The sequence below is a fragment of the Mesorhizobium sp. WSM4807 genome (genome assembly GCF_055811615.1).
The window spans coordinates 1-57,114 of sequence record NZ_JBVVQY010000012.1; the positions used below are offsets into that span (position 1 = coordinate 1).

Here is a 57,114-nt window from a genome sequence, read left to right on the forward strand (position 1 = left end):
GAATCGGTGATCGCAACGTCACCAGCGTGCCATGGCCGCCCCTCGCCTCAGAGTAAGGGCTGTTCTCTCTCCAGAGCTTTTTGCAGAACCTTCAGGACACTATCTTTCCACCTGCGATAGCCCTGCCCTTGTGGGGGAGATGCCAAGTATTGGCAAAGAGGGCAGGACTGAGACGGTTCAAGCGCTGCTGAGCGCCTCGATGCATCTCGCCAGCGCCGCCGGATCGCCGAGGATGCGCAGCGTCTTCAGCCGGGCCGTGCCGCCGGCGGCGACCGAGACGGCCGATCGCGGCACTCCCAGCGCCTTGGCGACCAGCCGTTCGAGCGCTTGATTGGCGGCACCGTTCTCCGGCACGGCGCGGACGCGCGCCTTCAGATGGCTTCGCCCATCTGCCGAGATCTCGATGCCTTCGAAACTGTCCATCGCCGCTTTCGGCGTCAGCCGGATGAACAGGTCGACGCCGTCGTTACGCATGCGAAACGACGCACTCATGAAACGCCGGGTCAGACGACCAGCGGCGCCACCGTGGTGAGCAGGAACTGCCGGAGGAAGAACAGGATCAGAAGCAGGATGATCGGCGAAATGTCGATCCCGCCGAGGTCGGGCAAGAAGCGACGGATAGGCCGCAGCGCCGGCTCGGTCAGCCGGAAGAGCATATTGCTGACGCTATCGACGAACTGGTTGCGCGAGTTGACGACGTTGAAGGCGTAGAGCCATGAGAAAATCGCCGAAGCGATGATGATCCACCAATAAATGTCAAGCGCCAGGACAATGGTCTGAATGAGGGCTATCATGCCGGTCTCCGATTGGTTGCCGACATGTAGCCATTACGGGCGAAAGCGGCAAGAGCTTCCGCGGCCACGCCAGGCCGGTGGGTGGCCGCGCGGCTTTTGGGCAAAACGCAGTCTTGACAGGAAACCGCCGCGCCCGATAAATGCGGCCATCCGCTGGACGGGGCTGTAGCTCAGCTGGGAGAGCGCGTCGTTCGCAATGACGAGGTCAGGAGTTCGATCCTCCTCAGCTCCACCAGCGGAAATTTACCTCCAGTAAAATCAAGAAGCTAGCTGTACCGGCGCACGCCGAACACTCTGGCGGAAGGCCGCTTTGAGCTTGGGGCTTAAACCTGACCATCAAGCCATTCTCGCAGCTCGCGGTCCTCGTGATCTTCAGAGATGGATGGTCTCGTCCTGACGTACCAGATCACGGCAAATCCACCGGCCGCCCACGCGCCAGCAAACACGTCTACGATGATGTCCGTCACTTCAAACCCCTAAGCCCAACCCACATTTAGCTCGACCGAAATCGCTCCACAAGAGCAAAATCAGGTCGTTGCCGGAGTGGGCTGGCGCCCCGCCTGGGAGAATCATGCTGTTGTCAGATGCCCAAATCAGCCGCATCTTTGCAGCGGCCCAACGCCAATCTGCATTTTCTCAATGGCATGGTCGGCGCCTCGCTCGGCCGCATCGACAATGGCCCTCGACATCGCTTCGAGCGCATGGTTGATCTGCTGGCTTCCATATCTGAAAGATGAAGCGTTGTTCCGGGAGGAGGAATGGAACTTCGGCTAGACAACAAGGTGGTGCTGGTCACCGGTGCGACGCAAGGCATTGGCCGGGCGACCGCCGAGGCGCTCGCGCGTTCTGGTGCCGGCGGTCTGCTGGTCACCGGCCGCGAGCCGGCGCGTGGCAACGAAGTGGCGACGTCGCTCTCCCAGGCGGGCACGCCAACCGCGTTCGTCGCCGCCGATCTGGCTGATACCACGGCGCCGGCGTGGCTGGTGGACGAATGCGTCGGCCGCTTCGGCCGTATCGACGCGCTGGTGAACGCCGCCGGCCTGACCAACCGCGCCTCGTTTCTCGATGCCGACCTCGACGACTGGGCGGCGCTGTTCGCCGTCAACGCGCGAGCGCCGTTCTTTCTGATGCAGGCGGCCATCACGCAGATGCGCACGCAAGGGCAAGGCGGCGCCATCGTCAACATCCTTTCGATCAATGCGCATTGCGGCTCGCCGGAACTCGCCGTCTATTCGGCCACCAAGGGCGCACTCGCGACGCTGACCCGCAACGCCGCCAACGCGCACCGTTTCGACCGCATCCGCGTCAACGGCATCAATGTCGGCTGGACCGACACGCCGGCCGAACGCATCATGCAGGCCGAGACGCTGGGGCATGGCCCGGGCTGGATCGACGCCGCCAACGCGTCGCAGCCTTTCGGACGCCTGCTGGCGGCCGACGAGGTGGCCAACCTCGCCGTCTTCCTGCTCTCCGATGCCTCCGGGCCGATGACCGGCGCGCTGATCGACCAGGAGCAATGGGTTGTAGGGGCGAACCGGTGACGCCTGCTTCACTCGAAATGCTCGGCCCGGAACTGCTTAGCCGGCTTCCCCTTCCGTCCAAAAGCCGTCCTACGACCGGACGGCGCTGGCCCCGGGCATCGCTCTTGTCGGCGTCGGCGCTTTCCATCGCTGCTTTGCCGGGTGGCGCGGCCTGGCGGACTGGATCGCCATCAACGACGATTTCCGCACGGCTGTCACGGCCAGTCACGACGGCTTGCTCTGCGACGATCCGATGGCGTTCGTCAGACAGGTTGCGGCCACACGGTTGAAGCGGCCCGCACAATCGGCATAGTAGGTCGCCACGACCACGGGAGGGCAACATGAAGCTCGGACTGCTCACCGCACCGTTTGCCGATACCCCGCTCGGCGAGGTCGCCGACTGGGCAAGTTCTGCCGGCTTCGAGGCGCTGGAGATCGCCTGCTGGCCGAAATCCTCAGGTACTGCCCGGCGCTATGCCGGCACCAGCCATATCGACGCCGCCTCGACCTCGTCCTCGCAGGCGAAGGAAATCACCGCCGCACTGGCGGAAGAGAACCTGTCGATCTCGGGCCTCGGTTTCTATCCCAATCCGCTGCATCCCGATGCCGCCCACCGCAAGACCGTCATCGATCATTTGAAGAAGGTGATCGTGCTGGCAAGCCATATGGGCGTGCCTGTCGTCAACACCTTCTGCGGCGGCGACGCTGCAAAAACCGTCGACGCCAACTGGCAAGAGGCACTCAAGGTCTGGCCTGCTATCATCGCCCATGCACGCGACAACGGCGTCAGGCTGGCGTTTGAGAACTGCCCGATGATCTTCAGCTATGACGAATGGCCGGGCGGCCACAACATCGCCTATTCGCCCCATATCTGGCGCCGCATCCTCGAGGCCTGGGGCGGCGATGTCGGCATGAATTTCGACCCGTCGCATCTGGTCTGGCAGATGATCGACCAGGCCCGCTTCATCAGGGAATTCGGCCCGTACATGCTGCATGTCCATGCCAAGGACCTGATGATCGATCATGATGGACTTTACGAGCGCGGCATCCTCTCGGCCGGCATGGGCTGGCAGGTGCCGCGCATGCCGGGGCTTGGCGATGTCGACTGGAATGTGATCTTCTCCGGCCTCTATCGCGTCGGCTACGACGGACCCATCATCATCGAGCACGAGGACCGGCGCTTTGAGGGGAGCGATGAAAACGTCAAACGGGGATTTCTGCTGGCCCGCGACGTGCTGCGCCCCTTCGTGAAATGACACCCTTTTCGAACTGAACTGAAAACAATGTGGAGGAAGACTGAAATGAAAAAATATCTGGCAATGGTCCCGCTGCTTGCCGGCGCGGCGTTTCTGGCTTCGGTGGGCGTCTCGGCCGCTGAAACCAAATACACGATCGGCGTTTCCAACACAGTGCAGGGCAATGGCTGGCGCGAGGAGATGATCTGCGCCATCAAGGCGCAGGCGCTCGCCTCCGGCGAGGTCACCAAGCTCAACATCGCCCATCGCAACACCGACGCCGCCGGCCAGCTCGAGGACATCCGCAACCTGATCAGCGCCAAGGTCAACGCCATCGTCGTCAACCCGGCCGATCCGGCCGGCATCAAGTCAGCCCTCGAGGAAGCCACCAAGGCCGGCATCGTCGTCGTTGCCGTCGACCAGGCGGTCACCGAGCCCTCGGCCTACATCATCTCCAACAACCAGGAACAGTACGCCTATCTCGGCGCCAAATGGCTGTTCCAGCAGATCGGCGGCAAGGGCGACGTGGTCTATATGCGTGGCGCCGCCGGCGCCTCGGCCGACAGCGACCGCGACAAGGGTTTTAAGAAGGCGCTTGCGGAGTTCCCCGACGTGAAAGTCGTGCACGAGGTCTTCACCGGCTGGCAGCAGGACCAGGGCAAGCAGCAGATCCTCGATTTCATCGCCACCGGATCGCCGTTCAACGGCATCTGGACCTCGGGCATCGACAATGTGATCGTCGATGCGCTGGTCGAGTCGCAGACGCCGCTGGTGCCGGTGGTCGGCGCCGACAATGCCGGCTTCGTCGGCCAGCTGAATTCGGTCGAAGGCCTCGTCGGCGCGGCGGTGACCAATCCCGGTTCGATCGGCGGCGCCGGCGTGACGCTGGCTCTGCAGATCCTGAACGGCAAGAAGCCGGCGGAGCAGACCGTGCTGGTCGAGCCGCAGCTCTGGGAGAACGCCACCGAAGAGGGCAAGGCCAAGCTGAAGGGCGCGGCCGATCCGTCACTGAGCCCGGAATGGCCGGTCTCGATCTCCATCCCGGAGTGGACCACCTACACCAAGGACCAGATCATCGCCTGCAAGGGCCCGGGTGAGTAATGATCACTTCGAGCCGTAGCGCGAGGGACGGCGAACTGCCGTCCTCGCGCTACAAAGAGTTGATAGACTGGCGCTCTACGGCGCCCCCCTCTGTCCTGGACAGAGGGGGGCGCCGTAGAGCGCCAGCAATAGAGTTTCGGGAACGAGAGCAACGCGATTTTGACCACCAACCCCCTCCTGGACGCCACCGGCGTCGTGAAGACTTACGGCGCCGTGGTGGCGCTGCGCAACGCGTCGCTGTCGGTTGTGCCGGGCGAGGTTCACGCCCTGATGGGCGCCAATGGCGCCGGCAAATCGACGCTGGTAAAAATCCTGACCGGCGCCATCCGCGCCGATGCCGGGCATATCCTGATCCGCGGCGAAGCCCGAGACGTGCGCTCGCCTGCCGATGCGCGCCGCGCCGGCCTGCTTCCCGTCTATCAGGAACCATCGCTCATCCCCGATCTCGACGTCGCCTCCAACCTTCGCCTGACCGGCACGCCGGTCGAGCCGTTCCGCGCCTGGGTGCGCGAACTCGGCATTCCCGACCTCGACATCCGCGACGTCGCGCGCGACATCCCGCTTGCCGTGCTGCGCGTGCTCGATCTGGCGCGGGCGCTGGCGGTCGAGCCCGACGTTCTGCTGCTCGACGAAATGACCGCGGCACTGCCGGCAAACCTTGCCGAAAAGGTGCTCGAGGTCGTTCGCCGCCAGGGCGACAGCGGCCGTTCGGTGATCTTCATTTCCCACCGTTTTGTCGAGATATCGGCACTTTGCGACCGTGCCACCGTGCTTCGCGACGGCGAGACCGTCGGCGTCGTCGACATCGAACCAGGCGTCGAGGAGCGCATCGTCGAGATGATGCTCGGCGCCAAGGTCGAAAAGACGCAAGTGGCGGCGCGCCAGGCGGGCCAGGCCGCTTCGCCTAGGGATAGCTGTCCGCGCCTCGGCGTGGCGAACCTTCGTGTCGGCACCAAGCTCAACGACGTCTCGTTCGACCTGGCGAATGGTGAGGTCGCGGGCGTGGTCGCGCTTGAGGGACAAGGCCAGGACGAGCTCTTCGCCGCCCTCGCCGGCTCCATCCGCCCGTCCGGCGGCACGATCGAGGTGGACGGGAAGCCGGTGAAATTCGCGCATCCGGCGGATGCGATCCGCGCCGGCATCGCCTATGTGCCCGGCGACCGCACCGAAGCTTTGACCATGCAGCGCTCGGTGCGCGAAAACATCGCGCTCCCGTTCAGCGCCGCGTTGCGCAACTGGGGGCCGATCAACATGGCGCAGGAACGCTCCAGCGTCGTCAGTGCGATCGAGCGTCTGCAGATCGACACGCGCGCCCAGCGCGAGGTGCAGCGCCTGTCCGGCGGCAACCAGCAGAAGGTGACGATCGCCCGCTGGATCGCCGCCGAAGCACAGACCATCCTCTGCTTCGACCCGACACGCGGCATCGATGTCGGCACCAAGCAGGAGATCTACAAGCTGCTGCGCGAACTCGCCGACCAGGGCAAGTCCGTGCTGTTCTATACATCCGAGCTCGAGGAGGTACAGCGTGTCTGCGATCGCGTCATCGTCATCTTTGGAGGGCGCGTCGTCGATGTCTTCCCCGTCGAACTCGCCGACGAGCCGGCGCTGATGCGCGCCGCCTATGGCTTGCCGCGCGGCGCCAAGGAGGATGTCGGCATTCTCGCCGATATCCACTCGAGCCCGGTGGCGAAACCTTGACCCGCCTCGTCCGCCGTCAGGGCTGGGTCGCAGGCCTACTTGTCCTCTTCGTGGTCCTCTTCGTGATCACCAGGCTCATCCAGCCGGGCTATGGCAGCGGCGATTTCGGCTCGCTGGTGCGCGCCGTGCTGCCCTACGCCTTTGCCGTGGCCGCCCAGACGATTGTCGTCATCGCCGGCGGCATCGATCTTTCCGTCGGCGCCATGATGGCGCTGACCAGCGTCACCGCCGCCTCGATGATGGACGGCGCCAGCGAGGAATACGCGCTTTTCGTCGTGCCGTTCGTGCTGGCCATGGGACTGGTGCTGGGCGCCGTCAACGGCATGCTGATCGTCGTCACCCGCGTGCCCGACATCGTCGTCACGCTGGCCACCCTGTTCGTTCTGCAGGGCGCGGCGCTGCTGGTCCTCAGTGCGCCCGGCGGCGCGGTCGCCGAATGGCTGAGGGCGACCATCGTCGGGACGGTCGCGATCCCGGGGTTGCCCGGGATCTCCGCCTGGATACCGAAGGCGCTGGTGCTTTTGGTCGTCTGCCTCTGCATCATCTGGATACCGCTCAAGCGCTCAAAACTCGGCCTGTCGATCTACGCCATCGGCAGCAGCGAGCTCGCGGCCTTTCGCAGCGGCGTGCCTGTCGCGCGCACCAAGATCATCGCCTACGCCCTGTCGGGGCTTTTCGCTGCCATGGGCGGGCTGGCGCTGACCATGAGCACAGGCATCGGCGCCCCCATTCCCGGCCCCTATCTTCTTGCCAGCGTGGCGGCGGTCGTGCTCGGCGGCGTCGCACTTGGCGGCGGCAAGGGCGGGTTGCTCGGCCCGATCGTCGCGGTCTTCGTGCTGCGGCTGGTGCGCACCGACCTGACGCTGCTCGCCATCGATCCCAACGTCACGGCAATCATCGAGGGCGCGATCATGGTCGCCGTCGTCATGTTCGGCGCCTTCATCACCATGCGGAGCCGGCAATCATGAGCAATGCCGTGGGGACGGCTTTCGCCAATCTCCGAAGGTGCAAGAAGGGTGCCGAGTGTGAAGCTGCCAATCTCCCCCCTTGTGGGGGAGATGTCCGGCAGAACAGAGGGGGGCGCCGTAGAGCGCTATCCTCTCCCGAAACCAACATCGCGCAAAAACAATCGCGAGCAACGTCATGAGCACAACCGCGATCCAACCCGTGCCCTTCGGCCGCCGCCTCAAGCGGTTCATGGCCGACCGGCCGCTGATTCCGCTGATCATCCTGCTGGTCATCCTGGTGCTGGTGCTGCAGATCTTGCGCCCCGGCATCGTCAACGAGCGCTGGCTCGCCAACACGGTCAAGTTCGCCATCCCGCTGGCAATTCTTGCCGGCTGCCAGACCATGACCATGCTGACCGGCGGCATCGATCTGTCGGTCGGAACCGTGGCGACGATGAGCGCCTTCATCATGGCGACGCAGGTCGTCAATCATGACCCGGCGGTGGCGATTCTCATCGCCTTGGTGCCGGCGGTGCTGATCGGCCTAGTCAACGGCATCGGTGTCGGCGTGTTTCGCGTGCACCCGCTGATCATGACGCTCGGCACCAGCCTGATCGGCACCGGCTGCCTGCAGGTCTATCAGCGCACCGTCATCGCTTCGGGCGCCAAGATTCCGCCCTTCCTGGCCTGGCTCGGCACCGGCCTGACCTATGGCGTGCCCAACGCGCTGCTGTTGTTCGTGCCCATCGCCGTCCTCATTGTTTTCACCTTGAACCGCACCGGGTTCGGCCGCCTGCTTTACGCGGTCGGCGACAATGAGGGGGCAGCACGCCTGTCCGGCGTCCGCTACTGGCAGGTCATCACCGCGCTCTACGTCATCTCGAGCGTGCTCGCAGGGATCACCGGGCTGCTCTACATCGGCCTGATCAAGGCGCCGTCGCTGTCGCTGGCAGAGCCGCTGGTGCTGCCCTCGGTAGCAGCCGCCGTGATCGGCGGAACCTCGATCTTCGGCGGCCGCGGCGGCTACACCGGCACCATCATCGGGGCGCTGATCCTCACCGTGCTGACGACGCTGCTCACCATCCTGCAGATGCCAGAAGGCGCGCGGCGGATACTGTTCGGGCTGATCGTGCTGTTTGTGACGGCGGCTTATCTGCGGATTATTGAGGATCGGTAGGGGAGGATTGACGCGAGCAGCTGCTTTGACCCGAAGCAGACTCTCGCAAACGGAGCCGTGCATGACAGCTTTGCGCCCCGATGTCGGACATTGAGATCAGAATTGCCGCTTCCTGAGAGCCGACATCCCAAGCGACCACGCTGAGGGTCGTGGTTGCCGGGAGCAGTCATTCGGTGGAAGCTGGATAAATGTCCGCTTTGCGCCGCCAATTACGGACTTCCGCTGACGCCGGCCCGCTGTCAGGACGACCTGCTTGTGGGCGGTGGCGTAGAAGGAACCAACACCTTCCGGTTTTCCGCCACGGCCGGAGAGGGCGATTTCCCTACGCTCGCGGATTTGGTGGCGCGCTTCGATGGCGTCGCGCTCGACACGAATAATGATTTTGGGTTCCAGGGCGACGCGGCGTGACCGGGAGCGTGGAGATCACGCTGTTGGGATCGCGTTGCTCGGCGCCGATGACCTTTTCTTCATCACGTGACTGACGCCCTCGCCCATCTGTTGCACGTTGCGGCTGGCAGGCGCAAAATGGCGGCGACACGGCGAGCCAAGGGCGCGCAGCCGCTACTCGAGCTTCGGAGACAGACTATGGACTGGACCAAGGGACGCGGCCGGCAGATCCTGATTGCGGGTGCGGTGGGGGCCTTCGCCCTCCTGCTCGGCATGGAGGCGGTGAGGGAGGATGAGGTGGTGACCCTCACCGAGCTGTTGACGGAAGCGGCGGGCATTGCACTTCTCGTAGGCTGCTCGGCCTGCGTTGCGCTCCTGTCCTCGCGCCTGCGGGAGCAGGAAGCGGAAAGCTTCGACATGCGCGATGAGATTGCGCGAATCCGTGAGCGCGACACGCAGTGGCGGGCCGGCCTGGATGACCATTTCCAGGAACTCGGCGCCGCCATCCAGCGCCAGTTTGCGGCTTGGGGTTGCACCCAGACGGAGCAGGAGGTCGGGCTCCTGCTGCTCAAGGGCTTCAGCCACAAGGAGATCGCGCGAATCCGGGGAGCAAGCGAAGCGACCATTCGCCAGCAAGCGACTGCGCTCTACCACAAGGCTGAGCTCTCGGGCCGCGCGGCGCTCTCTGCCTATTTCCTCGAGGAGTTGCTTCTGCCGCCGGTGCCGTCGAACTCCTTGGGGGCTCGCAACGGCCTTGCTCGTCCCGAGATGTCGAGCCGACCGGCCGCTTCGCGCCGGGCGTAGCGCGGAGCTAGCTCCAGGGTCACGGGCCGTGCGCTTTCTTGCCTCAGTTCTCACCGGCCTGGGGTTGCTTGTATTCTCAACTCCAGTACTGGCCGAAGATCCAGTAGCGGAGCTGGTCGAGGGCTGCGCGGCGCCCTGTGTCAGTTACGAACTATCTACGGAACTTCAAAACGACTGGATTTTTGCGGCCGATCCGTCATTCCTGACGTCCGACGTGCTTCAACCGACATTCACAGCCGATTTGCTTTTCGCGCCGACGGACTATCTGCAACTGGAGACTTCCATCATCACCGAGCCGGTGGTGGACTCGGCGCCCGGCGAGAATACGGTTCTTGAAGGAATTGGCACCTACGTAGCCGAACTGTATACCGTGATCGAGGCAGGTCCCGCTACCACGCGGGCCGGAAAATTCGATACGATCTTCAGTCTCGCCAGCGAAGTCGCGCCAGGGATCAATGCCACGGAACTGGTGTCGGATTTCGACGCGGACGAACGTCTAGGCGGGGAAATTGTCCTCCGCTTCGAAAACCTCGGGTTGAACCATGCTTTGGCAGCGACTGCATTCACAACCGATCGCACGATCCTCAGCGAGTCGCTCTTTACCAACCGGGGCCGGGCCAGCCTGTCGGATGGCGGCGCGGGCAACACAAAGGGCGTGCCGTCGTTCTCGGTAACTCTTGATGGCTGCGAAGGTTCGGAAACAGCCGATTGCTATTTGGACGGCGAATTTGGCTACAGGTTCGGCTTTCGGTATCAGAGGGCCGGGCATCCTACCGAGGAGGACATCGAAGACGACGTTAAGCTTGGTGACGAACTTGCCTACCTCGCCGCCGCGACCAAGAGTTTCGAACTGGACGAAATGACGCTCAGGCTGCTGGGCGAAATGTCGTATCTTCGGCATTTTGACGGCCGCCAGGACGATGCCCTGGTCGTCACGGGCTCCGCCGCGCTCGACGTAGACTCCTTAACCTATATCGCGACCTACACGGAGCAGACGAACCTGGTCGCCGGAGGTCCGGATACCCGCGATTACCTAGCTGATTTCGAGGTCATATATTCGTCCGACGACAATACGCCGTTCGTTGGATCAAAATGGCAACTCGCCGCCGCCTATACGTTCGCGCGGAATGCGGATCACGAAAACGCTCACATTCTCAGCGTGCGTGCGGTGTTCGATTTCAGCGGAGGTGTGGAGTTCGGCAGGTAGACTGCCGCACGTCGGCACGGAGATAAGGGCCCCAATTGCGTTCACGCATGATGGCCAAGGCGTCCCTTGAAGAAGCCCGTGAACGCCAAAATTGCCCTCCCTCGTTTTGGTCCGCCGCTGGCCAGCTTCAAGGCTTCACGCCCTCAGATACTCGACTGCAGTCCGTGACCGGGAAAGCTGTCATGCTAACTGCCGCCGGCAGGGCACTCACATCCGTAGGATGTGCCGTCTAGGGCTTTGAAAGGCTGAGTCTTTTTACCCGTCACGCCTGCCGGATTCCCGTGAGGCGGGAGCCAAGCCATGCTGGGGACTGCGGCGAGCGTCCGGCCACGGACGCGCCCGCGACGCGACCCACCTCGGAGGACATTCCCATGGCCATTTTACCCGACTTCGCCGCCGCCACGTTCGGCAATTCCACGAATATCGACAACACGTTCTTTCCGCTGCCCGGAGGCACCATCAACAGCTACGGCGCCGCGCTTATCGATCCCGAGACCGGCGAAGAGGAGACGGAGCGCAACGATCACTTCGCCACGTTCGAGACGAAGATCATCGAGGGCGTCGAGACGGTCGTCGTCCGCGATACGGCCTATGCTGACGGCGTTCTCGTCGAGGACACGCTCGACTGGTACGCGCAGGCCGATGACGGCAATGTCTGGTATCTGGGCGAGATCGCGACGAACTACAACTACAACGACGAGGGCGAGTTCATCGGGACCGACTTCGGCGGATCGTGGGAGGCAGGCGTCGACGGCGCCGCGCCGGGGTGGATCATGCGCGCAGCACCGATGCCGGGCGACAGCTATTTCCAGGAATTCTACGCCGGAGTGGCGGAGGATGAAGGCGAGGTGATCGCGACGGGCCTCACCGTCGAGACCGACTTCGGCTCTTTTGACGACGTCGTGAAGATCCTCGACACTTCCGGCCTGGAGCCCGGCGTGGGCGCCTACAAATACTTCGCGCCCGGCGTCGGCCTGGTGTTGGAGGAGGAGGTGGTGCTCTCGGAGGATGAGCCCGAACTCGTCATCGAGATCACGAACAGGCGCGAAGTCGACGTCTCCGCCCCCGTCGATCCGACGGAGCTCGCCTTCGCGGGAGACGGCGCTGCCAAGACCATCACCTTCATCAGCGAGGACGCGAGCACCAACGGCGCGATCGGCGCCTATACTTTCGACACCGCGACGGGCGAAATTGGCGAGGCGCGCATCCTCTTCGCCGACACCGAGGACGTGAAGGCGGGCGCCCAGGCGACGATGGCAGTCGCGGCCGGGCAGTCGCTCGGCCTGTTCCTCATCCCGGATGTCGAGGATCTCGGCCTCGAGCTCGAGGACTACGCAGACGGCGGCCTCTTCTTCCGCGACTTCACCTCAGGCGATGTCGCCGACGTTTACGACGGCGACGACGCGACGACCTACACGCCAGGCCCGGCCACCATCTACGACCGGGTGGCGCCGGTCGTCACCGATGCCGACGGCAACCTGCTGCCGATCCGGGCGTTCCATTCGGTCGGCAACCGCGACGGCTTCAATTTCCTGAACCCGGTGGCTGGCGAGAACGCCCTTGCAAGCGATATCGACGACGGCCTCGCCGGGGTCGAGGTGGTAAGCTTCGAGGATGGCCTGGCCAGCACCGAGGACTTCGACGGCGATTTCGACGATGCTTTCGTTGCCGTTAGCGATGCGCCGCTCAGCGGCGAGACAGTCAATGCCCTGGTTGAAGCTACCGGCATCAGCCGGCGGGTCGGCACGGACGGCCCGGATCGGCTCGTCGGAACCGATGAGGACGATCAGCTCATCGCGCTCGACGGCAACGACGTGATCCGTGGTAGCGGCGGCGACGACCAGATCGAGGCCGGCGACGGCAACGATCGTGCCTATGGCGGCGCCGGCGATGACGAGATCTCCGGCGAGGAGGGGCACGACCGGCTGTTCGGCGACGAGGGCGACGACGAGATTGATGGCGACGAGGGTCGCGACAGAATCCAGGGCGATGCGGGCGATGACGAACTCGCGGGTGGCGAGGGCAACGACCAGCTCTGCGGCGGCGATGGCTTCGACGAGCTCAAGGGCGGTGAAGGCGACGACCGGCTCCGGGCCGGCGGCGACGGCGCGCGGATGTCCGGCGGCGCGGACGACGATATCCTCTTTGGCGAGGCCGGCGCCGAGGATGTCTTTGTCTTCGACCTGATACCTTTCGGCAGGGACCTGATCCGGGGCTTCGAGAACGGCGCCGATCGCATCGAGATCGCGACCTATACGGGCGTCGAGAGCTTCGAGGACGTCGCCGTCACGCAGGACGGACATTCGACCGTGCTGAGCTTCGCGGAGGGAACCGTAGAGATCGCCAATTTCGACTCCGCGCTGATCAATGCCTCCGATTTCTTCTTCGTCTGACGCGCGGGCGGGGCGCGGTCTCCCTGGCCGCGCCCTTGCCCATCGGCTGGAAGGAGTCACCTGCAAGCGCTATAAGCGCAGCACGGCTCGTGAAGTTCTGATTAATAGTAAGGAATAGGGCCGCATGGGCCGGCGCCGCTTGCTCCGCGGTCATTGGCCCTAAACTTGCGGCGCCTCTCCCGAAAATGAACCGGATGCTTGGCGCGAGCGCCAAAAAAGCCTCTGTCAAAGGAACCATGATGTCCGCTTCAATTGCCCCGCAACCTTTCAATCAGCGAAAGAGACTTCTTGTCGTCCAGGGCTTGAGCATCGCGGCGATCGGATCGCTGTTGTTCTCTCGACCAGGCTGGGACGAAGCATCGACCCTTCATGAACTTATCGAGATGACAGGCTTTGTCCTGATCCTCGTCTGCATATTCGGAAGATTGTGGAGCATCCTATATGTCGGGGGCCGGAAGAACACCGAGTTGGCGGTAAACGGGCCATACTCGATCACTCGCAATCCCCTGTATCTGTTTTCGATGATTGGAGCATTCGGCATCGGCCTCATGTTCGGGTCGATCATCGTTGCCGTCGTTCTCGGAGTGTGCACCTACGCGGTTTTCGGGATGACGCTAGAAAGGAAGAGGCGTTTCTTCTGGGAAAGTTTGGCCCGAAATACGAGGCGTATGCGGCCAGAACACTACGGTTCTGGCCCAAACTATGGCTTTATCACGACGAGCATCAGCACACGTTCTCCACGAAAGCGCTAAGAAGCACATTCTTCGATGCTCTCTATTTTCTCGCGGTCTTTCCTGCCATCGAAGGCATCGAATACCTCCAGGTGATCGGTTATCTGCCAACCTATTTCTGGCTATTCTAATCCCAAGGTCGAGGCAATCCGCCGTCGCCAACTTGCCTACCATTTAGCCTTTGTAACCCACTAGAACCGCGCCTGTTGCGATCAATATAACACCTACCCAATTCGACAACGACGAGTGCTCCTTGAGGAATGTCACTCCGAACATCGCCACGAGCACGACGCTCAGTTTGTCGATAGGGGCAACGCGTGCCGCATCTCCCAATTGAAGCGCACGGAAATAGCAAATCCACGACGCACCTGCAGCAAGCCCCGACAGGACCAGGAACAGGTAGGTCCTGCTCGAAATAGAGCTAAGCGGCTGGAACTGGTTGGTGGCCGCAAGGATCGTCCCAAGGACTAACAGAATAACAATGGTACGGATGAAGGTGGCGAAGTCCGAGCTAACGTTCTCCACTCCGACCTTGGCGAAAATAGCGGTCAGAGCGGCGAAGCAGGCCGAGAGCACCGCCCAGGACTGCCACGAGAGGAGAAGGTACTTCACACTTCTTACCCACAAATTGTACCGATCAGGAACGGCGGCGTCCAGCGCGACAAGCAAGTAAGCCGCTGTCGCGAGAGGTTGAAGACGCGCCCCATCATTACGGCTGTCACGTTCGCCCGCAAAGATGTTGCCGAGCGCAGCCCCGCTTTTTTTGGTGCAACTTGCTCGTTGGGTGGGACAGAAGGCAGCTTTCCACACTAAGCTGACCATCGTGCAGTCCGGCCGAAAGGTCCGGTTCGGTCAGGTCATGACGATGCTCACGCCGACATGAACGTCCGCTCTTGAATATCCGCAGCCTGAAGCTGCCAGTCCGCTCGGCCCCAAACGCGACGTCTGAGTAGCACAATGACCGCTCTTGGCGCTTTGCTGATTTTTGAGCGACGTCAGCTTTCGCCCAAACTGCATCAGCCCTCACACAGCCAAGCTCCCCTGCGCCACCTCCTCCGCATTAGGATCCCCCGGCGCCGTCGCCCAGGCCAATTCCACCAGCGTCACTGTCCGCCTCCCGACCCCGTCAAGCTGGCATACGATCAGCCCCTGCTCCTCGATATAGGTCAGCAGGCGCCGGGCGCGGCGCAGCGAGTGCGAACCATAGGCGCGGGCGATCGCAGCGTCGCTCGGGCAGGGCCAGCCTTCCTTGGCCGCGCGGGCGATCATCATGAACACACCTTGCATATCCTCGGGCAGCAGCGAGGCAAAGGTCTTCCTCAGAAGGGGATAGCTAAGCGGTCGGCGGGAAATAGCCGATCTCGCGCTTGCCTTGCCACGAAACATGCCGTCCGTCAGGCCCCTCCCACCGCATTAATCATTTGCGCACGTTCCCCCGATCAGCGTGGAGCGATCTCTGCGACGATATCGTTCGTCATCTTGACCCCAGCCATGAAGCCGGCGGCATTGAATTCGTTCATGACGAAGAAAGCGCCGACGCCGCGTGTCGGTGCAATCGCAACATAGAGAAACATCCCTTGCAGGCCGCCGCTCTTCTGGAGGATGAGCGGGCGATGCTCGTTGGGGAGCATGATGACCCATCCGAGACCCATGGCGTCCATTGGGCCGCCGTCATCCAGCCCCACCACCGACGCGAGCCCGTCCCGGTACAAAAAGGCCGCGTGGTTCACGAGGCGGAACTCGGCGTCGGCCGCGGAAGGCTTGTTGTCAACATGCCAGTTCATCCAGCGGAGCAGGTCGGCCGCGGTCGAGTACAATCCACCGGCGCACTCCATGGCTGTGCTCGTCGGCACGATGGGCATGGCGCTGCCGTCGAAGTTATGGCCCTGCATCAGGCGCGGCTCGTCCTCCGGTCTTGGGTTGAAAACCGTGTCTTTCATGCCGAGGGGATCGAGGACACGCTCCCGAAGGACCTCGGCATAAGGCTTTCCAGAGACATTCGCGAGCGCCGCTCCGAGGAGGTCGTATCCGAAGTTCGAATAGAGAACGGCGGTGCCCGGCGCGAAGAGCAGCGGATTGTCCTTGAGGGCGGCAATCTGCGCCTCTTTGGTGTTCGTAGAGAAGGGGTCGGAGGGGAGCGCCTCGGCCACTGGCACCTCCCGCGGAAGGCCGGAAGCTTGCGCGACGAGATCGATCAGGCGGAGGGCGCGGCCATCCTTCTCAGGGAGCGTGACGTCCCAGCCAAGGCGATCCTGCAGCCGGTCGGTGAGCTGTACCTTGCCGTCGATCGCCAGCGAGGAAAGCACACTGCCGCAGAACACTTTGCTCACGGACGCGATGCGGAACATTGTGTCGCCGTCGGGCACTTTTTCACTCCCGTCGGCAATCTTGCCGAAACCGGCCAAGGCCGTCTCGCCGTTGCGCACGGCGCCGAAGATCAGGCCAGGCACCTTGGTGGAGAGATACAGGATCGTACCGTTGAACTGCACCGCTTCCGTCAGCAGCTTGTCCTCGGCATGTCCATAAGAGGGAAGGGTGACGGCTGCGATTGCCGTCAAAGCGATGGCCATAAGTCTGCGCGATCGAGACAAACGCATTGCCAAAATCCTTTGATAAAGCTGCAGAATAAAATCTTCGGAAAAAGGGCCGCCGCGTAGTATCTCACCATCTCTCCAGAAGCAGGAGATGTCAACAGAATGAACCGAAGGGGGTAATCGGCGGCGGTAGCATAGTTTCGGCGGCTATTTGCGCTACAGTCCTGCCGTATTTCTTGTCCTTCGTCAGTTGATCGGGGCTGATCTCTTCATTAGCAGACCAGCCCGCGGGTAATTTAGAAAATATGTAAAGCGCCGTCGGCAGGAGGGAGTGCTGTAGCGTCGAGCAACTTACAATAGGCGGATCTGCGTCGCGCCAATCGTCGTCGTATGATGAAGACCGGGCAGAAGAGCTGTGGCGGGCCAGCGAGGCCCTATCTGCGCAAAAAAAGACTCGCCGCTGTACCTGCCGCTTGGCCATACATCGCCTTGATGCGTGGCATTCCCTTTGCGCGCTCGGCCGCCGCCTCACACAGCCAAACTCCCCTGCTCCGCCTCCTCGGCGTTGGGGTCGCCCGGTGCCGTCGCCCAGGCCAGCTCGACCAGCGTTACTGTTCGCCTTCCAACCCCGTCGAGCTGGCACACGATCAGCCCCTGTTCCTCGATATAGGTCAGCAGGCGCCGTGCGCGGCGTAGCGAGTGCGAGCCATAGGCGCGGGCGATCGCCGCGTCGCTGGGGCAGGGCCAGCCCTCCTTCGCCGCGCGGGCGATCATCATGAACAGGCCCTGCATATCCTCGGGCAGCAGCGAGGCGCGGACCGAGACATCCTGCCAGGCGTCATCCCCTGCCATTTCGGAGCCGAGGCCGGCGCGGGCGCGCGTCAGCATGCGGCGGAAGGCGGGCAGGTCCGGCACGACCGAGGCGAGGCCCTCGATGCGGCAGCGGACCACGAACTCCTGATAGAGCACGCCGATGACCCGGAACCCCGCATCGGGCTGCGCCAGCACGGCGCGCAGAATCCGGTCGACGCGCTCACGCCGCTCGGCCAGATCCTCGGCGCTGATTGGCGGCTCCGCCGGTTCGGGGCGAATTTCCAGCGCCGCCGACTTCGCCGCCATCAGCTGATCGAGCAGGTCCGGCGACGACCGGCGCTGCGGCCGGACAGTTTCCGGCGGCGGCGCTGCCAGGATGATCGCGCGGGCATCCTCCAACGCTGCTTCCGGCAGCGGCATCAGGCGCGGCGTGCCATTGCGCGGACTTGTATCGGTCGGGCCGATGCGCAAGCCGAGCGGACGGCGCGACAGCGCCGGGCCCAGCGCCATGAACTGCCCGCGCTCCAGGTCGCGAAAAGCCTCCGCCTGCCGCCGCTCCATGCCGAGAAGGTCGGCGGCGCGCGCCATGTCGATATCGAGAAAAGTCCGGCCCATGAGGAAATTGGACGCCTCGGCGGCGACGTTCTTGGCGAGCTTGGCCAGCCGCTGGGTAGCGATGATCCCGGCCAGCCCGCGTTTGCGGCCACGGCACATCAGATTGGTCATGGCGCCGAGCGAGAGTTTGCGCGCCTCATCCGAAACCTCGCCCGCCACTGCCGGCGCGAACAGCTGCGCCTCGTCCACCACCACCAGCATCGGGTACCAGTGGTCGCGGGCGACCTCGAAAAGCCCGCCGAGAAAGGCGGCAGCGCGGCGCATCTGGTTCTCGGCGTCGAGCCCCTCGAGATTGAGCACCGTGGAGACGCGGTGGATGCGCGCCCGCTCGCCGGCGCTCTGCAGGCCGCGCTCGGTATGATCCTCGGCATCGATCACCAGATGGCCGAAACGGTCGCCCAGCGAGACGAAGTCGCCTTCGGGGTCGATGATGGTCTGCTGCACCCAAGGGGCACTCTGCTCCAGCAGCCGGCGCAGCAGATGGGATTTGCCGGAGCCCGAATTGCCCTGCACCAAAAGGCGCGTCGCCAGCAGCTCCTCAAGATCCAGCGCCGCCGGGGCTCCCGCGGTCGTGTGGCCCATCTCAATCGCAACGGTCATGTCTCGACTCTCCTTGAGGAGAGGGCTTATCAACCGCATCACAGCCCGTCGAGCGCCGATGACCGGCGGCTCGGTGTTGCGCACAGCTCGCGCTGCCGGGACAGCAAGGCCTTGGTGGATCGTTGTCAGTTCGCTGACGTAAGCATAACGGGCGCAACAGGCTGCCGCCTGATCAGGATGATCGCCGAGAAGGCCAGCATGCCAAGCATGCCGACCGCAGCGGTCAACCAGAGCGATGGCTGGACGCCCATGCCCGCCATCGCCATCGCAAGGGCAAATGGCGCAAGTGCCGAAGAGAACTGACGCGCGGCCGTCACCCAGCCGAGCCGGGCGCCGTAGCGCTCCCGTCCGAACAGTTCCAGGGGCAGCGTGCCGCCGACGATGCTGGCGAGGCCCGAGCCCAATCCAAACAGGATGACGAAGGCGATTGCTCCAGGCAACGATGGTGTCGTCGCCAGCAGGGCGACAAGGCCGAGCGGCAGCAGTGTCGCGCCGATCACCGCGAGCCAGGTCTGTGCCAGCCGGCCACCGAACAGCATGTTGATCAGCCGGCTCGCCACCTGGGACGGGCCGAAAAGCGTGGTTACGACGAGCCCGGCGGAGCCAAGCCCGAGCGCCGTCGTCAGCGGCACCATGTGAACGAGGATCGAGGAGAGCACGAAACCCTCGATCGCGAAGCCGCCAAGCATGAGCAGAAACACTCTGCTGCGGTCTCGCGGTGTGAAGGCAACCGGACCGCCTGCCGACCCAATGGCCGCAGGTATCGCCGAAGCGCTTTTGTCCGCCCGACGCGACAGCCGGGCCAGCCAGGCATGGATGGGCAGGCAGACGGCGACATTGATGCCGGCAAAGACCAAATAGACCTCGCGCCAGGTCAGGTATTCGTGCAGTGCCGCCGTCAGCGGCCAGAACAGGGTGGAGGCGAAGCCGGCGATCAGCGTCAGATGGGTGATGCTGCGCTGCGCCTTGGCACCGCCGATCTGGACGATCGCGACGAAAGCGGCGCTGTAGAGCACGAAGGCGGACGCCAGTTCCATCGCCATCAGGGCCAGCACGAAGCTCACCCGGCCGGGTGCCGCCGCGCAAGCGACGAGCGCTGCCGCCGCAGCTGCGGAACCAAAGGTCATCACCCGGCCGGCGCCGAAGCGATCGGCCCAGCGCCCGGCTGTCGGCGCAAACAGGCCACCCGCCAGCAGCGACGCCGACAGGGCGCCGAAAACCCATTGTTCCGGCCAGGCGAACTCGAGCGCGATCGACGGCACCAGGATGCTAAAACTGTAATAGAGCGTGCCGTAGCCGATGACCTGCGTCAGCCCCAACGCCCAGAGTGCGGCAGCCGGGATTTTCCGGTCGCTCATTGAGCGGCGATCTCGAGATCGTCGCTGCGCACTGCTGCGATCGCTTGCGTGCTGCCGCAGCCGCACCCAGACTTGCCGCTCGCCTTTGCCTTGGCATCGTCGACGCAACAGGCGTCGACAGCAGCCGGCGCGGGTCCGCCGCAGCAACCCTGAGATGACGTGCCTGAAAGTGACGCCGGCACAGTGCAGACGCCGGTCTCGGGCAACACCAACTGCACGGCATCGGCGGCAGCCATGTCGCCGGCGAGCGCCGCGGCGATCGAGCGGACCTGCTCATAGCCGGTCAGCAGCAGGAACGTCGGGGCCCGGCCATAGCTTTTGACGCCGACCGTGTAGAAATCAGGCTCGGGGTGGCTGAGCTCGCGATGACCATGCGGCGGCACATCGCCGCATGAGTGCTCGTTGGGATCGATGAGCGGTCCGAGCGCCTTGACGCCTTCGAGCCACGGATCGAGGTCCAGCCGAAGCTCCCGGGTCAAGCCGAGATCGGGCCGCTGCCCCGTCGCGGCGATGATCCGGTCGACGGGTCCGAGCGTGCGCAATCCGTCTTTTGTCTGGCCTTCGACCGCCAGCCGGCCGTCGACCTCGCGAATGGCAACCGTGGCAAAGCCGGTCACCAGCCGCACGCGGCCGCTCTCGGCGAGATGCCGGACATCGGAACCAAGCTCGCCGCGCGCCGGCAGGGCGTCGGCATCGCCGCCGCCGTAGATGCGGACAAGGTCGGTGCTGCGCGTTACCCATAGTGCCGAAGTGCCCGGCTCGGTTTGCGCGAGCCGGTCCAGTTCCAGCAGGGCGTTGGCGGCGGAATGGCCGGCGCCCACCACCAATGTCGTGCGGCCTGCATAGAGATGACGGTCGCGTCCGAGGACATCCGGTATGCCGTAGGCGATGCGGTTTCCAAATTCCGTCTCACCTTCGGCCGGTATGCCGCCCGCGCCGAGCGGGTTCGGCGTCTGCCAGGTGCCGGACGCGTCGAAGACGGCACGGGCGCTGTCCCGGCGCGTGCCTTCCGCCGTTTCCACCAGCAGCATGAACGGCCGCGCCTCCCGCGCCTTGCTCAAGACCTTGTCGGCTCCCCAGCGGGAAATGGCGACGACGCGGGCATTGGTCTCGATCGACGGCGCCAGCTCGGGAAGCTTTGCCAGCGGCGCGAGATACTGGTCGACGATCTCATTGGCGGTAGGGAATGCCTCAAGCTCCGGCATTTGCCAGCCGTGGCTCTCGAGAAGTTTTCGGGCGACCGCATCGACACAATAGCGCCACGGCGTGAAAACCCGCACATGGCCCCAGTCCAGAAGGTTCGACCCAACCGCGGAACCTGCCTCGTAGACCTTGACCGGAAGGCCGCGGCTGACAAGTTGGGCGGCAGCCGCCAGGCCGACAGGTCCGCCGCCGATGATGGCGACCGGGAGATTGTTTTCAGAAACCATGGCACACCTTCTATGTTTCTAGGATTATAGAAATACTGGTCAAAAAAAGAGTTACGCAGCCGCAGGCGGGCCGCATGCGGCATCGGCGCAACATTCGTCGGCAAGAAAGCCAAGGAGATCGTTCATCACAGGGTAATTGGCACGGCAGATCAGCGTTGTTGCCTGGCGTTCCTGGGTGACCAGACCGGTCAGTATGAGCCGGTGGAGATGATGCGACAGGGTCGACGCAGCGATGCCGAGGGCTTCCTGCAGATAACCGACCGGTCGCCCGGCCTCACCTGCCCTCACCAGCGTGCGATAAAGATTGAGCCGCGTCGGATTGCCGAGCGCCTCGAGCTGTTTTGCTGCTTGTTCGAGTTTCATGGAAATAAGGTAGCGCTGAAACAACGCCGCGTCAATACTATTTCGAAAATTTTCGAATTAATGCATGTCGCGCAAAAGCATGCCCTCGGGCCTGACCCGAGTGTGTGCAGCGGTTTTGCGATAACGACATGCATAAAACTAGCCGACGCACCCGCCTCAAATCGACCGCTGGCTGACCCGCTTGGCGACCTCTTCGGCACTTTCGACGCGCTCGGAATACCGATCCGTGAGATAGGCGGACCGATCGCGCAGGAGCAGCGTGAACTTCATCAGCTCCTCCATCACGTCGATGATCCTGTTATAGTATGGCGACGGCTTCATGCGGCCGGCCTCGTCGAACTCGTTGAAAGCCTTGGCTACCGACGACTGGTTGGGGATGGTGACCATCCGCATCCAGCGGCCGAGGATGCGAAGCTGGTTGACGGCGTTGAAACTCTGCGAGCCGCCAGACACCTGCATCACCGCGAGCGTGCGGCCTTGCGTCGTCCTGACGCCGCCGGCCGAGAGCGGCAGCCAATCGATCTGCGCCTTCATGACTCCCGTCATCGAGCCATGCCGCTCGGGCGAGCACCAGACCTGCGCTTCCGACCAGATCGACAGGTCTCGCAGTTCCTGGACTTTGGCGTGGTCGGCCGACGTCGAATCCGGCAGCGGCAAGCCGGAGGGATTGTAGATGCGCACCTCGGCGCCCAGGCGGCGCAAAATGCGAGCGGCCTCCTCCGTCGCGAGCCGGGAGTAGGACCGCTCGCGCAGGGAGCCGTAGAGCATCAGCACGCGAGGCTTGTGGATCGACCGCGGCACGTCGAGCAGCGCCTGCAGGTCGATCGGCCGGAACAGGTCTTCGTCGACGTTCGGCAGCGAGTCTTCGGGCACCGGGTCAGGCAACGCGCTTGCCCTGCGCGTCGATGACGACGTCGCCGTCTTCCTTGGTGAACGGCCCGATATCAGGGTTGGGCAGGATATCGAGAACCGCTTCGGACGGCCGTGCAAGCATGGTGCCGAGCGGTGTGACGACAATCGGCCGGTTGATCAGGATCGGATGCGCCAGCATGAAATCGAGGATCTCGTCGTCGGTCCATTTGGGGTCACCGAGATTGAGTTCGGCGTAAGGCGTACCCTTCTCGCGCAGCAATTCGCGGGGCGTCATCCCCATTGCCTTGATCAGCTCGACCAGCCGTTCTCGCGACGGCGGGTTTTTCAGATACTCGATCACATCAGGCTCTTCGCCGGACTGCCTGATGATGGCGAGCGTGTTGCGCGAGGTGCCGCAGTCGGGGTTGTGATAGATGGTGACGGTCATTTCGCGGCTCTCATCTGTCTGACTGGTTTGGGCTCACTGAGCAGCCATCCTGCCAAGGCCATGGCGAGCAGCGCGCCCAGGAGCTCGGCGAGGATGAACGCCGGCAGGTCTATCGGCCGGATGCCCGCGAAGGTGTTGGAAAGGGCGCGGGCGACGGCGACTGCTGGATTGGCAAACGAGGTCGAAGCCGTGAACCAATAGGCCGCGGTGATGTAGAGGCCGACCAGCCATGGAATGGCATCCGAACGGAAGCGAAGACCGGCAAGAATGGTGAAGACCAGGCCGAAGGCGGCCACCAACTCCGCAATCCATTGTCCGTTGCCGGTCCGCACGGTTTGCGAGATCTGTAGAATCGGTAGTTCGAACATGGCGTGCGCCAGCAGCGATCCGGCGACGCCGCCGACAATCTGGGCGATCACATAGGCCAGTGCAGCGTTCGCTTCGATTTCCCGCCTGAGGGCAAAAACCAGCGTCACCGCCGGATTGAAATGCGCCCCGGAAATCGGTCCGAGTATGGTGATCAGCACCACCAAAATCGCTCCAGTCGGCAACGTGTTGCCGAGCAGGGAGAGACCCACATCATCCGTCAGCCTGTCGGCCATGATGCCCGACCCGACGACCGTCGCGACGAGCATTGCCGTGCCGAGCGCTTCCGCGACGATGCGACGGGACAGGTCGGCCGCCATAATGTTAGCCGGCCTTCGGTAGATCGCGGCCGATTTCATCCAGCCGTTTCTGTAGGGCGAGCTTGTCGATCGTGTTCATCGGCAGGCTGACGAAGATCGAGATCCGGTTGTTGAGCATGCGATAGGCTTCGGCAAAGGCCAGATGCTTTTCGGCGTCCGTGCCGTCCACGGCGGCTGGGTCGGGCACGCCCCAATGCGCCGTCATCGGCTGTCCCGGCCAGACCGGACAGGATTCATTTGCCGCGTTGTCGCAGACGGTGAAAACGAAATTCATCTCGGGGGCGCCGGGAGCCGCAAATTCCTGCCAGTCTTTTGAGCGGGCGAAGGACGTGTCATGGTTGAGGGTTTTCAAAAGCTGGAGCGCGTAGGGATGGACCTCTCCCTTCGGGTGCGATCCGGCCGAATAGGCCCTGAACTTGCCGGCGCCGACACGGTTCAAGATCGCTTCGGCGCCGAATTGCCGGTGCACAGGAACAGAACATTGTATGGCTCGCTCATGGCGTAGTTCTCCCCTCTAACATTTGCAAGTCACGGCCTGAATGACCGGCTGGCAGAGTTCTGGCGCGCCGTTGCAGCAATCCTCCATGAAATAGGCAAGCAGATCGCGAAAACCGGTCATGTCGGCGAAGTAGCGGATCGTCCGGCCGTCACGCTCGGCGCGGACGAGACCGGCATGGTCGAGAACCTTCAGATGCGCCGACATGGTGTTCTGCACCGCACCGAGGCGCGCGGCGATCTCGCCGGCAGGCACACCATCTGCGCCCGCCCGGACCAGCAGGCGAAACACCTCGAGCCTTGTGTCCTGGCCAAGCGCTGCCAATGCGAGAAGAGCGGTGTTCTTATCCATGTATCCTAAAATCCGGAATTATGGATGTATATGGCGGACATATGACAGTGAGATGACAGAGGCAAGAGGCCGGCCACTGCGTCCGGATTGCAGATATATTCCCGAACCACTACACCTTCGTCATCCCATGGTCTGCGCCGCGTCGCTTCCCTCCTTGCTCCGCCCTGGGATGACGAAGTGGAGGATGATTCGGCTAATCCTAGAGGTTGGCGGTTTGCCACTGGACGGAATTGTCGACGTTCGCTGCCGGCCCAGACCTGTCAAAATCACTGTGCCGAGGAACTAGTTGCACAGGGCGAACGTGAACGGCGCCGTCCGAGTTATGCGGGAGCCGAGTTCCGGCGGCGGCTCGGGCACCGAGGCGCCCTGTATGTGCTGAGCGCCGCGCTATCGAGGTCTGGATCGCCGGAGGAACGAGCCAGCCGGGCGGACAGGACCCGGCCGGTCGCGTCGACCGTAAAGGTCACGCTCGCACTACCTTCCGCGCCCCGGGCCTTCGCCGCCCTCGGATAATCTGTGTGCCGTCTTATCCACGCACGCAACTGCGAGTCCCATTTGGGCGAGTTGCCGCGTCTCGCAGCCGCTGCTTTGGCCGATTTCGGGGCGGCCGCCCTGGCTGCGGATGTCGCAGCGACACTGGCCGTCGTCCGCGGCGGTGCGGCCTTTTCCTTTTTCGGACGCTTTTTGGCCTCTTTGACAGGCTTCTTCGCCTTGACCTCGGCCGGCTCCTTTACCTTTGCCTGCTTCTTTGTCTTGGCCTCGACGGGTGCCTCGACCGGTTTCGGCTGCGGCAGCGGAATGACCACTTCCGGCGTGACGGCCTCGGCAATTTCGGGCACGACTTCCTCGAGCGGCGGCTGGTCGACCCGTTCCGCCACGGTCGGCGGGGAGGGCTCGACCGTGTCGGCCGGAACGGCTTCCGACGGCTCGGTGACCGGCTCGGCCTGCTCGACGGGCGGTTCGGGCGGAGGCTCCGTTTCGGCTACCGGCTCCTCGGCCGGATCCGGCTGATCGGGCGCGATCTCATCCGATACCGGGGCCGGCTCGGCCGACGTGAGCGCCATCGGCGACAGCTCGATCACCTGCGCCTGCGGCGGCCCGCCATCGGGCTCGGCCGGGCGCCAGCTTTGCATCGCATAGCCGACCGCGACATGCGTCATCAGGACCAGCGCAGCCGCGCCCGCCCACCAGGCGATCTCGCGCGCGCCGAAACGCCGCTGGTCGGCCATCGGCAGGGCGGCCGCCGGCGACATTATTGGTCCGTCCCGACTTGCGGCGCCGCGGCATCGCCGGGCGCCGCCTCAAGGCCGACCAGCGCGATCTTCAGATAACCGGCGCCGCGCAAAAGGTTCATCACCTCCATCAGCTCCCCATAGCCGACCGCCTTGTCAGCGCGCAGGAAGATGCGCGTCTGCCTGTCGCCTTTTGTCCTGCCGGCGAGCGCGGCGGCGAAGGCTGCGCGCGGCACGGTGCCGTTGCCGATCGCTAGGCTGAGATCGTTCTTCAGCGTCAGGAACAGCGGCGTCTCGGGTCGAGGCGCAGGCGTTGCGGTCGAGCCCGGCAGGTCGACGTTGACGTCCACCGTCGCCAGCGGCGCCGCGACCATGAAGATGATCAGCAGGACCAGGATCACATCGATGAACGGCGTGACGTTGATCTCGTGGTTTTCCTCGAGATCGCCGTCGATGTTCTCTCGAATTCTAGCCGCCATGGCGTCGCTCCGTGCTCATTCCGCGGCCATCGACTTTGCCGGCGCAACCGTGCGGAAATCCAGATCCCGGCTGACCAGCCGTTCGACCCCTGCCGACGCGTCGGCGAGGATCTGCCTGTAGCCGGCTATCGATCGCGCAAAGACGTTGTAGATGACTACCGCCGGGATCGCCGCGACAAGGCCCATCGCGGTGGCCAGCAAGGCTTCCGCAATGCCTGGGGCAACGACGGCGAGATTGGTGGTCTGCGCCTGCGAGATGCCGATGAAGGCGTTCATGATGCCCCAAACGGTGCCGAAAAGGCCGACAAAGGGCGCGGTCGAGCCGATCGTCGCCAGCACGCCGGTGCCGCGCGACATGCGTCGCGCCGCCGCCGCCTCGATGCGCGACAGGCGCGAGGTGACCCGCTCCTTCAGCCCGTCGCCGGACACATGGTCGAGCGAGCCGGCCGAAAGCGCGGTCTCTTCCTCAGCTGCCCGCACCAGCAGGGCGCCAGGACCGTTATTATGGCCAAGCGCGCGGCCGGCCTGGTTCAGCGTCGCGGCATTGCCGATCGCTTGTGCCGCGCGGCGGGCACGCAGCTTGCCGCCAAGGATCTCCAGCGATTTGGCCAGCCATATCGTCCAGGTGACGAAGGACGCAAAGGCCAGCCCGATCATCACCGCTTTCACGACGATGTCGGCCGCCATGAACATGCCCCACGGCGACAGGTCACGCGGCAGGGTCAGGGAGGTTGCCGTCGAAGGGCCCGTCTCGGTGGGCGTTGTCTCGATAAGCGTGGTCTCGGTGGGCGTCGTCACGCCGGGCTGCATCGCCGGTGGCGGGGCCGCGCCTGGCGCAGCCTGCCCAGGCGCGGGAGCCGGCGCCTCGATCGCGGGGGCGGCGCCCGGTTGCTCCTGGGCGGCAGCGGCCGGTTGCTCCTGGGCGGCAGTGCCGCCGGCCGACAGGATGACGGATGCGATCAACGCTGCGAACAAACCATGTCTGGACAAGGGCTTCTTCCTTATTCTCACAGTGGCCTCATTGCACATAGCCGATGGGCTGGCCGGTGACGGGGTGCGCAAACACGCCCATCTCGACACCGAAAATTCCCTTGAGCACCTCGCCCTGCATGATCTGGTCCGGCGTGCCGCGCGTCAGCAGCCTGCCGTCCTTCAGTGCGATCAATTCGTCGCAGTAGCGCGCCGCCATGTTGGGATCGTGCAGCACGACGACGACGCACAGGTCGCGTTTGCGGCTGAGGTCCCTTACCAGCCCCAGCACCTCGACCTGATGGGCGATGTCGAGCGCCGAGATCGGCTCGTCGAGCAGCATGACGCCGGCATTCTGCGCCACCAGCATGGCCAGCCATGCGCGCTGGCGCTCGCCGCCGGACAATTCGTCGACCAGCCGGTCTGTGAAGTCAGCCATATCGGTCAGGACAAGCGCCTCGTCGACATGGCGCCTGTCCTCGTGCCCGAAACGGCCGAGCGCGCCATGCCAGGGATAACGCCCGAGCGTCGCCAGTTCGCGCACGGTCAGGCCGGTCGCCGCCGGCGTCGTCTGCGGCAGATAGGCAAGCGCGCGGGCGAGTTCGCGCGCGCCCCACTGCACCAGCGGCCGCTGCGCGAAGGTGATGCCGCCCGAGCTTGCCGGCTGCTGGCGCGCCAGGAGCTTGATCAGCGTCGATTTGCCCGAGCCGTTGTGCCCGATCAGCCCATAGACGCGCGAGCGTTGCAGTTCGAGCGAGAGAGGACCGAGCAGCGTCCGCTCGCCGACGGCGAACCGCACCGCTTCGACATGGAAGGCAGTCTGGGCATGAATTCCTGCCACGGTCTCGGCCTCACTCCAGCTTTGCGCGTGCATTTCGAAATCCGGTTTTCGGCAGTCCGGTTTGCCGTGCCGATGCCCGGTTGACTATGAAACATGAGTTTACTAGTCAACAATGAAGATGACTTTTTGAGTCAACAAAATGTCGTGACGCGCCGGATTTGCGTCGAAATTCGAAAAGTGGAGCGCGCCGAGATGGTGGCTGGTTTTGGTCGCGGAAGAATTCGAGACGAAATGACTGCGCGCCGAAACCTGCTGATCGCGGCGATGTCGCTGCCGGTGCTGCTTGGCGGCGGCCACGCCGTCGCGCAGGAAGCGACCACAACTCTCGATCCGATCAACATTCAGGAACGCGTCGAAAGCGCCTTTGGGACGGTCGACGGCTATGTCGCCACCCAGGGCTCCACGGCCACCAAGACCGACACACCGCTGATCGAGACGCCGCAGTCGATATCGGTCATCACCAAAGACCAGATGGAAGCGCAGGCGGTGGACAGCCTGAATAGCGCGCTGCGTTATACGCCAGGCGCAAGCGGCAATCTCTACGGCACCGACAATCGTGGCCACGGCTTGCAGATGCGCGGCATTTCGAACTCCAGCGGCGTCTTCTACAAGGACGGGCTGCAGCTCAAGGAAAGCAATTTCACGCTGTTCACCGCGCTCGATTCCTACGGCGCCGAACGCTATGAAATCCTGCGCGGGCCGGCGTCGGTTCTCTACGGCCAGGCAAGTCCTGGCGGCATCATCAACTATGTCAGCAAGCGCCCGACCGAGGAGAACCTCCGCGAAGTCCAGCTCGGCGCCGGAAGTTTCGACCGCTATGAAGGAAAATTCGACTTCAGCGGGGCTGTCAACGCCGACAAGTCGCTGCTGTTCCGCCTCACCGGCGCCGCCCACACCGGCGATACGCAGACAGACTTCGTCGAAGACGACCGCATCTTCATCGCGCCGGCGCTCACCTGGCAGCCCGATGCCGATACCAGCCTGACCATCCTCGCCAACTATCAACGCGACCGGTCTGGTTGGGCGATGCAGTATCTGCCGGCATACGGCACGATCAGGCCGAGCAAGGACGGAAAATACCTGCCGAATAGCATGTTCGTCGGCGAACCGGATTTCGACACCTACAACAACGACCAGGCGTCGATCGGTTACGAATTCGATCACCGCTTCAACGAGACATGGCAGGTTCGCCAGCATGCCCGCTATGTCTATCTGAAGCACTATGAGGAAGGCGTCTTCGGAGCCGGGCTGGTGAACGAAGAGGCTGAACCCTCTGACCCACTCTACGGCACCTATTCCCGCTATGCCGATGCCGGCGGCACCAGGCTCAGCGGCTTCACCATCGACAACCAGGCGCAGGCCGATTTCGACACCGGGCCGCTGGCCCACACGCTGCTTCTCGGCCTCGACTACAAGCGCTACACCTATCGCGACTATGCCTCCGGAGGGTCCGTCGGTGACATCAACATCTTCGACCCGGTCTATGGCAGCCCAATCACTGATCTGACGCCCTACACAGACACCGACACGACCCAATCGCAGGTCGGCCTCTACGCGCAGGACCAGATCAAACTGGGCAACTGGCGGCTGACGCTGGGCGGCCGCCAGGACTGGGCGGACTCGAAAGTCTACGACAATCTGGCCGGCGCTTTCGATCCCCGCCAGAAGGACGACGCCTTCACCAGCCGCGCCGGTCTGCTTTATCTCGCCGACAACGGCCTTGCGCCTTATGTCAGCTATTCCGAATCGTTCCAGCCAGTGTCCGGCCCCGACAGCAACGGCAATCCGCTCGTGCCCGAAACCGGCGAGCAGTACGAGGTCGGCCTGAAATATCAGCCGGTTGGCTGGAACTCCTTCGTCACCGTTTCGGCATTCGATCTGACCCGGCAGAATGTCGTGCGCTATGGCGGTGTTGGCCGGCCCGATGACATCTTCCAGACCGGCGAGATCCGCTCGCGCGGCATCGAGCTGGAAGCTGTTGCGAGCCTTGATTCAGGCTTCGATTTCCGGGCGGCCTATACCTGGCTCGACACCGAGATCACCAGTCCAACCAGCATCAACGAGGATGGAACGAGCAACCAGGGCAACACGCCTTTCGGCGTGCCGGCACACGCGGCCTCGCTGTGGGCAAACTACACTGTCGGCAGCGGCAGATTGGAGGGGCTCGGGCTCGGCGCCGGCATCCGCTATGTCGGCTCGACCTACGGCGACGATGCCAACACTTTCAAAGTGCCGGCAGTCACGCTCGTCGATGCCGCGCTCCACTACAAATGGCAGAACGCCGAGTTGAACCTCAATGTCAGCAATCTGTTCGATAAGCGCTATGTCGCCTCCTGTTTCGCAGAAAGCTTCGGCTGCTTTTATGGCGAGGGTCGCCGGATCAAGGGCTCGGTGAAGTACACATGGTGACCCGCGCGTGCAGGCCCGGACCCAATTGGCGCCACTGACGCGGCGCCGGTGCCTCGCCGGCCTGGCCGCGACGAGCCTCGGTCTGCGCGACGCCCCGGCGCGTGCGGCGCGGACGCCGCGGATCGCCTGCCTCGAATGGACCTCGGCCGAGATGGTTATCTCGCTCGGAATCGGCCCGGTCGCGGTCGCCGACACCAAGGGCTACCGCGACTGGGTCGCGGGTCCGGCTCTTCCCACCGGCTGCCTCGATCTCGGCTCGCGCGGCGAGCCCAATCTCGAACTGCTCCTCGAACTCAAGCCCGACCTTATCACCGGCGCCTATGGCTATGGATTGGACGAAGCTCCGTTCAGGCGGATCGCGCCACTGCACACCGTGCCCTTCTACGATGGTACTGAAGCATCTTGTCTCCGGGCCGAGATTGAAACGCTGAAACTTGGCTCGCAGCTCGGTCGCGCGGCTGAGGCTCAGCGCCTTATCCAGGAGACGGCGGCGGCAATCGCCCAGATCAGGGTACAGTTTTCAGAGCGGGCAAAGCAGCCGCTCGCTGTGGTCAGCATGTTCGACGACCGTCACGTCCGTGTTTACGGCAAGGGCAGTCTGTTCCAGGACGTGCTCGACAGGTTGAGCCTGACCAATGCCTGGACGGCGCCGACCGATAGCTGGGGCTTTGCCGTGCTGGGCATCGAAGAGTTGGTTGCGATCGGCGAGGCACGGCTGATTTCCCTCGATCCGATCCCGCTGCATGTGAAGATCAGGATTGACCAGAGCAGCCTCTGGGCGAATCTTCCCTGCGTCAAGGCCGGCAACGTCAGGACAATCCCGCCGGTATGGCCGTTTGGCGGGCTTGCCGCCGCTGCTCGCTTCGCAACTTTACTGACCCCGGCATGACCGTCATGCAGTCCACGTCCGGCTATCGAGCTCGTTTCATGGGAGGGATGCTCGTCGCCCTTGTCGGCGTGCCGGCGGTGCTCGCCGCATATCTCACCGCTGCCGGGCTTTTGCGCCTATTGCCCGCCGACATGTGGTGGCAGTCGCTCGGGGCGGCGGACTTTGCCGATCCGCGGCAGCTGCTTTACCGCCATGCCTTTCTGCCGCGTCTGGCGATCAGTCTGCTGGCCGGCGCGGCGCTCGGCCTGACCGGCACGCTGCTCCAGCAGGTGCTGCGCAATCCGCTCGCCGAGCCGACGACCATAGGCACCAATGCGGGCTCCACGGTCGCCCTGACGGTCACCACGCTCTACGCGCCATGGCTGCTGGAGCAAGGTCGCGAATGCGTGGCGCTCGCCGGCGGCGCCCTGTCGACGCTCGCGGTTCTGGCGCTGGCCCAGGGCCGGAGTTTTTCGCCGGTCGCGATCATCATTTCCGGCCTGGTGGTCAGCCTCACATGCAGTTCGGCGAGCGCCCTGCTGATGGCGGCCAATCGCGAATATTCCGAGGAACTTTTCATCTGGCAGAGCGGTTCGCTGATCCAGAACGGTGACGCGGTGGTGCTCGGGTTCGTGCCATGGCTGGCGGTGGCCGGCATTGCTGCCTTCCTTCTGCTCCGGCCGCTGCGGCTTCTGGACCTGAGCGACGAGGGAGCGGAAAGCCTCGGGACAAAACCCGTGGTGACACGGCTGGCGGGGATGACTGTCGCCGTCGCGCTGAGCAGCATGGTGGTCGCAGCCGTCGGCGTCATCAGCTTCGTGGCGCTTGCGGCGCCGGCGCTGGTCAGGCTCGCCGGCGCACGGACCTTGCGCCAGCGCATGATCTGGGCGCCCCTCGCGGGCGCCGCGCTGTTATGGCTGACCGACCGGCTGGTGCAGGTCCTACCGTTTACCTCCGAAGTCCCGGCAGGCGTGGCGACTGCATTCCTCGGCGCGCCTTTACTGTTTCTTCTCCTGCCGAAATTGCGCACCAGCCCGGATCGGGACGGCGCCATGCTGTCTTCCATGCGCAGGCGCAGCGGGTGGCCCTATCTGCTGGCTGGGCTCCTCGCGATGGCGCTTCTTCTCTGCGCCGCGCTTGTTGTCGGGCGCGGCGCGACCGGCTGGCACGTGGCCTCGGCCGCCGAACTTGCCGACCTCCTGCCGCTCAGGGCGCCTCGCATCGTTGTCGCGGTTTCCGCTGGTATGATGCTGGGCGTGGTCGGCACGCTGATGCAGAGGATGACCGGCAATCCGATGGCGGCGCCCGAGGTTCTGGGTGTTTCGGGCGGCGCCTCGCTAGGCATTCTGCTGCTCTTCGTCGCGACTTCTGATGTCAGCCGCCCGGCAATGATCGCGGCCGGTCTCGTCGGGGCTCTGGTCAGCCTGGCGATGATTTCGCAGACCGGCCGCCGGCAGTCCATCGCGCATGATCGATTGCTGCTTTCGGGTGTCGCCGTGGCGACGATGGCGTCGGCATTCTCGGCAGTGATGCTCGCCAGCGGCGATCCTCGGCTCGATACGCTCATCGGCTGGTTATCCGGCTCCACCTACCGGGCCACCGCCGCCGATGCCACAATCGCCGCTGTGACGTCAATTGCTCTGCTGGCCATCGTGCCCCTCACCAGCCGCTGGCTGGAAATCCTGCCGCTTGGAGAAGCTGCCTCGCGCGGGCTCGGGCTTAGCCTCTTTCGCGTGCGGGTCATCCTCCTGGTGCTTATTTCGGTGCCGACGACAATAGCCACGCTTGTCATCGGGCCGCTGAGCTTCGTCGGATTGATGGCGCCGCACCTGGCCCGCATGTTCGGCCTCCAACGCGCCATGCCGCAGCTTTTCGCATCGGCGATGCTTGGCGGCCTGATCCTTGTTTCGGCCGACTGGGCCGGCCGCATGCTGATTTTCCCATGGCAGATTCCGGCGGGTTTGCTAGCTGCTCTGGTCGGAGGGCCTTATTTCATGGTGCTGATGTGGAAAGGCCGGCAATGAGCGGCACCGCCAAGCGCTTCGGGCTGGCGGCCACAAAGCGCATAGTCCTGCCACGCTCAGCCGGCACGTGCCTCCCGGATCGCGCGAGACGCAAACGCGCCGGGCTGAGGGACATCGGCCTCGCGGCGCGCCAGAGTGTTGCGCAGCAGCGCGATCGTTTCGCGGCCAGCCATTGCGATCTCGCGTGGCCTGTCGATACCGACGATCATGAATTCTTGGATTCCCAGGGCCGCGTAGGGAAGCAGGGAAAGCGCGACCTGTGCCGGCGGTCCGGCAATTTCGACCGCCTTCTGGCAACAGGCGTTGTCCTCCGAACGGATCCGGATGGGAAGCGCGAAACGCAGCTTGCCGGCCCGGCCGTGTTCGGCGGCGGCACTGCGCACCCGCTCCATCAGCTGCCGGATCTCGCCGAGCGAACCCGGCGCCAGTTCGAAGACATCGGCATGCCGCCCTGCGACCCTGAGCGCCGTTCCGGACTGTCCGCCCATGCGGATGGTCATGCCGGCGCCCTGCGGTCCCTTGCGCGGCACATAGCCGCCCCTGACGCTGTAGAAGGCGCCTTCATGATCGAACGGCCTGTCGTTCGACCACAACCGCTTCAGCAGCACCAGATATTCGTCGATCCGCTGCCAGACGATCGTATGGCCGACCGGACGTGCCTCGGCATCGTCGTCGCTCAACGGCTCGCTGAGCATCCTGAGCGACAGCCGACCGCCTTTTTTTGCGTCGAGGCCCGCCAATTGCCGTGCCGCCACCGTCGGCTCGATCACACCGGCCCAATGCGCGAGAACGACCTCAAGCGATGAGGTGCGGTCCAGCGCCCGGGCGGCAATATCCATATTGGTCAGCAGCCCGGCCGGGTCGTCGACGACGATCTTCTGAAAACCGATGTCCTCGATCAGCGACAGCTTTGTCGCGGTTTCCGCGAAATCGTAGAAAAACGGCACGGTTGAATCTGCAGGGTGGGTTTTACCGGGAACATGCGTGAACTCGATCGGCATTGCCATCTCCTCCATCACGTTGGGGGCTGGGGCGCGCGAAAGCGCACCGGCACTCGGTTCATTCAACTCCGATATTGCGAAACGGCAGGTCGCTGTAAGTCAGGACCCGATGGCTCGGGACCGCATGGTCAAGGGATAAGGCCCAGAACGACTGCCCCGGTGAACACGAACGCAAGGGCAAAGACCAGATAGGCAAAAGCGCCCGCATAGGCCGGCCGCCAAGTCTGCTCAGAACCGAGCCTTTGGCCTTTGCGGGCAGTGTGGGCGTTCTGGAAATAGGACATATCGACCTCCGTTTCGGCGGTTAATCTATTAAATCAGTAGACTTTGTCGAGTGCTATTTTCCAGCGATCCTTGGAATATTTTTCTCAAACCGGATGACAATTTGGTTTGTTTGCTGCTTAGCGCGGCACTTCCGAGCACCGATCGGCCGATGGCAAAAACCGCCAGGCCCATGCAGGCGGAAGACAGGGCGACGGAGCGGCCGCCTATTTGCCGGGCGGCCTGTAAGCTTCCAGGCCGAATAGCATCAGCACGAGCGACACCAGGAAGAACCCAATCGCCACGCCGAGCGCGATCCGGGCGTAGAGTTTATAAACGTCGCTCATGATGGTGCCGAACACCCGTCGCGCCGGACCATTGGCTGGGCGCGATTTCTCATCGAGGTAGAGCCAGACTTCGGTGTGCTTGGGATTCTTGCTGGCTGCGGTCGTGGCTTTCCACATCAGTGCCAGAACCATGGTCAGCGTGAGGAACGCGCCGGAGCGGAAGGCGGACACCGGGTTGAAGGAAAAGCCGACCATGACACAGCCGATGGCAAGCGATCCGAACATGACGGCGCGCCCGATGCACCCCACAGCAACCCGCCTGATCTCATCCATCGGCCGCCTCGGCAACAAACCCGCCGACAATGCGGGAGCGCTGCGACCGTATCAAATCACTTTAAGGGAATGTGCCGCCTGGACGTGCAGACGCGCAGCTCCCGGCGCATCTTTGCAAACGCCATAGCCTGACTTCGGCCATCGACGTCGCCCGCCGGCGCGCTCTATGTTGTTGGAAAGCAAGATCGAACCTTGCCGGCATCGACAGAGCCCTGTCTCGGCAAGCCGGTTATCAGGCAGGGAAGGCTATCGGCTATGCCGAAGAGGACCAAATTGAAGCCGGCGACCGGCGCGACACCGCTGATAGCAATTGCGGCTGCAGCCGTCGACACCGAAACAACCGGGCCCGACGCCACCAAGGCGCGCGTAATCCAGATTGGCGCGATCGGCATCGCGCATGGCAAGGTCGTCCGGCAACCTCGGCTCGATCTCCTCATCGATCCTGGCGAAGCAATCCCGTCCGAGGCTTCGCTCGTCCACGGCTTCACGAATGCCGATGTTGACGGAGCTGGGAGCTTCGTGGATGCATGGGCGCAATTCCAGGAGTTCGTCGCGGACCGCATCCTCGTCGGCCACTCGATCGGCTTCGACCTGGCGGTATTGGAGCGCGAATGCCGACGCGCCCGCTTGCCCTGGAAAAAGCCTCGGGCGCTGTGCGTCCGGCTTCTTGCAACCATAGCAAATCCCAATCTGGCAGACCATTCGCTGGAAACGATCGCCGCCTGGCTTCGCCTGGAGATAGTCGGCCGCCATTCGGCGCTGGGCGATGCGATCGCGGCGGGAGATATCTTTGCCGCGTTGATTCCGGAGTTGCGCAAGCGCAACATCCGAACACTCGGAGAGGCCGAGGTCGCCTGCCTTGCCCTTTCGGACGCTCTTGAAGCCGGCCATCGCGCCGGCTGGGCCGAGCCGGTGTCACGACCCCAGGCTCCCGCGTTTCAGCCGGTCGATCCCTATGCCTATCGCCATCGCGTCGGCAGCCTCATGAGCGGCCCGCCAGTCGTGGTGAAGTCGACCAAACCGACAAGGCAGGTCATCGACCTCATGGTGAAGCGCAAGATCAGTTCGGTCCTCGTGTCCGACCGTGGAACGCCGGATCAACCGATTGAGGAATATGGCATCGTTACCGAGCGTGACGTGCTGCGCCGCATATCGTCCGACGCCGAGCGGGTTTTTGACGTGCCGGTCGGAAGCCTCGCAACGCGACCGCTGATAAGCATCCGCGCCGCCGCCTTCGCTTATCGGGCGATCGGCCGCATGGATCGGCTGAAAGTCCGCCACCTCGCCGTCCGCGACGACGGCGGCATGCTGGTCGGCGTGCTTTCGTCGCGTGACCTGCTGAGGCTCCGCGCCGCCGCTGCCATCGATCTCGACGACACGATCGAACACGCCAAGGACGCCGCCGAACTGGCGGCCACCTGGTCGATGCTGCCGGGCGTAGTACGTTCGCTCATCGGCGAAGCGATCGACCCGCGCGTGGTGGCGGAAATCATCAGCGACGAACTTTGCTCGCTTACCCGCCGCGCCGCCGTGCTTGCCGAACAACAGATGCTAATCGAAGGCCACGGCCCGCCGCCCTGCGCCTATGCCGTGCTCGTGCTCGGCTCGGGCGGCCGTGGCGAAAGCCTGATGGCCCCTGACCAGGACAACGCAATCGTCTTCGCAGATGGCGAGCCGGACGGGCCCGAAGACAGCTGGTTCAAAAATCTCGGCGCCAAGCTCGCCGACATGCTCGACATCTCAGGCGTACCGTATTGCAAAGGCGGGGTAATGGCCGCGAACGCCGCATTCCGCGGAAGCCTCGACACCTGGAAGGGGCGCGTCGAAGATTGGGTTCGCCGCCTACGACCGGAGGACCTGCTCAACGTCGATATCGTCTACGATCTGAGGCCGGTTCACGGCGACACGACGTTGGCCGCGCAGTTCATCGAATATGCCTACGACCGTGGCCACGCCGAGCCGGTGTTCGCGAAGCTTCTCGGCGAGCAGATGGCAACCGGCAATCCCTTCACTGTTTTTGGCGGCTTTCAGCTTGAAAATGGCCGGCTGGACATCAAGAAGCATGGCCTTTTTCCGATCGTCGCGACCACACGCACGCTTGCAATTCGCCACGGCATCCGCGAGCGGAGCACGCGTGCCCGGCTCGAGAAACTGATCGCGCAGGATATTGGTGGCGAGCGCGACATGAAGGCGATGCTGGCTGGCCATTCCATGCTGATCGGCTTTCTGCTCGCTCAGCAGACGCATGACATCTACGCCGGTATACCTGTATCCAACCGCATCGAGATCAATGCCCTGACGCGCGAGCAGCAGGCAGAGCTCAAGGGCCTCCTCAAGCGCCTCCAGTCGGCACCCGACCTGATGAGGGACCTGATGTTCGCATAGCTGGCGACGCTCGGAAGGCGCGAGGCCGAAGGGGGAGCCTTCGATATCGGCGCGCCGGAACAAAGCTCAGATGCGAGCGGCACCAAGCAGCTCGTCGACGAGCGCGCCGCGGTCAGCCTGCGCAAGGAAATCCTCATGCGCGCGCAGCAGATTCATCCTCAGGAAGTTGAAGATATAATCGTAGTCGTTGGTCAGGAGGTTGGGATGGATCGGTACCATCTCGAAAACCGTTCGCGCCAGAGGCTCGGGGATCTCGCGCACCGGCCGCGGCGGACCGATCTGCGTGGCGGCGAGGCGCTGACGGGTGAGCTCGGCGGCGTCCTCCCAGAAAGTGGGGGGCGAGCCCTCCGGAACGGCATATTTGGAGAAGCTTGCCAAGGCGACTTTTTCCAGCGCCGCTGGCAGGCCTCGCTGGCGCAAGCCGGCGGGTTCGCGCAGCGCACCCTCCACCATTTCCGCCACAATGGCGTAGCACGCAGGGTAGGCGCGCCAGCGTGAATGGTTGAGCGCCGCCTGGAACTCCTTCTCGCTGAACAGCTTCTGCCAATAAACCCCTGCTCTAACCCGGCAGAACTCGACGATGCTCTTCTGCGCCAGGAAGGCGGCGCGGGAATCCATGAAGTCAGCCAGGTCGTCGACGCTGACGATCGGCTGCGGCTTGCGCAGGAACTCGGGCAACAGGTCGTTCAGCAGGCCCATGACGCTCTCCGTTCGGTTTTGTTCCAACCGATGTTGACCGTGTAGCCCCCGCCACGCCGCACCGCCAGCCCTTCCACCGATTCAAGTCCTCTCACTGATTCTCCAGTCCTCTCACCGATTCTAAAGTCGTATGAACAGCAGCGACAAGAAGTGATACTCATACAAAGTTACGGTCGGCTGATTCTATACCTGGCCGCGACATATGCCGGAGGGCTTCCGCGTTAGCGGAAGAGGCAAGCTTTAAACGGCGCCTTGCGGTCGAGACGGTTCGCAAGCTGCCAACCAAGGGAGGGTTCAAGCTATGGCGACGCCAGACCGCGTAAGTTATTGGAACAAGACCAAGAGCCTCATGTTCGTCATGCTCGGCCTGTGGGTGTTCTTCGGTTACGTCATCCACATGTTCGTGGAGCAACTCAACAGCTTCGTCATTTTTGGTTTTCCGCTCGGCTTCTACATGGCCGCTCAGGGTTCGCTCATCGCCTTCGTCGTCATGCTGTTCTGGTTCGCACGGCGCCAGAACGCGATCGACGAAGAGCATGGCGTCCATGAAGATTGATCGGGGGAACGTCAATGGCTAACACGACATCTACCACCGCAGGCGGAGGCGACTTCACCTCCAATCTTGGCCGCATCTACGGCATCTACACCGGCGGCTTCATAGCCTTCATCATCTTGATGGCTATCTTGAGCGCCATGGGCGTCGAAAATGTTGTAATCGGCTACCTGTTCATGGGCTTTACCATCGTCATCTACGCGGTAATCGGCATCCTGAGCCGCACCATGCACGTCGGCGAATATTACGTCGCCGGGCGCCGCGTACCGGCGCTCTACAACGGCATGGCGACCGGCGCCGACTGGATGTCAGCGGCCTCCTTCATCGGCATGGCCGGTTCGCTCTACCTGCTCGGCTATGACGGCCTCGGTTTCGTGCTCGGCTGGACCGGCGGCTACGTGCTCGTGGCCATCCTCGTTGCGCCCTATCTGCGCAAGTTCGGCGCCTACACCGTTCCCGACTTCCTGTCGGCGCGCTACGGCGGCAATCTTGCCCGCTTCATCGGCGTGATCGTTCTGTTCTCCTGCTCGTTTACCTATGTGGTCGCGCAGATTTTCGGCACCGGGCTGATCTCGGCTCGCTTCCTTGGCATCGACTTCAACGTCGCGGTCTATGTCGGTCTTGCCGGCATCCTGGTGTGCTCCATGCTGGGCGGCATGCGCGCCGTCACCTGGACGCAGGTCGCCCAGTACATCGTGCTGATCATCGCCTATCTCATCCCTGTCATCTGGATGTCGACGGTGAAAACCGGCGTGCCGATCCCACAATTGATGCAAGGCCAGGCGCTGGCGAACATCACCGCGCTTGAGACGGCGCAGGGCATCACCGTGCATCACATCACGCCGTTCGTGCATGGCGGCTATGATGCCAAGAACTACTTCCTGCTGATCCTCTGCCTGATGGTCGGAACGGCGTCATTGCCGCACGTCCTGATGCGCTACTTCACCACCCCGTCGGTGCGTGAAGCGCGTGTTTCGGTCGCCTGGTCGCTGCTGTTCATCTTCATCCTCTACTTCACCGCGCCCGCCTATGCTGCGTTCGCCAAGTGGACGATGCTCGACCTGGTGGCGTCGGGTCTGACGCCCGAAAACATCGCCGAGAAAGCCGGATGGATGATGCGCTGGGCCGCTGCCGACAATACGCTCGTGCAGATCTGCGGCAAGGCGGCGACAGACTCCGCGGCGATCGTCGCGGCCTGCGCCGAAAAGGGCGTGACGGCACTTTCGTTTGCCGACATCAACCTCAACGCCGACATGATCGTGCTGGCGACGCCGGAAATGGCCGGAATGCCTTACGTCATCTCGGGCCTCGTCGCCGCCGGCGGTCTTGCCGCCGCGCTGTCGACGGCGGACGGTCTCCTGCTGGCCATCGCCAACGCGCTCAGCCACGACATCTACTACAAGATGATCGACCAGAATGCGCCTACGTCGCGGCGCCTGATCGTGTCCCGCATCTTGCTGGTTATGGTTGCCGTGCTGGCCGCCTACGTCGCATCGACCAAGCCGTCGGACATCCTGTCGATGGTGTCATGGGCCTTCTCTCTTGCCGCCGGCGGGCTCTTCCCGGCGCTGGTGCTCGGCGTCTGGTGGAAGCGGGCCAACTCGGCCGGTGCGGTCGCCGGCATGATCGCGGGCTTCGGCATCACCATCTTCTACCTTGTCATGACGCAGTACGGCGCCGACTTCGACAAGGCGACGCCCAATATGGAACTGTGGTGGGGCGTGAAGAATATTTCGTCGGCGGCCTTCGGGCTGCCGGTGGGCTTCGCCGTGATGATCATCGTCAGCCTTCTCACCAGGGCGCCGTCCCGGGCTATGCAGGATTTCATCGAGGAAATCCGCGTCCCTCGCGGCAAGCAGATGATGGAAGAAAAGACCGCCTGATCGAGCATAGCGATCGGCGCTCGAAGCGGGGTCCGGCGACGGACCCCGCTTTCATTTCGGAGGCGCCGCTGGCATAACGCGGCGCCGCCGCTGCTTGGAAAATCCCACATGAACGATTTCTGGTCCTATTGGTATTTCCACATTCCGAATTTCATCCTCGCCGCGGTGATGTACACGCTGATGGGGCGTCTCGTGCTCGGCCTCTTCGTGCCCGAAAGCTGGGACAACTACATCTGGCGCTTCTTCAAAACCGTCACGGACCCGTTCCTGCGGATCGTGCGGACCATCACGCCGTCGATCCTGACCCAGCCGGTGCTGATCGTCTTCAGCGTGCTCTGGCTCATGGCCTTGCGCGTGGGCTATCTCGTCTTGCTGATCAATTTCGGCGTTGCGCCGATGGCTTCACAGGGGGGTTGAGGCAATGGACAGAAACGCTCTTGTGCCGGTCATGGCGGTCGCCATCGTCAACGGTATCTTTTCGCCGTGGGTGCTGATGGTGTTCCTGTTCTATCCGGTCTGGTATCCGGGCTGGGCGCCTCCCTTAAGCCAGATCGTTTATATGACAAGTGCGCTGATCCTGTCGACGATGACGATCATGCTCGCCGGCGTGCCAGCCGCGCTCTATGAGCGCTGGTCGGCGCGCCCCAGGAGCATCGTCGTCTCGTCTATCTGGCTTGCCGGCACGGTTTTGTTGACGCTGCCGGCGCTGCCGAATGTGATGCGGGCGCTAAGCGGCGGCTGATAATTTCCCGCCCCGGACTGTCAGCGCTCTTCCCGGCGGAACGGCTTGAGCAGCGCCGAAGGCGCGACGGCATTGCGCGACATTACCGCCATGGCGACGATGGTGAAGATGAAGGGCAGCATCAGGAACGCCTCATAGGGGATGTGGCCGAGCCCGCTCGCCTGCATGCGCAATTGCAATGCATCGACGAAGGCGAACAGCAGGGCGGCCCCTGCCGAACGCCAGGGATCCCAGCGGCCGAAGACAACCAGCGCGATCGCCACCCAGCCACGCCCTGAAACGAGACCGAAGGTGAATGCGTTGAACTGCACCATCGACAGGAAAGCCCCGGCCAGCCCCATCAGCGCGCCGCCGAGGATTACCGCCTGGAAGCGCGTGGCGATGACCCCGACGCCGGCCGAATCGGCGGCGCGTGGATTTTCGCCGACCATGCGCACCGACAGGCCCCACGGCGTCCGATAGAGCACGAAGGCGGCCAGGGGAACGGCTGCCATCGCCATGTAGACCAGCGAAAACTGGTTGAATACCGCCGGTCCGAGCACCGGGATGTCGGAGAGAACAAGGATCGGCAGCGTTTCGAAACTCTTGATGCTGGGCGGCACCGATTGCTGGCCGAAGATCAGCCGGTAGAGGAAATAGGCGAGGCCCGACGAGAACAGCGTGACGCCGATGCCGCAGACATGCTGGCTGAGGCCGAGCGCCACCGTGAACAGCGCATGCAGAGCACCCATCAGCGCACCGGTCAGCATCGCCGCAAGCACGCCGAGCCACAGGCTGCCGCTGAGGCTGGTCGCGGTGAAGCCGGTCATCGCCGACAACAGCATGATGCCTTCGATGCCGAGATTGAGCACACCGGCCCGCTCGGAGAACATCTCGCCCAGCGTTGCGAAAGCCAAAGGCGTGGCAATGCGGATGATGGCGGCGAGGAAGCCGACCTGAAAAATCTGTTCGAGCACCACGCTCATCGTCCGGCTCCGACGCGGCGGACGCGGTAAGCGGTGAACAGCAGCGCCACCAGCATGGCGAGCAGCGCGGTTCCCTGGATGACGTCGCTGAGAAAAGCCGGAACGCCGGTGGCCCGCGACATCGCCTCGGCGCCGGTCATGACGGCGGCGAGGAAGAGCGCCGCCGGCACCACGCCGAGCGGGTTGAGCCTCGCCAGCATGGCGACGACAATGCCGGAATAGCCATAGCCCGGCGAGATGTCGCTCATCACCTGGAAATGCACGCCGCCGACCTCGCCGACCCCGGCAAGGCCAGCCAGCGCGCCGGACAGCAGCGCCGTCGAGATCAGCACGCGCTCGACATGAATGCCGCCATAGCGCGCGGCTTCGGGATTTTCCCCAATCACCCTGATCCTGAAGCCGAGCGTGGTGCGCGCAATCAGGAACCAGATGACCGGCGCGGCAAGGAAAGCCGCCACGACGCCGAGATGCAGCCGCGTGCCTTCAAGCAGCACCGGGAAATTCGCTGAATCCTCGATCGGCGGCGAGATCGGGTAGCCGCTGAAACTGTCTTTCCACGGGCCTTCGATCAGCGCCATCAGGGCGTAGAAGATGACCGAGTTGAGCAGCAGCGAGCTGACCACGTCATCAACCCTAAAGTTTACGCGCAGCGTCGCCGGCACCAAGGCGACCGCCGCGCCGGCGGCCGCGCCCGCCAATGCCATCAGCAGCATGGCGAGCGGCCCCGGCATCGGGATGGCGCCGACGGCGCAGCTCGCCACCGCACCGGCAAGCAACTGCCCCTCGGCGCCGATGTTCCAGAATTTGGCCCGGAAGGCGACGGCGACGGCAAGCCCGGTAAAGATCATCGGGGTTGCGCGCACCAGCGTTTCGGTGATGGCGTAGCTGTCGCCCAGCGACGCCGAGAACATCACGCCATATGCTTCGATCACCCCGGCGCCGGCCAATGCGATCAGACCGCTGCACAGCACCAATGTCGCGCCGATCGCCAGCAACGGCAGAGCCAGATTAAACCAGGCGGGCGTGCTGGTGCGGGCTTCAAGGCGGAACATCAACTATGGCCCTCCGCCCCGGTCATCATCAGGCCGAGCCGCGCGATGGTGGCATCGGCGCTGTCGAGCGTTCCGACGATGCGTCCCTCATACATCACCGCAATACGGTCGCAGAGCATCAGCAGCTCTTCGAGATCCTCGCCGATGACGATGATGCCGCAGCCCCTAGCGCGCATGTCGAGGAACTTTTCGTGGATGAAGCGCGCTGCACCGATGTCGAGGCCGCGCGTCGGCTGCGACACGATCAGCACCTTGGGGTCGAAGGCGAGCTCGCGCGCCAGCAGCGCCTTTTGCAGATTGCCGCCGGAAAGCGCCCCGGCCCTCGTCATCGGCCCGGGGCAGCGTATGTCATAGGCCTTTATCTGCGCCTCGGCGAAGGCGCGGATCGCGTCGGGCCTGAGCAGGCCGTTGCGGCTGAACGCCCCCGTGCCGATGCGCGGCAGCACCATCGAATCGGCAAGCGGCAGGTTGGTGACCAGTCCCGTCGTCATCCGGTCTTCTGGTATACGCCCGAGACCAAGCGCCTGCACCTCGCGCGGCGAGAATCGCGAGACCATTTTGCCGGCTATCGTCATCCGGCCGGCACCGGGCGCACGAATGCCGGAGACTACCTCCGCCAGCGCCCGCTGGCCATTGCCCGCGACACCGGCAATGCCGAGGATCTCGCCTGCTCGCACAGAGAGTGAGACGTCGCGCAGCGCCATGCCGGAATGGCGCGAGGTCGAGATGCCGTCAAGGGTCAGCACAGCCTCACCTGGCGTCGATGGTCCCCTGGCCGGCGGAACGATCTCGTGGCCGCACATCAGACGCGCCATCTCCGAGGATGTCGTGCCTGCGGGGGGTATCGACGCGCCCGGTCACGCGGCCATGCCGCAGCACCACGCAGCGATGGGTCAGCGCGCGCACCTCGTTGAGTTTATGCGAGATGAAGATGACGCCGAGACCCTGGGCCGCCATCGACCGCAGCGCCGAAAACAGCCCGTCGACCTCTGTCGGCGCCAGCACCGCCGTCGGCTCGTCGAGGATCAGCAGCCTTGCACCGCGAAACAACGCCTTGACGATTTCGAGCCGCTGCTGCTCGCCGATCGACAACGCCGAGACGGGAAGGTCCGGCTCAAGCGTGAGCCCATGCTGGCGGCCGATCTCCGCCAGTCGCGCCAGCCCGCTGGCGCGGTCGATCCGGCCCGACTTTCCGGGGATGCCGATCAGCAGATTTTCCAGCACCGAGAGCCGCGGTGCGAGATGAAAGTGCTGGTGCACCATGCCGATGCCGGCGGCGAGCGCATCGGCCGAACTGTTGATCGCCACCGGCCGGCCCTGGACCAGGATCTCGCCGGCGTCCGGCGCATAGGCGCCGAACAGCACGTTCATCAGCGTCGTCTTGCCGGCGCCATTTTCACCCAGCAGCCCGAGAATCTCGCCCGGCGCAACGCTGAGATCGACAGCTTCGTTCGCCATGACGGCGCCGAAGCTCTTGGAGATGCCGCGCATTTCGATGAGAGGGGCGGGCGTTGACAAGGGTGCTCCTGGTGAGAGATGGCGCTGACACCCCTCCCCCTTGAGGGGCGGGTGCCGAGCGAAGCGAGGCGGGAGGGGTCACCTCAGCTGCCTCGACCTTTAGACCGATAAGGATGGAGCGCATCACAGCGGACCCCACCCGGCCCTTCGGGCCACCCTCCCCTCAAGGGGGAGGGCTGCACCGCTCAATCCGAAACCGGCGTTTCCTCGTCGACGTTGACGCGGAAATTGCCGTCGAGGATTTCTGCCTTTTTCTTTTCGACCAGCTCCTTGATGTCGGCGGGCAGCGTCTTGTCGAATTTGTGATACGACGCCAGAAAGGAGCCGCCCTTGGCCATGCGCGAGAAATCGCCGTAGTCCTGCGCGGTGAAGACACCGGCCTTGACCAGCTTGATCGCGTGCTCGACCGTCGGATACATGTCCCAGACCGGGCCGGTGATCACCGTGTCCGGGCCGAGGTTGGATTGGTCGGACATGTTGGAGATGGCGAGGATCTTCCTCTCGACCGCCGCTTCGATGACGCCGAAACGTTCGGCATAGATCACGTCGACGCCGGCGTCGATCTGGGCGATAGCCGCTTCCTTCGCCTTTGGTGGGTCGAAGAAGGAGCCGATAAAAGCGACCTTCCTCTTGATATCAGGATTGACCTCCCGGGCGCCGGCAAAGAAGGCATTGACCAGCCGGTTGACCTCGGGAATGCCCATCGCCGCGACGGCGCCAATCGTGCCTGATTTCGACATCTTTCCGGCGATCAGGCCGGAGAGATAGGCCGGCTCGTGGATCCAGTTGTCGAAAACTGCGAAATTCGGCTCGGCCGGCCCGGCGCCGGAGCCGAACAGGAAGGCGACCTTCGGAAACTGCTTGGCCGTGCGGCGGGATTCGCGCTCGGCCGCGAATGCATCGCCGAGAACCAGCTCATAGCCGCCTTGCGCATATTCGCGCATGACACGGCTGAAATCGGCCGTCTGCACCTTCTCCGACCATTTGTATTCGATGCCGAGTTCCTTCTCGGCTCTCTGCAGGGCGACATGAATCTGGTGGACCCATGGCTCCTCGGTCGGCGTGGCGAAGATCGCCGCCACCTTCAGCTTCTTGTCCTGCGCCAAGGCACTGCCCGGCAGCATGGCTGCCGCCAGGCCAAGCGCGCCGAGTTCCAGCACGTTGCGTCGCGAAAGTCCTTCGCGTTTCAATTGGATTCTGCTCTTCCCATTTTCCATTGCATGCCCCTCTGATTGGCGCCGTGTCGAGCCGGCTGTTTCTTTGAACTATCAGCGAGGGAACTATGGAACGGAGCCCCACCTTTGTCCACATGGTCAAATTTGTCGGCGGGAAGCTGCAGCTGGCGCCTACCGTCGGCAAAACCACCGCGGCGGTGGATCGCTTGCGATCAATGCTTGATGCGATCGCGCATGGCGTACCAGAGCATGCCGAGCACATAGAGCGGACCACGCAGCGTGGTGCCGCCGGGAAACGGCATTGGCCTCAGCGTCGAAAACAGATCGAGCCGCGAAGTATCGCCGGTGATCGCCTCGGCAAGAAGCTTTCCCGACAGCGTCGACAGGATCACGCCCTTGCCGGAATAGCCATGCGCAAAATAGACCTCGCCATAGTGGCCGACATCCGGCAGGCGCGATGTCGTCACCGAGACCAGCCCGCCCCAGGCATGATCGATGCGGCGGCCGCGCAATTGCGGAAAAGTTTTCTCCATATGCGGCCGCACGAAGCCGGCAAGGTCTGCGGGCGGCGACGGCGTGTAGCGCTCGCCGCCGCCGAACAGCAGGCGGCCGTCCGCCGACAGCCGGTAGTAGTTGACGACGAAGCGTGTGTCGGAGACGGCGACATTGCTTGGAATGACGTCGCTGGTGTCATCCAGCGGCTCGGTCGCGACGATGTAGTTGCCGACCGGCATGATGCGGCTGTTGACGCGCGGCTCGAGCCCCTGGAGCAGCGCATCGCCGGCCAGCACGACATGCGTGGCCCGGACCGAGCCCTTGGCCGTCGAAACCCTGATGGAGGGCTCCCGCTCCAGCCGCAGCGCCACCGAATTTTCGTGGATGGTGACGCCCGCCGCTGCTGCCGCGCGGGCAAGACCCAGCGTATAGTTCAGCGGATGCATGTGGCCGCCGAGCTTCTCGTACATCGCGCCGTGATAGGGCGTGTTCACCATTGCGCGCGCCTGCTCCGCCGACAGCATCTCGACGTCATGAAAGTTCATCACGGTGGCAAGGCACTCGACCTCTTCTTCGAGATCGCGCAGGTCGGAGCCGTTGACCGCACCGGCCAGATGGCCGGTCAGCCTGAGGTCGCAATCGAAGGCGTGACGCTTGATCAGGTCGAGCACCAGTCCGCGCGCCTCGAAGGCGAGATCGAACAGCGCCCGCGCCCGTTCGGGCCCATAAAGCTTGACCAGACCCTTGGCGCCCTTGCGCAGGCCAGGGATGATCTGGCCGCCATTGCGCCCCGACGCCCCCCAGCCGATCTTGCCGCCTTCCAGGAGCACGACCTTCAGCCCGCGCTCGGCCGCATGAAGGGCTGCGGACAGGCCGGTACAGCCGCCGCCGACCACCACCAGATCGGCGTCGATGTCGCCCTGCAGCGCCGGATGATCCGGAGCCGGATTGGCCGTTGCGACATAATAGGATTTGCCGATATCGAGGCCGGAGTTGAACCCGCCAGAATTGAAGCCCATCATTAAACCTTGAGCAGCAGATGGTCGCGTTCCCAGCTCGTGACGACGCTCTGGAACAGGTCGAGCTCGACGCTCTTGACGCGCAGATAGGTCTGGAAGAAATCCTCGCCGAGCAACTCCCGAACCGGACTGCACGCAGCGAAACGGTCGAGCGCCTCCTCCATGGTTTTCGGCAGCGTGCTCTTGCAGCGATAGGCATTGCCCGATGCCTCGGGCGAACGCGAGAGCTTTTCCTCGACGCCGAGATAGCCACAGAGCAGCGAGCCGGCCATCGCCAGATAGGGGTTGGCATCGGCGCCCGGCAGCCGATTTTCCACCCGCCGCGCGGCCCGCCCGCCGGCCGGCACGCGCAGGCCGCAGGAGCGATTGTCATGCGACCACTCGATGTTGGCGGGGGCGCTGTGGTTCGGCCGGATGCGGCGGAACGAATTCACGTTCGGCGCAAACAGCGGCATCACCTCGGGAATGTATTTCTGCAGCCCGCCAATGAAATGCCCGAACATCTCGGTGTCGGCATCGTCACGCCCGGCAAACAGCGTATTCCCGGCCTCGTCGATGACCGACATGTGGAGATGCATGGAGCTGCCGGCTTGCGCGGCGATCGGCTTGGCCATGAAGGTCGCATGCATGCCACCTTCCTGCGCGGCCTGGCGCGTCAACCGCTTGAACAGCAGCACCTTGTCGGCCAGCGGCAGCGCGTCGCCATGCAGGAAATTGATCTCGAGCTGCGCCGTGCCCGATTCGTGGATCAGCGTGTCGAGCGGCAGCCCGGCCGCGGCGGCATAGTCGTAGAGGCGCCGGATCACCGGCTCGAATTCCTCCAGCGCCGCCATGTCATAGGGATGCTGTACGGTTTCGGAGCGGCCATTGCGCCCGACCGGCGCGCTCAACGGCCGATCGGGATCGGGATTGGGCGCGGTCAGGTAGAATTCGAGCTCCGGTGCCACCACCGCCCGCCAGCCGCGCTGGCGATAGAGATCGAGCACGGCCCTCAAGACATGACGTGGCGAGGCCATCCACGGCCGATCGTCCATGTGAAACGCATCGGCAAAGACATAGGCCTTGCCTGCTCCGGCGCCAGGCGCAAGGCAGATCGTCGCAACATCCGGCACCATCCGCATGTCGGGGTCCTGATAGCCAAAACCCTCGTCGTTGGAACCGGAATAGCGGCCGTCGATGCAGACCAGGAAGGCGCTGCTCGGCAGGTAGAGCGCGCGATCTTCGAGCGACTTCAGGAACTTGGCCGTCGGCAAGGCCTTGCCACGCAACACGCCATTCACATCCGGCACCAGGCACTCGACTTCCCTGATCCCCTGCTGCTCCAGCCATCCCTTCGGATCCTCCGTTGGGGTCATTTGCGGTGCATCCGTTGTCGTGGTGTTGAGCATCAGGTCACGTCCTTACGAGGGCGAGAATGGATTCGGCGGCGATTTCGGTTCCCGGCACCCGTGCCATGGTGGCCGCATTCTCCTTGAGGCGAAAGCGCATCTCGCCGTCGGCCATTAGGCCAAGAATGGCCTTTTCCAGTTCGTCGTCGCTCCAGCCATCGCGGCTGATGTGGCCGCCGACTCCGGTTTCCTCGGCGCGTCGCGCATTGTCATGCCCGTCCCAGCAATAGGGCATGATCAGCGACGGCACGCCGAAACGCAGCGCTTCGCAAAAGCTGTTGTTGCCGCCGTGATGGATGAAGAGGTCGGATTTCGCAACGACCGACGGCTGCGGAAACCAGGCGTCGAGATAGACATTGTCCGGAACCGCGCGATAGGTGTCACGCAGGCCACCGACATTGACGATGAAGCGGGCCGGAAGCCGGTCGAACAAGGTGAGCATGCGCTCGATCAGGCCGACATCCATGGCGCCCAGGCTGCCGAAGCTGAGATAGACCAGCGGCCCGTCATTGCGCGGAAAGACCGGCACGTCGAACGGCCCTTCCGAGCGGACGCAGCCTTCAAGATAGACGAAGCGGGCCGGGTCGAGCGGCTCTGCCCGCTCCCTGCGCACGATCGTCGGAGTCAGCAGCAAATTGAGGTAAGGCGAAGCTTCCAGAAAAAGACCCTTCGGCAAGGGCGCAAGTCCAGCGTCGGTCCGAAGCCGGTTGAACCGATCATGCGCCGGAGCGACCGCTGCCAGATAACGGACCTCGAAGGCCGCACGGCTCGGGTCGTCGGCGGCGAGCCCGGACAGATAGGGGGGTACATCGGCGTCGGGCAGCTCGGTCTCGGCGCAGGAGACGACGCGCACCCAGGGGCAGCCGGCGGCAGCCAGCGCCGGAAACATGATGACGTTGTCGAGCACCACGGCATCCGGCTTCAGCCTGGCCAGCAATTGGCGCAGCGGCGCCTCGGCATTGACCGCGGTATCGACGATCGCTTCCCAGGTCGGGGCGACGTAGGTTTCGAGCTGATCGATCGGGCTCAGCCTGAAATGCGGCAGATGGCGGCGCACGAACGCCTGCCAGTAGTTCTGGCGCTCGCTGTCGGTCAGCGGATCGTCGGTCGGCAACTGGTATTCCTGAAACCCGTAGTCGGCAAACACGCCGGAGAAGCCGGCATGGCAGATGAACACCGGCCGGGCGCCCCTTGCGCGCAAGGCCTGTGCGATGCCGACGCAATTGAGCGCGGCGCCGAAGCTCGCTTCGGGAAACAGCGCGATGGTCGGGCTGGCTTTGCGCATGTTCCTCGTTATTCCGGCCGGCTGATCATGCCGAACAATGCGGGGGCCCCGCGACTGGCCGCCTGCGGCCGCTGGCTGCGGGACAACCGCAGGTGGACGCGAAGCAGATCGGCTGCAACCTCATACTGCCGGCTTTCCAATTGGTCGAGTATGGCCAGGTGCTCGCGCAGCGATTGCTTCAGCCGGAAGACGTTGACGCCGGCATAGGTCCCCGGCAGCCGGCGCAGCCTGAGATGGTCGGACAGCGCGTCGGTGACGAACCGGTTGGCGGCGCCATCGGCGATTAGGCCGTGAAAGTCGATGTCCAGCCGCTGGAACTCTTTGATATCGAACGCGGCGTCGGGCAGCGCCAGCAGCGTTTCCATGCCCTGGCGCAAGGCTGCCGCGCGGGTCCCGTCCAGCCGAAAGCCAGGCGCCAGAATGGCGGCGGGTTCGAGCAGCAGGCGGAACTCGTAGCTTTCCCCTTGTGCCTCTGGATCGTCAGGCGCCCGCCTGAACAGCCAGGCCTGTCCCGGTGCCCGGTCCAGAAGATTTTCATCTGTCAGTTTCTTTAGCGCTTTTAGTACCGTCTTTCGCTCGGCATCATACCGCCGCATCAGCGCGCCGATAGTCACCGTCTGATCCAGTCGGCGCGCCGACCGGTCACGCAGGATCATCTCCGCGAGTTCGTCTTCTTCGGCGCTCGGCAGGTCGGCGGCAACGGTCGCCTGGTTGGTGAGGTCGACGGCCAGCCGATAGCCGGATTCAGCTTCCCAGCGCACCACGCCTTTTTCGGTGAGCAGGCGCAATGCGGCCCGCACCGGGGTCCGCGAGACGTTGCAGAGAGAAGCGATCTGCTGTTCCGGGAGATGAGCGCCGGCCTCGAAGCCGCGTTGCCGGGCCACATCGAGAATGCGCTGAGCGAGATCGAGATGGTTGGTACGTGGTCGTCTGGCAACGGCTTGCATGGTGATTCTCATGAACGGGCATGACCGCTGCGGTTTGACCGATCGCCCTTGTAGACACAATCGGCGATTTCGCAGCGATCTGGCAAATTATGGATTGACGTACTTTTTTCTGCAATAGTACTGTGACGTCAATCGGCAAAAAAAAAGACCGGGGAACAGGATCGAAGCGGCGGCATGATCGCAAGCGCTGGTCCGACGATTGATTGAATTCGACGATCAACCAGAATGGGAGTCTGTCATGACCGCCACCACCCTGCGGCACCGTTCGTTAAAAACATCCTCGATCGCGCTTGGCCTCGCCATGGCGCTGTCGGCGCCGGCGGCCGCCGCCGACCTCGTCATTTCCAACTGGGACGGCTACATGGCGCCGGATGCCATGGCCGCCTTCAAGGCGGCGACCGGCGTTTCCGGCGAGGTCGTCGTTCACGCCACCAATGAGGAGATCATGGGCAAGCTCGTCGCGTCGGGTGGCAAGGGCTATGACGTGGTTTTCGTCTCCTCGCCCTTCGCCGAAGTGCTGAACAAGCTCGGCCTGATCGAGACGATCGACCACGCCAAGGTCCCCAACCTCGCCAATCTCTATCCCGAGGCGGCGAAGCTGCCGCACGACGACGGCAACAATTTTTCCGTGCCTTACACCTGGGGCACCACCGGCCTCTGCTACCGCTCGGATCTGGTCAAGACTGAACCGGCCAGCTGGAACGATCTTCTCGCCCCGTCCGATGCGCTCAAGGGCAAGACCACCATGCTGGCAACCGACCGCTGGCTACTTGCCGCCGGCCAGCTCGCCAAAGGCTATTCGGTCAACGAGACCGATCCGGCCAAGCTCGCCGAGGTCAAGGACCTGCTGATCTCGGCCAAGAAGACCTTGCTCGCCTATGACGACACCACCTTCTATTCGAAGCTGGTCTCGGGCGAGGCGCTGATGGTGCAGGCATGGGATGGCTGGTGCAATTACGGCATCGCCGAAAATCCTGAGATTAAATACACCATACCCAAGGAAGGCTCGGACCTGTGGGTCGACACGATGGTGGTGATGAAGGCATCGGCCAACAAGGACGCCGCCTTCCAGTTCATCAACTTCATGCTGGACGCCAAGAACCACGCCTGGGCGGCCCAGAACATCGACTACAAGGTGCCGAACAAGCCGGCTATGGAAAGCCTGCCGGCCGATTTCCTCGCCAAATTCCCCAATATGGCCATGCCGGTGGCCGAGCTGGTCAAGTTCGAGCAGTTGCGCGACGTCGGCGATGCCCAGCGCGACTATTCGAAGATCGTCAGCGAGATCAAGGCCGCGCAATAGTTTCGGCATCTGGAATCAGGCTTGCGTTCCTTCACGCCCCCCTCTGTCCTGCCGGACATCTCCCCCTCAAGGGGGGAGATCGGCTGGATTGCGGCCTGTCGCCAATCTCCGGCGCAGCACCCCCTCATCCGGCCGCGGAGCCTGTCCTCGGGCTTGCCGGAGGCAAGACCCGTGGGCGGCCACCTTCTCTCCGCTGGGGAGAAGAGGCAGGCGCCAGCGCCGACGATCTCCTCTCCCCTCGGGGAGAGGTCGGATTGCCCCGAATTGCCCTTCGCAATTCGGTTGGCAATCCGGGTGAGGGGGCGCCTGTCCAAACACAAATTCGATGCCTTTGAGATGGCCGGCAGGCCAGAGGGGGGTACTCCTCAATGAGATCTTTCGTCCCCTCTCGCTCCTCATTGCTGATGGCGCCGGCGCTGGCCTGGCTCACCGCCTTGATGGTGGTGCCATGCGCGTTGGTGCTGGCGCTCGCCTTCTTCCGGCGCGGCATCTATGGTGGCATCGAATACACCTTCACGCTGGAGAATTTCGGGCTGGTCTTCGACCCGCTCTATGCCGGCATCTTCCTCAATTCGGCGCGCATCGCCGGCACGGCAACCCTGATCGCCGTGGTGATCGGCTATGCCGCCGCCTATGCGATCGCGGCGGCACCGCGCCGGCTGCAGCCGGTATTCCTGTTCTTCGCCGTATTGCCGTTCTGGTCCAACTACCTGATCCGCACCTATGCCTGGATCGTGCTGCTCAACCGTGAAGGCCTGATCACCCAACTCTTGCGCTGGTTCGGCTACACCGGCGAGCCGCCGTCGATGCTTTACACCGAAGGCGCCGTCATCGCCGGGCTGGTCTACAATTATCTGCCCTTCGTCATCCTGGCCTGCTACGCGCCGCTGTCGCGGCTCAATCCGGAACTCGCCGAGGCATCGCGCGATCTTGGCGCTTCGGCCATGACCACATTTCGCCGGGTCATCCTGCCGCTGACGGTGCCGGGTATCGCCGCCGGGGCGGTCTTCGTCTTCGTGCTGTCGATCGGCAATTTCGTAACGCCCGCACTGCTCGGCGGCGGCCGTTTCCAGATGATCGGCAATCTCGTCTACGACCAGTTCCTGACCGCCAATGACTGGCCGTTCGGCGCAGCACTGGCGATGGCGCTGATCGCCATCATGCTGCTGGTGCTGACGGCGCAGGCCTTGGCAGCCGATCGCGCCGCCGGCCGTATCGCCGAAGCGAAAGGAGGCGCCGATGGCTGAGCGCTCCCCCGCCACACGGCGCACGCTCTGGCTCATGCTTTCGCTGGTCTTCGCCTTCCTCTACATTCCGATCGCCGTGCTGGCGGCGCTGTCTTTCAATCAAGGCGGGCTGCCGACCGTCTGGTCGGGCTTTTCGCTGAAATGGTATGCCTCGCTCGCCGGAAACTCCGCGATCCTTTCCGCCGCCCTCAACACGCTGATCGTGGCACTGGTCTCGACCGCCATCGCCACGCTGCTCGGCACGCTGCTGGCGATCGGCGTCGAAATACGCCGGCAATATGGGAGCGGCCTCGAGGCGCTGATCTTTGCGCCGATGATCATTCCTGACATCGTGCTGGCGATCGCGCTGCTCAGCTTCTTCTCTTTGCTCGATTTCACCCTGGGCCTGCACACCATCATCCTCGCCCATGTCGTCTTCAACCTCGCCTTCGTCTGTTCGGTGGTGCGCGCGCGGCTGAAGAGCTTCGACTGGTCGATCGTCGAGGCCTCCGCCGATCTCGGCGCTTCCGCAATCACCACCTTCAGGCGGGTGACATTGCCGGTCATCCTGCCGGCGGTCGTCGCCGGTGCGCTGCTCGCCTTCACGCTTTCGGTCGACGAGTTCATCATCGCCTTCTTCACATCAGGCGCCGGCCGTGCCTCGACCACGCTGCCGATGCAGATCTATTCGATGATCCGCTTCGGCATCACCCCGGAGATAAACGCATTGGCGACCATCGTCATGGCGGTCTCAATCACCGCGCTGACCCTGTCGCAGCGGCTCAACCGCGGGGTGATCGGCCAATGAGCGCACCCCGCACGCTGCTGGCAATCGACAAGGTGTCGAAGAATTTCGGCCGGGTCACGGCCGTGGACGGCATCTCGCTCGATATCCGCGAGAACGAGTTCTTCGCCTTGCTTGGACCTTCGGGCTGCGGCAAGACCACGCTGCTGCGCATGCTGGCCGGCTTCGAGACGCCCAATCACGGGCGCATCCTGCTCGACGGCCGCGACATCGCCAAAACCCCGCCCAACAAGCGGCCGGTCAATCTGATGTTCCAGTCCTATGCGCTGTTTCCGCATATGAGCGTCAGGGCCAATGTCTCCTACGGCCTCGAAATGGAACGTTTGCCGGCAAATGAAATTCGCTCCCGCGTCGACGCCATCCTGGCGACGACCGAGCTCATTCCTTTCGCCGACCGCAAGCCGGAGCAATTGTCGGGCGGCCAGAAACAGCGCGTCGCGCTTGCCCGGGCGTTGGTCAAGCGGCCGCGGCTGCTGCTGCTCGACGAGCCGCTCGGCGCGCTCGACAAGAAGTTGCGCGGCGCCATGCAGCTGGAGCTGAAGCGCCTGCAGCACGAGGTCGGCATCACCTTCGTCATCGTCACCCATGATCAGGAGGAATCGCTTGTCATGGCCGACCGCATGGCGGTGCTCAGGGACGGCAAGCTGCTGCAATGCGACACACCGCACGCTGTCTACGAGCGTCCGGCCGACCGTTTCGTCGCCGACTTCATCGGCGTCATGAATTTCGTGCCGGGCAAGGCCACCGCCGACGGGGTGATGGCAGCGGACGGCACACGGATCGCCGGCACGGTTCCCGCAATACTTTCACCCGGCGCTGCGGCGGTCGCTTCGGTGCGGCCCGAACGCATCCGGCTTTTCCCGTCGCCAGAGACAGCCAATCGGATCGCCGGCACCGTCGAGGCGCTCGCCTATCACGGGCTCGACCTGCAGCTGCATGTCCGCACCGCTCTGTCGCCAAAGCTATTCCTGGTGCGCGTCACCGCCGACGCCGCCGACCGGCGCCCGGTCTCGTCAGGCGATGCGGTCGAACTTGGCTGGGATGCCGCCGACGTCAGAATTTTCGCAGATTGATCGAAGGAGAACTTTCATGGCGCAGAAGACGATCGCGTTTTTTCCGGAAGCGGCCTACGGCCCGGCGCTCAATTCCGTCGGCATCGCCCAGGCGGTCGAGGCGCGCGGCCACAGAGCGGTATTCCTGTCGGACCCTGGCTTCGTCGACGTCTACAAGGGCTACGGCTTCGAGGCTCATCCGGTGAACCTGTCCGAGCCGATGCCGCCCGAGCAGATGGCCAAGTTCTGGGAAGACTTCATCAACGGCCATATCCCGAACTTCCGCAAGTCGCCCTACGACCAGATCGACAACTACGTGAAGGACTGTTGGACGGCGATCGTCGACAGCGCCAAATGGGCTGAGAAGGATCTGCCTGGCGTGCTTGCGACGATCAAGCCCGATGTCATCTGCGTCGACAATGTCATCCTGTTTCCGGCGATCAAGCAGTACGGCAAGCCGTGGGTGCGCGTCATCTCCTGCTCGGAAAACGAGATCGAGGACGAGGATATCCCGCCGCATCTGTCCGGCTGCGGCGAGAACGACCACGCCTGTCATGAGCGCTACCGCAACCATTTCAACGCCGTCATCAAGCCGATCCATGACGACTTCAATGCATTTTTGAAAGCGAACAACGAAACGCCTTATCCGATCGGCCAGTTCTTCGAGGCCTCGCCCTACCTCAACCTGCTGCTCTATCCCGAGGCGGCAAAGTTCAAGCGCCGCCGTCCGCTCGACCCGGCAAAGTTCCAGTATCTGGAAGGCTGCGTGCGGCAGGAGAAGCCCTACACCGTGCCGACCTTCGCGAAAAACAATGACGGGCCGCTGCTCTATGTTTCCTTCGGCAGCCTTGGCGCCGGCGATGTCGACCTGCTGAAGCGCATCATCGCGACGCTGGGCAAGACGCGCTACCGGGCGCTGGTCAATGTCGGCGGCTACAAGGACCAGTACGCGCAAGTGCCCGAAAACGTCATCGTCGAGAGCTGGTTCCCGCAACCCTCGGTCATCCCGCAGGTCGACGCTGTAATCCACCATGGCGGCAACAATTCGTTCACCGAGTGTCTCTACTTCGGCAAGCCGGCGATCATCATGCCCTATGTCTGGGATGGCCACGACAACGCAACGCGGGTCGAGGAAACCGGCCACGGCTTCGGCATGCCGCGCTACGACTGGACCGACGCCGAGCTGATCGCCAGGATCGAAACCTGCCTGACCGACCCGGCAATCAAGGCCAAGCTGGCGAAAACGTCGGCGCAGATGCGGGCGCAGAACGGCCCGGAGAAAGCGGCTGCTTTGCTGGAGACATTGCTGTGAGCGGGCTGATGGGTATGGCGTTCCTTCGCGCCCCCCTCTGTCCTGCCCTCTTTGCTAAAACTTGGC

51 protein-coding genes, 1 tRNA gene and 3 pseudogenes are annotated in these 57,114 nt (G+C 63.7%); 25 read left to right on the plus strand and 30 right to left on the minus strand.

Annotated features, from left to right (window positions below):
* Window positions 1-177: 177 nt before the first annotated feature.
* Window positions 178-492: a DUF167 family protein gene (locus tag AC0L3N_RS17140; RefSeq protein WP_473548720.1), complete on the minus strand. Its 315-nt coding sequence runs from the start codon at window positions 490-492 to the stop codon at window positions 178-180.
* A gap of 11 nt (window positions 493-503) precedes the next feature.
* On the minus strand, window positions 504-794 hold the full coding sequence (locus AC0L3N_RS17145; protein WP_023800489.1) for a YggT family protein: 291 nt from the start codon (window positions 792-794) through the stop codon (window positions 504-506).
* Window positions 795-953: 159 nt separating this feature from the next.
* Here AC0L3N_RS17145 and AC0L3N_RS17150 point away from each other — a divergent pair.
* From AC0L3N_RS17150 to AC0L3N_RS17205, 12 genes are all read left to right on the plus strand, one after another.
* A tRNA-Ala gene (locus AC0L3N_RS17150) sits at window positions 954-1,029 on the plus strand.
* Window positions 1,030-1,552: 523 nt separating this feature from the next.
* Window positions 1,553-2,335, plus strand: coding sequence for an SDR family oxidoreductase (locus tag AC0L3N_RS17155; protein ID WP_473548721.1), 783 nt, complete (start codon window positions 1,553-1,555; stop codon window positions 2,333-2,335).
* 320 nt (window positions 2,336-2,655) lie between these two features.
* Window positions 2,656-3,570, plus strand: coding sequence for a sugar phosphate isomerase/epimerase family protein (locus AC0L3N_RS17160; protein ID WP_473548722.1), 915 nt, complete (start codon window positions 2,656-2,658; stop codon window positions 3,568-3,570).
* Window positions 3,571-3,615: 45 nt separating this feature from the next.
* On the plus strand, window positions 3,616-4,650 hold the full coding sequence (locus AC0L3N_RS17165; RefSeq protein WP_473548724.1) for an ABC transporter substrate-binding protein: 1,035 nt from the start codon (window positions 3,616-3,618) through the stop codon (window positions 4,648-4,650).
* Between the two features lie 159 nt (window positions 4,651-4,809).
* Window positions 4,810-6,348, plus strand: a complete 1,539-nt coding sequence (locus AC0L3N_RS17170) for a sugar ABC transporter ATP-binding protein (protein WP_473548725.1) — start codon at window positions 4,810-4,812, stop codon at window positions 6,346-6,348.
* Window positions 6,345-7,316, plus strand: coding sequence for an ABC transporter permease (locus AC0L3N_RS17175; RefSeq protein ID WP_123148892.1), 972 nt, complete (start codon window positions 6,345-6,347; stop codon window positions 7,314-7,316). The genes AC0L3N_RS17170 and AC0L3N_RS17175 overlap by 4 nt, the downstream gene beginning before the upstream one ends.
* A gap of 175 nt (window positions 7,317-7,491) precedes the next feature.
* Entirely contained in the window at window positions 7,492-8,472 is a 981-nt protein-coding gene (locus AC0L3N_RS17180; protein ID WP_077380804.1) for an ABC transporter permease, read from the plus strand.
* 153 nt (window positions 8,473-8,625) lie between these two features.
* Entirely contained in the window at window positions 8,626-8,880 is a 255-nt protein-coding gene (locus AC0L3N_RS17185) for a hypothetical protein (protein ID WP_473548727.1), read from the plus strand.
* 177 nt (window positions 8,881-9,057) lie between these two features.
* Complete coding sequence (locus tag AC0L3N_RS17190) at window positions 9,058-9,663, plus strand: helix-turn-helix transcriptional regulator (protein ID WP_165848609.1); 606 nt, start codon at window positions 9,058-9,060, stop codon at window positions 9,661-9,663.
* Between the two features lie 28 nt (window positions 9,664-9,691).
* Window positions 9,692-10,870 carry a hypothetical protein gene (locus AC0L3N_RS17195; RefSeq protein WP_123148891.1) on the plus strand — a complete coding sequence of 393 codons (1,179 nt, stop codon included), beginning with the start codon at window positions 9,692-9,694 and terminating at the stop codon, window positions 10,868-10,870.
* Between the two features lie 371 nt (window positions 10,871-11,241).
* Window positions 11,242-13,263, plus strand: a complete 2,022-nt coding sequence (locus AC0L3N_RS17200; RefSeq protein WP_123148890.1) for a hypothetical protein — start codon at window positions 11,242-11,244, stop codon at window positions 13,261-13,263.
* A 185-nt stretch (window positions 13,264-13,448) separates the two neighbouring features.
* Window positions 13,449-14,015 carry a methyltransferase family protein gene (locus tag AC0L3N_RS17205; RefSeq protein ID WP_473548728.1) on the plus strand — a complete coding sequence of 189 codons (567 nt, stop codon included), beginning with the start codon at window positions 13,449-13,451 and terminating at the stop codon, window positions 14,013-14,015.
* Window positions 14,016-14,168: 153 nt separating this feature from the next.
* On the opposite strand, the gene AC0L3N_RS17210 is transcribed toward AC0L3N_RS17205, so the two are convergent.
* From AC0L3N_RS17210 to AC0L3N_RS17285, 16 genes and pseudogenes are all read right to left on the minus strand, one after another.
* A complete protein-coding gene (locus tag AC0L3N_RS17210; RefSeq protein WP_473548885.1) occupies window positions 14,169-14,606 on the minus strand; it encodes an EamA family transporter in 438 nt (145 codons plus the stop codon).
* 411 nt (window positions 14,607-15,017) lie between these two features.
* Window positions 15,018-15,302 (minus strand): annotated as a pseudogene (locus AC0L3N_RS17215) (ATP-binding protein); the annotation flags it as partial.
* Between the two features lie 131 nt (window positions 15,303-15,433).
* Entirely contained in the window at window positions 15,434-16,591 is a 1,158-nt protein-coding gene (ampH, locus tag AC0L3N_RS17220; protein WP_473548729.1) for a D-alanyl-D-alanine-carboxypeptidase/endopeptidase AmpH, read from the minus strand.
* 465 nt (window positions 16,592-17,056) lie between these two features.
* Complete coding sequence (locus AC0L3N_RS17225; RefSeq protein ID WP_473548730.1) at window positions 17,057-18,556, minus strand: helicase HerA domain-containing protein; 1,500 nt, start codon at window positions 18,554-18,556, stop codon at window positions 17,057-17,059.
* Window positions 18,557-18,681: 125 nt separating this feature from the next.
* Window positions 18,682-19,914 carry an arsenite efflux MFS transporter ArsK gene (arsK, locus tag AC0L3N_RS17230; RefSeq protein ID WP_473548731.1) on the minus strand — a complete coding sequence of 411 codons (1,233 nt, stop codon included), beginning with the start codon at window positions 19,912-19,914 and terminating at the stop codon, window positions 18,682-18,684.
* The gene (locus tag AC0L3N_RS17235; RefSeq protein ID WP_473548732.1) at window positions 19,911-21,344 is read right to left on the minus strand and encodes an NAD(P)-binding domain-containing protein; all 1,434 of its coding nucleotides are present in this window, start codon (window positions 21,342-21,344) and stop codon (window positions 19,911-19,913) included. The genes arsK and AC0L3N_RS17235 overlap by 4 nt, the downstream gene beginning before the upstream one ends.
* A gap of 51 nt (window positions 21,345-21,395) precedes the next feature.
* Window positions 21,396-21,707, minus strand: a complete 312-nt coding sequence (locus tag AC0L3N_RS17240) for an ArsR/SmtB family transcription factor (protein WP_473548733.1) — start codon at window positions 21,705-21,707, stop codon at window positions 21,396-21,398.
* A 156-nt stretch (window positions 21,708-21,863) separates the two neighbouring features.
* Window positions 21,864-22,592, minus strand: coding sequence for an arsenical resistance protein ArsH (arsH, locus tag AC0L3N_RS17245; protein WP_473548735.1), 729 nt, complete (start codon window positions 22,590-22,592; stop codon window positions 21,864-21,866).
* On the minus strand, window positions 22,585-23,007 hold the full coding sequence (gene arsC, locus AC0L3N_RS17250; protein WP_473548736.1) for an arsenate reductase (glutaredoxin): 423 nt from the start codon (window positions 23,005-23,007) through the stop codon (window positions 22,585-22,587). The genes arsH and arsC overlap by 8 nt, the downstream gene beginning before the upstream one ends.
* On the minus strand, window positions 23,004-23,693 hold the full coding sequence (locus AC0L3N_RS17255) for an aquaporin (RefSeq protein ID WP_473548737.1): 690 nt from the start codon (window positions 23,691-23,693) through the stop codon (window positions 23,004-23,006). The genes arsC and AC0L3N_RS17255 overlap by 4 nt, the downstream gene beginning before the upstream one ends.
* A 4-nt stretch (window positions 23,694-23,697) precedes the next feature.
* Window positions 23,698-24,191 (minus strand): annotated as a pseudogene (locus tag AC0L3N_RS17260) (arsenate reductase ArsC).
* Window positions 24,192-24,207: 16 nt separating this feature from the next.
* Window positions 24,208-24,540 (minus strand): ArsR/SmtB family transcription factor, encoded by a 333-nt coding sequence (locus AC0L3N_RS17265; protein WP_473548738.1) that lies wholly within the window; start codon window positions 24,538-24,540, stop codon window positions 24,208-24,210.
* 320 nt (window positions 24,541-24,860) lie between these two features.
* Window positions 24,861-25,793 carry a TonB family protein gene (locus tag AC0L3N_RS17270; protein WP_473548739.1) on the minus strand — a complete coding sequence of 311 codons (933 nt, stop codon included), beginning with the start codon at window positions 25,791-25,793 and terminating at the stop codon, window positions 24,861-24,863.
* Window positions 25,793-26,251 carry a TonB system transport protein ExbD gene (gene exbD / locus AC0L3N_RS17275; RefSeq protein ID WP_473548740.1) on the minus strand — a complete coding sequence of 153 codons (459 nt, stop codon included), beginning with the start codon at window positions 26,249-26,251 and terminating at the stop codon, window positions 25,793-25,795. The genes AC0L3N_RS17270 and exbD overlap by 1 nt, the downstream gene beginning before the upstream one ends.
* A gap of 15 nt (window positions 26,252-26,266) precedes the next feature.
* The gene (gene exbB, locus AC0L3N_RS17280; protein WP_473548741.1) at window positions 26,267-27,241 is read right to left on the minus strand and encodes a tonB-system energizer ExbB; all 975 of its coding nucleotides are present in this window, start codon (window positions 27,239-27,241) and stop codon (window positions 26,267-26,269) included.
* 28 nt (window positions 27,242-27,269) lie between these two features.
* Window positions 27,270-28,094, minus strand: coding sequence for an ATP-binding cassette domain-containing protein (locus tag AC0L3N_RS17285; RefSeq protein ID WP_473548742.1), 825 nt, complete (start codon window positions 28,092-28,094; stop codon window positions 27,270-27,272).
* 198 nt (window positions 28,095-28,292) lie between these two features.
* Between AC0L3N_RS17285 and AC0L3N_RS17290 the strand changes: the two genes are divergently transcribed.
* From AC0L3N_RS17290 to fhuB, 3 genes are read left to right on the plus strand one after another with little or no spacing between them, the layout of a single operon-like run.
* Complete coding sequence (locus tag AC0L3N_RS17290) at window positions 28,293-30,470, plus strand: TonB-dependent siderophore receptor (RefSeq protein ID WP_473548744.1); 2,178 nt, start codon at window positions 28,293-28,295, stop codon at window positions 30,468-30,470.
* A gap of 7 nt (window positions 30,471-30,477) precedes the next feature.
* Window positions 30,478-31,359: an ABC transporter substrate-binding protein gene (locus AC0L3N_RS17295; protein WP_473548745.1), complete on the plus strand. Its 882-nt coding sequence runs from the start codon at window positions 30,478-30,480 to the stop codon at window positions 31,357-31,359.
* Window positions 31,360-31,397: 38 nt separating this feature from the next.
* The gene (gene fhuB / locus AC0L3N_RS17300; RefSeq protein ID WP_473548746.1) at window positions 31,398-33,362 is read left to right on the plus strand and encodes a Fe(3+)-hydroxamate ABC transporter permease FhuB; all 1,965 of its coding nucleotides are present in this window, start codon (window positions 31,398-31,400) and stop codon (window positions 33,360-33,362) included.
* Window positions 33,363-33,418: 56 nt separating this feature from the next.
* On the opposite strand, the gene AC0L3N_RS17305 is transcribed toward fhuB, so the two are convergent.
* The 3 genes from AC0L3N_RS17305 to AC0L3N_RS17315 all read right to left on the minus strand — a co-directional run bounded on the left by AC0L3N_RS17305 (window position 33,419) and on the right by AC0L3N_RS17315 (window position 35,196).
* Window positions 33,419-34,363 (minus strand): LLM class flavin-dependent oxidoreductase, encoded by a 945-nt coding sequence (locus AC0L3N_RS17305; RefSeq protein WP_473548747.1) that lies wholly within the window; start codon window positions 34,361-34,363, stop codon window positions 33,419-33,421.
* A gap of 128 nt (window positions 34,364-34,491) precedes the next feature.
* On the minus strand, window positions 34,492-34,647 hold the full coding sequence (locus tag AC0L3N_RS17310; protein WP_473548748.1) for a hypothetical protein: 156 nt from the start codon (window positions 34,645-34,647) through the stop codon (window positions 34,492-34,494).
* Between the two features lie 204 nt (window positions 34,648-34,851).
* On the minus strand, window positions 34,852-35,196 hold the full coding sequence (locus AC0L3N_RS17315) for a hypothetical protein (protein ID WP_473548749.1): 345 nt from the start codon (window positions 35,194-35,196) through the stop codon (window positions 34,852-34,854).
* Between the two features lie 303 nt (window positions 35,197-35,499).
* On the opposite strand from AC0L3N_RS17315, the gene AC0L3N_RS17320 reads away from it, so the two are divergent.
* A complete protein-coding gene (locus tag AC0L3N_RS17320; RefSeq protein ID WP_473548750.1) occupies window positions 35,500-37,629 on the plus strand; it encodes a DUF294 nucleotidyltransferase-like domain-containing protein in 2,130 nt (709 codons plus the stop codon).
* 66 nt (window positions 37,630-37,695) lie between these two features.
* On the opposite strand, the gene AC0L3N_RS17325 is transcribed toward AC0L3N_RS17320, so the two are convergent.
* Window positions 37,696-38,328: a hypothetical protein gene (locus AC0L3N_RS17325; protein WP_473548751.1), complete on the minus strand. Its 633-nt coding sequence runs from the start codon at window positions 38,326-38,328 to the stop codon at window positions 37,696-37,698.
* A gap of 301 nt (window positions 38,329-38,629) precedes the next feature.
* Here AC0L3N_RS17325 and AC0L3N_RS17330 point away from each other — a divergent pair, with 301 nt between their 5' ends.
* The 4 genes from AC0L3N_RS17330 (at window position 38,630) to AC0L3N_RS17345 (ending at window position 41,506) form a co-directional block, all read left to right on the plus strand.
* A complete protein-coding gene (locus AC0L3N_RS17330) occupies window positions 38,630-38,884 on the plus strand; it encodes a DUF4212 domain-containing protein (RefSeq protein WP_473548752.1) in 255 nt (84 codons plus the stop codon).
* 14 nt (window positions 38,885-38,898) lie between these two features.
* Window positions 38,899-40,764, plus strand: a complete 1,866-nt coding sequence (locus AC0L3N_RS17335) for a sodium:solute symporter family protein (protein WP_473548753.1) — start codon at window positions 38,899-38,901, stop codon at window positions 40,762-40,764.
* Between the two features lie 108 nt (window positions 40,765-40,872).
* A complete protein-coding gene (locus tag AC0L3N_RS17340) occupies window positions 40,873-41,181 on the plus strand; it encodes a YggT family protein (RefSeq protein ID WP_123148870.1) in 309 nt (102 codons plus the stop codon).
* Between the two features lie 4 nt (window positions 41,182-41,185).
* Entirely contained in the window at window positions 41,186-41,506 is a 321-nt protein-coding gene (locus tag AC0L3N_RS17345; RefSeq protein ID WP_473548755.1) for a hypothetical protein, read from the plus strand.
* A 20-nt stretch (window positions 41,507-41,526) separates the two neighbouring features.
* On the opposite strand, the gene AC0L3N_RS17350 is transcribed toward AC0L3N_RS17345, so the two are convergent.
* The 8 genes and pseudogenes from AC0L3N_RS17350 to AC0L3N_RS17385 all read right to left on the minus strand — a co-directional run bounded on the left by AC0L3N_RS17350 (window position 41,527) and on the right by AC0L3N_RS17385 (window position 51,350).
* Window positions 41,527-42,471 (minus strand): ABC transporter permease, encoded by a 945-nt coding sequence (locus AC0L3N_RS17350; RefSeq protein ID WP_473548756.1) that lies wholly within the window; start codon window positions 42,469-42,471, stop codon window positions 41,527-41,529.
* Window positions 42,468-43,523 (minus strand): ABC transporter permease, encoded by a 1,056-nt coding sequence (locus AC0L3N_RS17355; RefSeq protein ID WP_473548757.1) that lies wholly within the window; start codon window positions 43,521-43,523, stop codon window positions 42,468-42,470. The genes AC0L3N_RS17350 and AC0L3N_RS17355 overlap by 4 nt, the downstream gene beginning before the upstream one ends.
* Window positions 43,523-45,014, minus strand: a pseudogene (locus tag AC0L3N_RS17360) (ABC transporter ATP-binding protein). The gene AC0L3N_RS17355 and the pseudogene AC0L3N_RS17360 overlap by 1 nt, the downstream one beginning before the upstream one ends.
* Window positions 45,015-45,226: 212 nt before the next feature.
* Window positions 45,227-46,231 carry a BMP family protein gene (locus AC0L3N_RS17365; RefSeq protein ID WP_473548758.1) on the minus strand — a complete coding sequence of 335 codons (1,005 nt, stop codon included), beginning with the start codon at window positions 46,229-46,231 and terminating at the stop codon, window positions 45,227-45,229.
* Window positions 46,232-46,428: 197 nt separating this feature from the next.
* Window positions 46,429-47,730 carry an NAD(P)/FAD-dependent oxidoreductase gene (locus AC0L3N_RS17370; RefSeq protein ID WP_473548759.1) on the minus strand — a complete coding sequence of 434 codons (1,302 nt, stop codon included), beginning with the start codon at window positions 47,728-47,730 and terminating at the stop codon, window positions 46,429-46,431.
* Between the two features lie 2 nt (window positions 47,731-47,732).
* Window positions 47,733-49,085: a glutamine synthetase family protein gene (locus tag AC0L3N_RS17375; protein ID WP_473548761.1), complete on the minus strand. Its 1,353-nt coding sequence runs from the start codon at window positions 49,083-49,085 to the stop codon at window positions 47,733-47,735.
* Between the two features lie 37 nt (window positions 49,086-49,122).
* Window positions 49,123-50,403 carry a glycosyltransferase gene (locus AC0L3N_RS17380; protein WP_473548762.1) on the minus strand — a complete coding sequence of 427 codons (1,281 nt, stop codon included), beginning with the start codon at window positions 50,401-50,403 and terminating at the stop codon, window positions 49,123-49,125.
* Window positions 50,404-50,411: 8 nt separating this feature from the next.
* Window positions 50,412-51,350 (minus strand): GntR family transcriptional regulator, encoded by a 939-nt coding sequence (locus AC0L3N_RS17385; protein WP_473548763.1) that lies wholly within the window; start codon window positions 51,348-51,350, stop codon window positions 50,412-50,414.
* A gap of 238 nt (window positions 51,351-51,588) precedes the next feature.
* On the opposite strand from AC0L3N_RS17385, the gene AC0L3N_RS17390 reads away from it, so the two are divergent.
* The 5 genes from AC0L3N_RS17390 (at window position 51,589) to AC0L3N_RS17410 (ending at window position 57,048) form a co-directional block, all read left to right on the plus strand.
* Window positions 51,589-52,653 carry a polyamine ABC transporter substrate-binding protein gene (locus AC0L3N_RS17390; RefSeq protein ID WP_473525816.1) on the plus strand — a complete coding sequence of 355 codons (1,065 nt, stop codon included), beginning with the start codon at window positions 51,589-51,591 and terminating at the stop codon, window positions 52,651-52,653.
* Window positions 52,654-53,057: 404 nt separating this feature from the next.
* Window positions 53,058-53,900, plus strand: a complete 843-nt coding sequence (locus AC0L3N_RS17395) for an ABC transporter permease (RefSeq protein WP_095495545.1) — start codon at window positions 53,058-53,060, stop codon at window positions 53,898-53,900.
* Window positions 53,893-54,687 carry an ABC transporter permease gene (locus tag AC0L3N_RS17400; protein WP_473548764.1) on the plus strand — a complete coding sequence of 265 codons (795 nt, stop codon included), beginning with the start codon at window positions 53,893-53,895 and terminating at the stop codon, window positions 54,685-54,687. Before AC0L3N_RS17395 ends, AC0L3N_RS17400 begins: the two co-directional genes overlap by 8 nt.
* Window positions 54,684-55,757 carry an ABC transporter ATP-binding protein gene (locus AC0L3N_RS17405; protein ID WP_473548765.1) on the plus strand — a complete coding sequence of 358 codons (1,074 nt, stop codon included), beginning with the start codon at window positions 54,684-54,686 and terminating at the stop codon, window positions 55,755-55,757. Before AC0L3N_RS17400 ends, AC0L3N_RS17405 begins: the two co-directional genes overlap by 4 nt.
* A 16-nt stretch (window positions 55,758-55,773) precedes the next feature.
* The gene (locus AC0L3N_RS17410; RefSeq protein WP_473548766.1) at window positions 55,774-57,048 is read left to right on the plus strand and encodes a glycosyltransferase; all 1,275 of its coding nucleotides are present in this window, start codon (window positions 55,774-55,776) and stop codon (window positions 57,046-57,048) included.
* Window positions 57,049-57,114: the final 66 nt, after the last annotated feature.

Coding starts and splice junctions, on each gene's coding strand:
- AC0L3N_RS17140 (WP_473548720.1), bottom strand. CDS start 492: ATGAGTGCGTCGTTTCGCATGCGTAACGACGGCGTCGACCTGTTCATC.
- AC0L3N_RS17145 (WP_023800489.1), bottom strand. CDS start 794: ATGATAGCCCTCATTCAGACCATTGTCCTGGCGCTTGACATTTATTGG.
- AC0L3N_RS17155 (WP_473548721.1), top strand. CDS start 1,553: ATGGAACTTCGGCTAGACAACAAGGTGGTGCTGGTCACCGGTGCGACG.
- AC0L3N_RS17160 (WP_473548722.1), top strand. CDS start 2,656: ATGAAGCTCGGACTGCTCACCGCACCGTTTGCCGATACCCCGCTCGGC.
- AC0L3N_RS17165 (WP_473548724.1), top strand. CDS start 3,616: ATGAAAAAATATCTGGCAATGGTCCCGCTGCTTGCCGGCGCGGCGTTT.
- AC0L3N_RS17180 (WP_077380804.1), top strand. CDS start 7,492: ATGAGCACAACCGCGATCCAACCCGTGCCCTTCGGCCGCCGCCTCAAG.
- AC0L3N_RS17190 (WP_165848609.1), top strand. CDS start 9,058: ATGGACTGGACCAAGGGACGCGGCCGGCAGATCCTGATTGCGGGTGCG.
- AC0L3N_RS17200 (WP_123148890.1), top strand. CDS start 11,242: ATGGCCATTTTACCCGACTTCGCCGCCGCCACGTTCGGCAATTCCACG.
- AC0L3N_RS17205 (WP_473548728.1), top strand. CDS start 13,449: ATGAACCGGATGCTTGGCGCGAGCGCCAAAAAAGCCTCTGTCAAAGGA.
- ampH (WP_473548729.1), bottom strand. CDS start 16,591: ATGCGTTTGTCTCGATCGCGCAGACTTATGGCCATCGCTTTGACGGCA.
- AC0L3N_RS17225 (WP_473548730.1), bottom strand. CDS start 18,556: ATGACCGTTGCGATTGAGATGGGCCACACGACCGCGGGAGCCCCGGCG.
- arsK (WP_473548731.1), bottom strand. CDS start 19,914: ATGAGCGACCGGAAAATCCCGGCTGCCGCACTCTGGGCGTTGGGGCTG.
- AC0L3N_RS17235 (WP_473548732.1), bottom strand. CDS start 21,344: ATGGTTTCTGAAAACAATCTCCCGGTCGCCATCATCGGCGGCGGACCT.
- AC0L3N_RS17240 (WP_473548733.1), bottom strand. CDS start 21,707: ATGAAACTCGAACAAGCAGCAAAACAGCTCGAGGCGCTCGGCAATCCG.
- arsC (WP_473548736.1), bottom strand. CDS start 23,007: ATGACCGTCACCATCTATCACAACCCCGACTGCGGCACCTCGCGCAAC.
- AC0L3N_RS17255 (WP_473548737.1), bottom strand. CDS start 23,693: ATGGCGGCCGACCTGTCCCGTCGCATCGTCGCGGAAGCGCTCGGCACG.
- AC0L3N_RS17265 (WP_473548738.1), bottom strand. CDS start 24,540: ATGGATAAGAACACCGCTCTTCTCGCATTGGCAGCGCTTGGCCAGGAC.
- AC0L3N_RS17270 (WP_473548739.1), bottom strand. CDS start 25,793: ATGTCGCCGGCGGCCGCCCTGCCGATGGCCGACCAGCGGCGTTTCGGC.
- exbD (WP_473548740.1), bottom strand. CDS start 26,251: ATGGCGGCTAGAATTCGAGAGAACATCGACGGCGATCTCGAGGAAAAC.
- AC0L3N_RS17285 (WP_473548742.1), bottom strand. CDS start 28,094: ATGCACGCGCAAAGCTGGAGTGAGGCCGAGACCGTGGCAGGAATTCAT.
- AC0L3N_RS17290 (WP_473548744.1), top strand. CDS start 28,293: ATGACTGCGCGCCGAAACCTGCTGATCGCGGCGATGTCGCTGCCGGTG.
- fhuB (WP_473548746.1), top strand. CDS start 31,398: ATGGGAGGGATGCTCGTCGCCCTTGTCGGCGTGCCGGCGGTGCTCGCC.
- AC0L3N_RS17305 (WP_473548747.1), bottom strand. CDS start 34,363: ATGCCGATCGAGTTCACGCATGTTCCCGGTAAAACCCACCCTGCAGAT.
- AC0L3N_RS17310 (WP_473548748.1), bottom strand. CDS start 34,647: ATGTCCTATTTCCAGAACGCCCACACTGCCCGCAAAGGCCAAAGGCTC.
- AC0L3N_RS17315 (WP_473548749.1), bottom strand. CDS start 35,196: ATGTTCGGATCGCTTGCCATCGGCTGTGTCATGGTCGGCTTTTCCTTC.
- AC0L3N_RS17320 (WP_473548750.1), top strand. CDS start 35,500: ATGCCGAAGAGGACCAAATTGAAGCCGGCGACCGGCGCGACACCGCTG.
- AC0L3N_RS17325 (WP_473548751.1), bottom strand. CDS start 38,328: ATGGGCCTGCTGAACGACCTGTTGCCCGAGTTCCTGCGCAAGCCGCAG.
- AC0L3N_RS17330 (WP_473548752.1), top strand. CDS start 38,630: ATGGCGACGCCAGACCGCGTAAGTTATTGGAACAAGACCAAGAGCCTC.
- AC0L3N_RS17335 (WP_473548753.1), top strand. CDS start 38,899: ATGGCTAACACGACATCTACCACCGCAGGCGGAGGCGACTTCACCTCC.
- AC0L3N_RS17340 (WP_123148870.1), top strand. CDS start 40,873: ATGAACGATTTCTGGTCCTATTGGTATTTCCACATTCCGAATTTCATC.
- AC0L3N_RS17345 (WP_473548755.1), top strand. CDS start 41,186: ATGGACAGAAACGCTCTTGTGCCGGTCATGGCGGTCGCCATCGTCAAC.
- AC0L3N_RS17350 (WP_473548756.1), bottom strand. CDS start 42,471: ATGAGCGTGGTGCTCGAACAGATTTTTCAGGTCGGCTTCCTCGCCGCC.
- AC0L3N_RS17355 (WP_473548757.1), bottom strand. CDS start 43,523: ATGTTCCGCCTTGAAGCCCGCACCAGCACGCCCGCCTGGTTTAATCTG.
- AC0L3N_RS17370 (WP_473548759.1), bottom strand. CDS start 47,730: ATGGGCTTCAATTCTGGCGGGTTCAACTCCGGCCTCGATATCGGCAAA.
- AC0L3N_RS17375 (WP_473548761.1), bottom strand. CDS start 49,085: ATGACCCCAACGGAGGATCCGAAGGGATGGCTGGAGCAGCAGGGGATC.
- AC0L3N_RS17380 (WP_473548762.1), bottom strand. CDS start 50,403: ATGCGCAAAGCCAGCCCGACCATCGCGCTGTTTCCCGAAGCGAGCTTC.
- AC0L3N_RS17385 (WP_473548763.1), bottom strand. CDS start 51,350: ATGCAAGCCGTTGCCAGACGACCACGTACCAACCATCTCGATCTCGCT.
- AC0L3N_RS17390 (WP_473525816.1), top strand. CDS start 51,589: ATGACCGCCACCACCCTGCGGCACCGTTCGTTAAAAACATCCTCGATC.
- AC0L3N_RS17395 (WP_095495545.1), top strand. CDS start 53,058: ATGGCGCCGGCGCTGGCCTGGCTCACCGCCTTGATGGTGGTGCCATGC.
- AC0L3N_RS17400 (WP_473548764.1), top strand. CDS start 53,893: ATGGCTGAGCGCTCCCCCGCCACACGGCGCACGCTCTGGCTCATGCTT.
- AC0L3N_RS17405 (WP_473548765.1), top strand. CDS start 54,684: ATGAGCGCACCCCGCACGCTGCTGGCAATCGACAAGGTGTCGAAGAAT.
- AC0L3N_RS17410 (WP_473548766.1), top strand. CDS start 55,774: ATGGCGCAGAAGACGATCGCGTTTTTTCCGGAAGCGGCCTACGGCCCG.